The 56,323-nt window shown below is 66.4% G+C and carries 53 protein-coding genes and 3 tRNA genes (2 of these 56 running past the window's edge); 22 read left to right on the top strand and 34 right to left on the bottom strand.

The window, feature by feature from the left end:
- From SBP01_RS02405 to SBP01_RS02390, 4 genes are all read right to left on the bottom strand, one after another.
- Positions 1-666 carry the 5' portion of an ABC transporter permease gene (locus tag SBP01_RS02405; RefSeq protein ID WP_320537364.1) on the bottom strand. It extends 276 nt beyond the left edge of the window, so the window shows 666 of its 942 coding nt (coding positions 1-666); it begins with the start codon at positions 664-666; its stop codon lies beyond the left edge, outside the window.
- Positions 667-768: 102 nt separating this feature from the next.
- Positions 769-2,295, bottom strand: a complete 1,527-nt coding sequence (locus SBP01_RS02400) for an ABC transporter substrate-binding protein (protein WP_320537363.1) — start codon at positions 2,293-2,295, stop codon at positions 769-771.
- A 217-nt stretch (positions 2,296-2,512) separates the two neighbouring features.
- Positions 2,513-3,526, bottom strand: a complete 1,014-nt coding sequence (locus SBP01_RS02395; protein WP_320537362.1) for a Gfo/Idh/MocA family oxidoreductase — start codon at positions 3,524-3,526, stop codon at positions 2,513-2,515.
- Complete coding sequence (locus tag SBP01_RS02390; RefSeq protein ID WP_320537361.1) at positions 3,523-4,383, bottom strand: sugar phosphate isomerase/epimerase family protein; 861 nt, start codon at positions 4,381-4,383, stop codon at positions 3,523-3,525. The genes SBP01_RS02395 and SBP01_RS02390 overlap by 4 nt, the downstream gene beginning before the upstream one ends.
- A 215-nt stretch (positions 4,384-4,598) precedes the next feature.
- Between SBP01_RS02390 and SBP01_RS02385 the strand changes: the two genes are divergently transcribed.
- The 3 genes from SBP01_RS02385 to SBP01_RS02375 all read left to right on the top strand — a co-directional run bounded on the left by SBP01_RS02385 (position 4,599) and on the right by SBP01_RS02375 (position 7,128).
- A complete protein-coding gene (locus SBP01_RS02385; protein WP_320538409.1) occupies positions 4,599-5,615 on the top strand; it encodes a LacI family DNA-binding transcriptional regulator in 1,017 nt (338 codons plus the stop codon).
- Positions 5,616-5,707: 92 nt separating this feature from the next.
- Positions 5,708-6,529, top strand: a complete 822-nt coding sequence (gene nadE / locus SBP01_RS02380; protein WP_275214041.1) for an ammonia-dependent NAD(+) synthetase — start codon at positions 5,708-5,710, stop codon at positions 6,527-6,529.
- Positions 6,530-6,621: 92 nt separating this feature from the next.
- On the top strand, positions 6,622-7,128 hold the full coding sequence (locus SBP01_RS02375; protein ID WP_275214040.1) for a MarR family winged helix-turn-helix transcriptional regulator: 507 nt from the start codon (positions 6,622-6,624) through the stop codon (positions 7,126-7,128).
- A gap of 2 nt (positions 7,129-7,130) precedes the next feature.
- Here SBP01_RS02375 and SBP01_RS02370 read toward each other — a convergent pair whose 3' ends face one another.
- The 5 genes from SBP01_RS02370 to SBP01_RS02350 all read right to left on the bottom strand — a co-directional run bounded on the left by SBP01_RS02370 (position 7,131) and on the right by SBP01_RS02350 (position 12,334).
- Positions 7,131-7,910: an enoyl-CoA hydratase gene (locus SBP01_RS02370; RefSeq protein WP_275214039.1), complete on the bottom strand. Its 780-nt coding sequence runs from the start codon at positions 7,908-7,910 to the stop codon at positions 7,131-7,133.
- A gap of 47 nt (positions 7,911-7,957) precedes the next feature.
- Entirely contained in the window at positions 7,958-8,881 is a 924-nt protein-coding gene (gene mmsB / locus SBP01_RS02365; RefSeq protein ID WP_275214038.1) for a 3-hydroxyisobutyrate dehydrogenase, read from the bottom strand.
- On the bottom strand, positions 8,874-9,953 hold the full coding sequence (locus SBP01_RS02360) for an enoyl-CoA hydratase/isomerase family protein (RefSeq protein ID WP_320537359.1): 1,080 nt from the start codon (positions 9,951-9,953) through the stop codon (positions 8,874-8,876). The genes mmsB and SBP01_RS02360 overlap by 8 nt, the downstream gene beginning before the upstream one ends.
- Positions 9,953-11,452: a CoA-acylating methylmalonate-semialdehyde dehydrogenase gene (locus SBP01_RS02355; RefSeq protein ID WP_320537358.1), complete on the bottom strand. Its 1,500-nt coding sequence runs from the start codon at positions 11,450-11,452 to the stop codon at positions 9,953-9,955. Before SBP01_RS02355 ends, SBP01_RS02360 begins: the two co-directional genes overlap by 1 nt.
- A 93-nt stretch (positions 11,453-11,545) precedes the next feature.
- Positions 11,546-12,334 (bottom strand): IclR family transcriptional regulator, encoded by a 789-nt coding sequence (locus SBP01_RS02350; protein WP_320537357.1) that lies wholly within the window; start codon positions 12,332-12,334, stop codon positions 11,546-11,548.
- A 199-nt stretch (positions 12,335-12,533) separates the two neighbouring features.
- Between SBP01_RS02350 and SBP01_RS02345 the strand changes: the two genes are divergently transcribed.
- The 4 genes from SBP01_RS02345 to SBP01_RS02330 all read left to right on the top strand — a co-directional run bounded on the left by SBP01_RS02345 (position 12,534) and on the right by SBP01_RS02330 (position 15,622).
- On the top strand, positions 12,534-13,250 hold the full coding sequence (locus SBP01_RS02345; RefSeq protein ID WP_320537356.1) for a CoA transferase subunit A: 717 nt from the start codon (positions 12,534-12,536) through the stop codon (positions 13,248-13,250).
- A gap of 28 nt (positions 13,251-13,278) precedes the next feature.
- Positions 13,279-13,974: a CoA transferase subunit B gene (locus SBP01_RS02340; RefSeq protein WP_320537355.1), complete on the top strand. Its 696-nt coding sequence runs from the start codon at positions 13,279-13,281 to the stop codon at positions 13,972-13,974.
- Positions 13,971-15,167 carry an acetyl-CoA acetyltransferase gene (locus SBP01_RS02335; protein ID WP_320537354.1) on the top strand — a complete coding sequence of 399 codons (1,197 nt, stop codon included), beginning with the start codon at positions 13,971-13,973 and terminating at the stop codon, positions 15,165-15,167. Before SBP01_RS02340 ends, SBP01_RS02335 begins: the two co-directional genes overlap by 4 nt.
- A 251-nt stretch (positions 15,168-15,418) precedes the next feature.
- Positions 15,419-15,622, top strand: a complete 204-nt coding sequence (locus SBP01_RS02330) for a cold-shock protein (protein ID WP_013599688.1) — start codon at positions 15,419-15,421, stop codon at positions 15,620-15,622.
- A gap of 100 nt (positions 15,623-15,722) precedes the next feature.
- On the opposite strand, the gene SBP01_RS02325 is transcribed toward SBP01_RS02330, so the two are convergent.
- Positions 15,723-16,856: an acyl-CoA dehydrogenase family protein gene (locus SBP01_RS02325; protein WP_320538408.1), complete on the bottom strand. Its 1,134-nt coding sequence runs from the start codon at positions 16,854-16,856 to the stop codon at positions 15,723-15,725.
- 161 nt (positions 16,857-17,017) lie between these two features.
- On the opposite strand from SBP01_RS02325, the gene SBP01_RS02320 reads away from it, so the two are divergent.
- From SBP01_RS02320 to SBP01_RS02310, 3 genes are all read left to right on the top strand, one after another.
- On the top strand, positions 17,018-18,802 hold the full coding sequence (locus SBP01_RS02320) for an AMP-binding protein (RefSeq protein WP_320538407.1): 1,785 nt from the start codon (positions 17,018-17,020) through the stop codon (positions 18,800-18,802).
- Positions 18,803-18,895: 93 nt separating this feature from the next.
- Positions 18,896-19,702 (top strand): exodeoxyribonuclease III, encoded by an 807-nt coding sequence (locus SBP01_RS02315; RefSeq protein ID WP_275214030.1) that lies wholly within the window; start codon positions 18,896-18,898, stop codon positions 19,700-19,702.
- A 34-nt stretch (positions 19,703-19,736) separates the two neighbouring features.
- Complete coding sequence (locus SBP01_RS02310; RefSeq protein WP_275214029.1) at positions 19,737-20,684, top strand: hypothetical protein; 948 nt, start codon at positions 19,737-19,739, stop codon at positions 20,682-20,684.
- A gap of 36 nt (positions 20,685-20,720) precedes the next feature.
- On the opposite strand, the gene SBP01_RS02305 is transcribed toward SBP01_RS02310, so the two are convergent.
- The 5 genes from SBP01_RS02305 to SBP01_RS02285 form a co-directional block, all read right to left on the bottom strand.
- On the bottom strand, positions 20,721-21,773 hold the full coding sequence (locus SBP01_RS02305) for a LacI family DNA-binding transcriptional regulator (RefSeq protein ID WP_320537344.1): 1,053 nt from the start codon (positions 21,771-21,773) through the stop codon (positions 20,721-20,723).
- Positions 21,774-21,873: 100 nt separating this feature from the next.
- A complete protein-coding gene (locus tag SBP01_RS02300) occupies positions 21,874-22,143 on the bottom strand; it encodes a hypothetical protein (protein WP_275214027.1) in 270 nt (89 codons plus the stop codon).
- The gene (locus SBP01_RS02295; protein WP_275214026.1) at positions 22,140-23,036 is read right to left on the bottom strand and encodes a carbohydrate ABC transporter permease; all 897 of its coding nucleotides are present in this window, start codon (positions 23,034-23,036) and stop codon (positions 22,140-22,142) included. The genes SBP01_RS02300 and SBP01_RS02295 overlap by 4 nt, the downstream gene beginning before the upstream one ends.
- A complete protein-coding gene (locus tag SBP01_RS02290; RefSeq protein WP_275214025.1) occupies positions 23,033-24,070 on the bottom strand; it encodes a carbohydrate ABC transporter permease in 1,038 nt (345 codons plus the stop codon). Before SBP01_RS02290 ends, SBP01_RS02295 begins: the two co-directional genes overlap by 4 nt.
- A 6-nt stretch (positions 24,071-24,076) precedes the next feature.
- Positions 24,077-25,363 (bottom strand): ABC transporter substrate-binding protein, encoded by a 1,287-nt coding sequence (locus SBP01_RS02285; protein WP_275214024.1) that lies wholly within the window; start codon positions 25,361-25,363, stop codon positions 24,077-24,079.
- 103 nt (positions 25,364-25,466) lie between these two features.
- Here SBP01_RS02285 and SBP01_RS02280 point away from each other — a divergent pair, with 103 nt between their 5' ends.
- Positions 25,467-27,314, top strand: a complete 1,848-nt coding sequence (locus tag SBP01_RS02280) for a glycoside hydrolase family 13 protein (protein ID WP_275214023.1) — start codon at positions 25,467-25,469, stop codon at positions 27,312-27,314.
- Positions 27,315-27,343: 29 nt separating this feature from the next.
- On the opposite strand, the gene SBP01_RS02275 is transcribed toward SBP01_RS02280, so the two are convergent.
- From SBP01_RS02275 to SBP01_RS02240, 8 genes are all read right to left on the bottom strand, one after another.
- Positions 27,344-27,955: a hypothetical protein gene (locus SBP01_RS02275; RefSeq protein ID WP_275214022.1), complete on the bottom strand. Its 612-nt coding sequence runs from the start codon at positions 27,953-27,955 to the stop codon at positions 27,344-27,346.
- Complete coding sequence (locus tag SBP01_RS02270; protein ID WP_275214141.1) at positions 27,952-28,521, bottom strand: DUF6286 domain-containing protein; 570 nt, start codon at positions 28,519-28,521, stop codon at positions 27,952-27,954. The genes SBP01_RS02275 and SBP01_RS02270 overlap by 4 nt, the downstream gene beginning before the upstream one ends.
- A gap of 74 nt (positions 28,522-28,595) precedes the next feature.
- On the bottom strand, positions 28,596-28,976 hold the full coding sequence (locus SBP01_RS02265; protein WP_275214021.1) for a hypothetical protein: 381 nt from the start codon (positions 28,974-28,976) through the stop codon (positions 28,596-28,598).
- Entirely contained in the window at positions 28,973-29,164 is a 192-nt protein-coding gene (locus tag SBP01_RS02260; protein WP_275214020.1) for a hypothetical protein, read from the bottom strand. Before SBP01_RS02260 ends, SBP01_RS02265 begins: the two co-directional genes overlap by 4 nt.
- Positions 29,161-29,631 (bottom strand): Asp23/Gls24 family envelope stress response protein, encoded by a 471-nt coding sequence (locus SBP01_RS02255; protein WP_275214019.1) that lies wholly within the window; start codon positions 29,629-29,631, stop codon positions 29,161-29,163. Before SBP01_RS02255 ends, SBP01_RS02260 begins: the two co-directional genes overlap by 4 nt.
- 160 nt (positions 29,632-29,791) lie before the next feature.
- Positions 29,792-29,867: transfer RNA gene (locus SBP01_RS02250), tRNA-Phe, on the bottom strand.
- A 48-nt stretch (positions 29,868-29,915) separates the two neighbouring features.
- A tRNA-Asp gene (locus SBP01_RS02245) sits at positions 29,916-29,989 on the bottom strand.
- Between the two features lie 91 nt (positions 29,990-30,080).
- Positions 30,081-30,153: transfer RNA gene (locus tag SBP01_RS02240), tRNA-Glu, on the bottom strand.
- 168 nt (positions 30,154-30,321) lie between these two features.
- Between SBP01_RS02240 and SBP01_RS02235 the strand changes: the two genes are divergently transcribed.
- Positions 30,322-31,341: a PHP domain-containing protein gene (locus SBP01_RS02235; RefSeq protein WP_320537343.1), complete on the top strand. Its 1,020-nt coding sequence runs from the start codon at positions 30,322-30,324 to the stop codon at positions 31,339-31,341.
- A gap of 9 nt (positions 31,342-31,350) precedes the next feature.
- Here SBP01_RS02235 and SBP01_RS02230 read toward each other — a convergent pair whose 3' ends face one another.
- The gene (locus SBP01_RS02230) at positions 31,351-32,073 is read right to left on the bottom strand and encodes a DsbA family protein (protein ID WP_320537342.1); all 723 of its coding nucleotides are present in this window, start codon (positions 32,071-32,073) and stop codon (positions 31,351-31,353) included.
- Positions 32,074-32,197: 124 nt separating this feature from the next.
- Here SBP01_RS02230 and SBP01_RS02225 point away from each other — a divergent pair, with 124 nt between their 5' ends.
- Positions 32,198-33,139, top strand: coding sequence for a DMT family transporter (locus SBP01_RS02225; RefSeq protein WP_320537341.1), 942 nt, complete (start codon positions 32,198-32,200; stop codon positions 33,137-33,139).
- Here the strand turns inward: SBP01_RS02225 and SBP01_RS02220 are convergent.
- Entirely contained in the window at positions 33,136-33,765 is a 630-nt protein-coding gene (locus SBP01_RS02220; RefSeq protein WP_320537340.1) for a class I SAM-dependent methyltransferase, read from the bottom strand. The two genes, SBP01_RS02225 and SBP01_RS02220, sit on opposite strands and share 4 nt — an antisense overlap.
- Positions 33,766-33,839: 74 nt before the next feature.
- Here SBP01_RS02220 and SBP01_RS02215 point away from each other — a divergent pair, with 74 nt between their 5' ends.
- The 3 genes from SBP01_RS02215 to SBP01_RS02205 all read left to right on the top strand — a co-directional run bounded on the left by SBP01_RS02215 (position 33,840) and on the right by SBP01_RS02205 (position 36,869).
- Positions 33,840-34,268 carry a metallopeptidase family protein gene (locus SBP01_RS02215; RefSeq protein WP_275214014.1) on the top strand — a complete coding sequence of 143 codons (429 nt, stop codon included), beginning with the start codon at positions 33,840-33,842 and terminating at the stop codon, positions 34,266-34,268.
- A 10-nt stretch (positions 34,269-34,278) separates the two neighbouring features.
- Entirely contained in the window at positions 34,279-35,199 is a 921-nt protein-coding gene (locus SBP01_RS02210; protein ID WP_275214013.1) for a cation diffusion facilitator family transporter, read from the top strand.
- A gap of 203 nt (positions 35,200-35,402) precedes the next feature.
- Positions 35,403-36,869 carry a C40 family peptidase gene (locus tag SBP01_RS02205; RefSeq protein WP_320537339.1) on the top strand — a complete coding sequence of 489 codons (1,467 nt, stop codon included), beginning with the start codon at positions 35,403-35,405 and terminating at the stop codon, positions 36,867-36,869.
- Positions 36,870-36,955: 86 nt separating this feature from the next.
- On the opposite strand, the gene SBP01_RS02200 is transcribed toward SBP01_RS02205, so the two are convergent.
- From SBP01_RS02200 to SBP01_RS02180, 5 genes are all read right to left on the bottom strand, one after another.
- Positions 36,956-37,867 carry an ABC transporter permease gene (locus SBP01_RS02200; RefSeq protein WP_414004254.1) on the bottom strand — a complete coding sequence of 304 codons (912 nt, stop codon included), beginning with the start codon at positions 37,865-37,867 and terminating at the stop codon, positions 36,956-36,958.
- Positions 37,857-38,942 carry an ABC transporter ATP-binding protein gene (locus SBP01_RS02195; protein ID WP_320537338.1) on the bottom strand — a complete coding sequence of 362 codons (1,086 nt, stop codon included), beginning with the start codon at positions 38,940-38,942 and terminating at the stop codon, positions 37,857-37,859. The genes SBP01_RS02200 and SBP01_RS02195 overlap by 11 nt, the downstream gene beginning before the upstream one ends.
- Positions 38,939-40,111 carry a hypothetical protein gene (locus SBP01_RS02190; RefSeq protein WP_320537337.1) on the bottom strand — a complete coding sequence of 391 codons (1,173 nt, stop codon included), beginning with the start codon at positions 40,109-40,111 and terminating at the stop codon, positions 38,939-38,941. The genes SBP01_RS02195 and SBP01_RS02190 overlap by 4 nt, the downstream gene beginning before the upstream one ends.
- Positions 40,112-40,209: 98 nt before the next feature.
- On the bottom strand, positions 40,210-42,927 hold the full coding sequence (locus SBP01_RS02185) for a PEP/pyruvate-binding domain-containing protein (RefSeq protein ID WP_320538404.1): 2,718 nt from the start codon (positions 42,925-42,927) through the stop codon (positions 40,210-40,212).
- A 77-nt stretch (positions 42,928-43,004) separates the two neighbouring features.
- On the bottom strand, positions 43,005-44,042 hold the full coding sequence (locus SBP01_RS02180; protein WP_320537336.1) for a universal stress protein: 1,038 nt from the start codon (positions 44,040-44,042) through the stop codon (positions 43,005-43,007).
- Between the two features lie 431 nt (positions 44,043-44,473).
- Here SBP01_RS02180 and SBP01_RS02175 point away from each other — a divergent pair, with 431 nt between their 5' ends.
- Positions 44,474-45,121 carry an FAD-binding protein gene (locus SBP01_RS02175; protein ID WP_320538403.1) on the top strand — a complete coding sequence of 216 codons (648 nt, stop codon included), beginning with the start codon at positions 44,474-44,476 and terminating at the stop codon, positions 45,119-45,121.
- Here SBP01_RS02175 and SBP01_RS02170 read toward each other — a convergent pair.
- Positions 45,118-45,762, bottom strand: coding sequence for a copper resistance protein CopC (locus tag SBP01_RS02170; RefSeq protein ID WP_320537335.1), 645 nt, complete (start codon positions 45,760-45,762; stop codon positions 45,118-45,120). The two genes, SBP01_RS02175 and SBP01_RS02170, sit on opposite strands and share 4 nt — an antisense overlap.
- Positions 45,763-45,800: 38 nt before the next feature.
- Positions 45,801-48,215, bottom strand: a complete 2,415-nt coding sequence (locus SBP01_RS02165; RefSeq protein ID WP_320537334.1) for an excinuclease ABC subunit UvrA — start codon at positions 48,213-48,215, stop codon at positions 45,801-45,803.
- 172 nt (positions 48,216-48,387) lie between these two features.
- Between SBP01_RS02165 and SBP01_RS02160 the strand changes: the two genes are divergently transcribed.
- Entirely contained in the window at positions 48,388-49,830 is a 1,443-nt protein-coding gene (locus SBP01_RS02160; RefSeq protein WP_275214006.1) for an NCS2 family permease, read from the top strand.
- A 156-nt stretch (positions 49,831-49,986) separates the two neighbouring features.
- On the top strand, positions 49,987-50,976 hold the full coding sequence (gene hutG / locus SBP01_RS02155; protein ID WP_320537333.1) for a formimidoylglutamase: 990 nt from the start codon (positions 49,987-49,989) through the stop codon (positions 50,974-50,976).
- Positions 50,977-50,996: 20 nt separating this feature from the next.
- Here hutG and SBP01_RS02150 read toward each other — a convergent pair whose 3' ends face one another.
- Positions 50,997-51,674: a response regulator gene (locus SBP01_RS02150; RefSeq protein ID WP_275214004.1), complete on the bottom strand. Its 678-nt coding sequence runs from the start codon at positions 51,672-51,674 to the stop codon at positions 50,997-50,999.
- On the bottom strand, positions 51,671-53,245 hold the full coding sequence (locus tag SBP01_RS02145) for a sensor histidine kinase (protein WP_320538402.1): 1,575 nt from the start codon (positions 53,243-53,245) through the stop codon (positions 51,671-51,673). Before SBP01_RS02145 ends, SBP01_RS02150 begins: the two co-directional genes overlap by 4 nt.
- 281 nt (positions 53,246-53,526) lie before the next feature.
- Between SBP01_RS02145 and SBP01_RS02140 the strand changes: the two genes are divergently transcribed.
- The 3 genes in view from SBP01_RS02140 to SBP01_RS02130 are tightly spaced (each overlapping or abutting the next) and all read left to right on the top strand, a layout consistent with a single transcriptional unit that may run on beyond the window.
- A complete protein-coding gene (locus tag SBP01_RS02140) occupies positions 53,527-54,537 on the top strand; it encodes a Bug family tripartite tricarboxylate transporter substrate binding protein (RefSeq protein WP_275214003.1) in 1,011 nt (336 codons plus the stop codon).
- Positions 54,534-55,046, top strand: coding sequence for a tripartite tricarboxylate transporter TctB family protein (locus SBP01_RS02135; protein WP_275214002.1), 513 nt, complete (start codon positions 54,534-54,536; stop codon positions 55,044-55,046). The genes SBP01_RS02140 and SBP01_RS02135 overlap by 4 nt, the downstream gene beginning before the upstream one ends.
- Positions 55,046-56,323: the 5' portion of a tripartite tricarboxylate transporter permease gene (locus SBP01_RS02130; protein ID WP_320537332.1), read on the top strand. Its footprint extends 321 nt past the window's final position; 1,278 of the gene's 1,599 nt are visible here — the first part of the coding sequence; the start codon lies at positions 55,046-55,048; its stop codon lies off the right edge, out of view. The genes SBP01_RS02135 and SBP01_RS02130 overlap by 1 nt, the downstream gene beginning before the upstream one ends.

The following is a 56,323-nucleotide window of genomic DNA, read 5'->3' as shown; positions in this document are numbered from 1 at the left end:
CTCGCCGATGCCGCGGCTGCGCAGGGTGCGGACGTAGTCCCGTTCGAGCTGCTTAATGACGGCGCTGCGGATCTGCTGCGCACCGCCGGTAACGCCGTTGATGAGCAGGGCGATCACCGGAAGGGTCAGCGACAACACCCAGGCGGATGCGTCCACGCCGGGTGCAATGGTGCTGGTGGCGGGGAACAGGCCCATCTGGATGGCCAGGATGGTCACCAGGATGATGCCGATGACGAACCCGGGGATCGAGTCGCCGATGATGGCACCGATCTGGACCACACGGTCCACCCATCCCCGCTTGACGGCCGCGGCCACGCCAATGAGGGTAGCGATGATGGAGATGAGGATCATGGCCACCACCACCATGGTCATGGTCACGGGAATGCGGGTGGCCAGGGCATTGGCAACGGGTTCGGAAGTGAACCAGGAGGCACCCAGGTTGCCGCCCAGGGCGTCCGTGAGCCAGCTGATGTAACGCGTGATGATGGGCTGGTCAAGCCCCAACTCGGCTTCCTTGACGGCCAGCTGCTCGGGTGTGGCCTGGTCGCCCAGGATGTTCCGTGCGATGCTGCCGCTCGATACGTAGAGCAGGGAAAAGGTGAGGATCGAGACGGCAAGCAGCACTACGACTCCGCTGCCGAGGCGTTTGAGGATGAAGGGGATCATTGCTGGCTCCATTGAACAGGCATGGTATTGAGTGCCCGGTCCGGCGGCCCGCCGTGAAGCGGACCGCCGGACCTGCGCCGGTTTGAGGCTGCTGGCCCGCTGCTAAAAGGCGGGAGCGTAGTTGTAGATCGAGGGAACGGCCTGCTGAATCTGAGGCGTCACCGTGACCTTGGAGTTGTGGTAATACATCTGGTTCACGCGGAACATGGGTGCGAACCAGGCCTGCTCCACCACGTACTTGTTGACTTCCTGGGCCAGCTTGCCCGCGTCCTTGCCGCCGGTCTGGACGGCATCGATCTTGGCCTGCAGTTCAGGGGTGGTGTTCTTGAACGCGTTGTACAGCGCCTTGGTGGAGACGATCTGGTTGATGGCCACCCACGGCTCGCCCTGGAAGAGCGAGAAGTACATGGTGGTGAACTTCTGTGCTGCGATGTCCGAGGTGAAGGTGTTGGTAAGGGCAGAGCCTACGTTCAGCGTGATCCCAACGTCAGCCAACTGCTGCTTGACGACCGCGAGCTGGGTTTCGAAGCCCGGAACCGAGGGGACTTCGAGCGTCACTCCGGTTTCGTAGCCTGCTTCCTTCAGGAGCTGCTTGGCCTTGGCCGGATCGTAGGAGTAGTAGTTTTCAAGTTCCTCGGTCCAGGCTCCGCTTTCCTTGCCGAAAGGCTGCGAGGTTGGTGTGCCCTGGCCCAGCAGGACCTGCTCAAGGATGGTCTTGCGGTCGAACGCGTAGTTGATGGCCTGGCGGACCTTCACGTTGCCGAGCGGGGCGTTTTTGGCACCGTCGCGGTCCATCAGCAGCAGTCCCTGCCAGTCGACCTGGTTCGCGGCGAGGGTCATCTTGGCGCCCTCGGCCTGCTTGCCCGTCTTGGGGTCCAGCAGTGTGGCATCCACCTGGCCCGAGACGAGGGCGTTGGTGCGGGCAGTCAGGTCGGTCAGGGTCTTGAAGGTGACTTTCTGGAACTTCTGGAGGTCCTTGTTCCAGTAATCCTTGCGTGCGGTGAACACGGACTGGGAGTCCTTGACCGTGGCGGCCTTGTCCATGACGTAGGGGCCGGAGCCCACTGGTTCGGTCTTAATGGCTTCGGTGCCGAGGGCCTTGGGGCTGCCCATCAGGCCGGCAGCCTGGCTCAGGTAGAACTCCAGCGAGGGGTCCGGGGTGGTGAGGTTGAGCTCGATCGTGTCGGCATCAACCACCGTGACGCCGGTGACCGCGGTCAGCTGGGCCATCTGCGGGCCGTTGGCCGTCTTGAAGTGGTCCAGGTTGGCTTTGGCGGCTTCGGCGTCGAACTTGGCTCCATCGCTGAACGTCACGTCCGTGCGGAGGTCCAGGGTGAGCTTGGTGTTGGTGTCGTTGTACTTCCACGCGGTGGCCAGCATGGGGCTCAGCTTGCCGTCCGGCTGCCTCAGGAGCAGGGAGTCATACGCTGCCTGGTAAGGCTGGAGAATGTGGCCCACGTGAGCCTGGGCCGGGTCCCAGGAACGGATTTCCTGGACGGTGCCCAGCGTAAGGGTGGTCGTCTTGGCTGCGGCCGGGTTGGCGCCCGTGGCGCCGCCTCCGCAGGCGGTCAGCGCCAGTGCTGCACTGACGATAAGAGCGGCTGCTGCCGCCTTGGGACCTAACTTCATTGTTGGCTCCTGAATCTGTGGAACGTGAGAGAGACGAATCCGATCGGTGTGGCCTGGACCACACCGACCTTGCGAGATTCAGAGTACGCATGATTGCCACGTTTGGCAACCGATTGTCACTAATGTTGCACAATTGGAAATTTAAGGAGTCAGGATGCGCGTAAAGGCAACCTACAATCGGTTGCCCTGAATACGGTGCAGCTGCCGGGACCGCCCGTTAGGAGACCTCATCCAGGGCGTCCGGATAGCTCTGCCGGTAGATTTCCTTGACGATCCGCAGGGACTTTTCTGCCTCTTCCGGGTCTATCCAGAAGTGCCCCGCTTCACCGAGCCTGCTGTAGAAGTCGGCGATGAGGAGCTCGTGCGAAACGCCCCAATAGGCACGTCCGCCGGACTCCACCACACGCTCGGGCACCACGTCAACGCGGCCGTCCGCGTGGGAGACGGTCAGGTCCCCGCGCAGGCTGAGTGTGGCTTTTTCCGTGACGATATCCAGCGTGACGGGCGCGTTCACGGCGTTGGCCAGCGTGGCATAGAAGGCACTGCGGACGCCGTTGGCATGCTCTGCCACGAATTCCGCCGTGTCCTCCACTTCAATGGTGTCGCCCAGGAACCTCGTGGCCGCATGGCCGGACAGGGAGACGACATCGCCCACCAGCCACTGCAGCAGGTCCACGGTGTGGATGGCCTGGTTCATCATGAGGCCGCCGCCGCCGCCCGCCCAGGTGCCGCGCCAGGGCCGGCTGCGGTAGTAGTCGGCGTCGCGGTGCCACATCACGGTGGCCGAAGCGCCCACTACCGCGCCAAGCTCACCGGAGGAGAGCAGGGCGTGCATGGCCTGGGCGGTGGCGTTGTAGCGGTTCTGGAAGCAGACGGCAATCTTGGCGTCGCTCGCCTTGGCAGCCGCCACCAGCCGGCGCCCCTCTTCAAGGGTGTGTGCCAGCGGCTTCTCCACAATGACGTTGACGCCCCGGCCGAGGCAGTCCGCTGCAATCGCGGCATGCGTGTTGTGCGGGGTGGTGATGTGCACAACGTCCGGCCCCACGGCCTCAATGAGGCTGGCGTGGTCGGAGAATCCCGGCACGCCGTGGGCGGCCACGGCGGCGGCGAGACGGCCGGGGTCGGTGTCGCACACGGCCGCCAGCCGGACGCCGTCGAGCTTTGTTATGGCCTCAAGGTGAACCGCGGAAACGTCCCCGCAGCCGATGACCGCAGCCTTGAGTGCCGTCACGAAAGTTCGATTCCGTTCTTGGCCGCGAGGGTGGCGAAGGCGCGTGCGGCGACGCCGAAGGCAACCGGTCCGGAGAAGCCGCCCAGCTCATGCTGGATGGCCAGGTGCGGCTCCAGCGAGGCGAAGCCCGTGTACCCGTCTTCCTTGAGGGCGGCGATGGTGGCGTCCAGTTCCCCGTCACCTTCGCCGGAGGGCACAACCTCGCCCGTGGCCATGACGGCGTCCTTGACCTGCAGGTACTCAAGGTAGGGGCGGAGCATGGCGTAACCGTCGGTGTACGGGCGGACGCCCACCTGGACGAAGTTGGCGTTGTCCCACGCGACACGCAGGGCCGGGGAACCCACCGATTCCATGATGTCCAGGACGCGCTCCGGCGTGTCGCCGTAGATGTCCTTTTCGTTCTCGTGCAGGAGGACGACGCCGGCGCTTTCGGCTTCGGCGGCGAGGGCCCGCATGCGGGTGATGACGTCGTCGCGGATCTCTTCCGGCGTCTGGGTTTCACCCCGGTAGAAGGAGAAGATGCGGATGTATTTGGTGTCCAGGCCCCTGGCCACGGAGATGATCTGGCGCAGGCGCTCCACCTCGTGCTCCACGGGCAGGCTGATGTCCACCTTGCCGATGGGGCTGGCCACCGCGGACACCTTCAGTCCCTTGGCGTCGAGGATTCCCTTGAGTTCGGTCACCTGCTCCGGCGTGAGTTCGGAGACGTTCACGCCCCAGGCGCTGCGGACCTCAATATGGCTGGCGCCCAGGGCCAGCATGACTGCGGCCTGGACCGCCGGATCGGGATCCACTTCGTCGCCGAAGCCGGAGAGCTGCCAGGCGGTGGGTGATGCTGCGCTGGATGGTGCGGACACGGGGATCTCCTTAGGTTTGCCACGGCCGGACAGCTTGGAGCCGCGCCGGCGCGGGTGACTTGGTTCACAAAGTTTCTGCACTAAGTCTAGACACCGGCACATTCGATGACAACCGATTGCCAAATGTTGACATCCTGTGGCAATCTAGGAGCATCAGGGCTGTGGCTATGGTCACAGTGCCCGTATTGTCCCGTTCAGAGAGGAACGCCATGGCGATGCAAACAGCCGGAACAGAGCGTCCTGCCACCATTCATGACATCGCCGCCATGTGCGGAGTGGCCGCGTCCACTGTTTCACGCGCACTTTCCACCCCGGACCGGGTCAACATCCGTACCCGCGCACGCATCGAAGCGGCGGCCGCGGAGCTGAACTACACTCCCAACAGCCAGGCGAAAGCCCTGAGCTCGGGACGGACGGGCGCCGTGGGCGTCCTGGTACCGGACATCACCAATCCGTTCTACTTCGACCTGATCAGGGGCACCCAGCTTCAACTCAAAGCGGCGGGCTACACCCAGCTGCTGGTGGATACCGAGGAGTCCGACGAGGTTGAAGCCAGCAGCATGGAGCAGCTGCGCAAGAGTGCCGACGGCATCATCGTGACGGCATCAAGGCTCAGTGACGAGGCGCTGCTGGCGGCCGCCGCGAAGATTCCCATCGTTACCATCAACCGGGATGTGGCGGGGGTGCCGGCGGTGGTCATTGACACGCCCTCGGCCACCAGCCAGGCCCTGGACCACCTCATCTCGCTCGGCCATACCCGCATTGCCTACATGGCCGGCCCCCTCACGTCACAGTCGAGTACCTTGCGCTGGAATGCGCTCGCCACTGCGGCCAAGGACCGCGGGGTTGAAGTGCGCCGGCTCGGTCCCTTTGCCCCCAAGACCCAATCGGGTGCTGCAGCTGCCGACGCCGCGGTGCACTCGGGGGTCACGGCGTGCATCGCCTTCAACGACCTCATTGCCATCGGCATGCTCCAGCGGCTGCGTGAACGCGGCATCCGCGTGCCCGAAGACATGAGCGTGGTGGGCTGTGATGACATCTTCGGGGCAGACTTCTGCAATCCGCCGCTGACCACCATGGCCTCCCCGATCGAGCAGGCAGGCCGCGTCTCCGTGTCCATGCTGCTGGCCCAGCTGAACCCTTTGGCCGGCGGCGGCAGCCGCAGCCGTTCCCTGATGCCCACCCACCTCACGGTGCGCGGCTCCACCGGACCGGCGCCGCAGCCTCTGTAACCCCGTGATCCCCGGAAGGCCGGCCCTGCGACACGCCACCGACGCAGGGACACAGTTGAGCGTTGTTGACACCGCTGACTAGGCTGGATCACATGCGCGAACTCCAGGCCACCATCATTGAAGAAATGGGCGTGCAGCCCCGGATCGATCCTGCCGGGGAGGTGCGCAAGCGGGTGGATTTCCTGAAGGAGTACCTCCGGGCAACCCAGACAAAGGGCTTTGTGCTGGGCATCTCGGGCGGGCTGGATTCGTCCCTCGCCGGGCGGCTGGCCCAGCTGGCCGTGGAGGAGCTTGAGGCTGAGGGTGTGGAGGCGAACTTCGTCGCGGTCCGTCTGCCGTACGGCGTCCAGCACGATGAAGACGATGCGCAGGCGGCCCTGGACTTCATCCAGCCCAAAACAGAGTGGACCTTTAACATCTCCGCCGCGGTGGATGGCTTCGAGGACGAATTCGAGAAGACCGTGGGCTCCGAGATATCGGACTTCCACAAAGGAAACACCAAGGCGCGGACCCGCATGATCGCCCAGTACGCCCTCGCCGGCGAACACAATTACTTGGTGATCGGCACGGATCACGGCGCCGAGTCCGTCACGGGGTTCTTCACCAAGTACGGCGACGGCGGCGCGGACATCCTGCCCCTGTTCGGCCTGAACAAACGCCAGAACCGCGAACTCCTGGCTGAGCTGGGCGCCCCCGCCCGGGTCTGGGAGAAGGTGCCGACGGCGGACCTTCTCGACGACAAGCCGGGCCGCACCGACGAGGACGAACTGGGTATCTCCTACGACCAGATTGACGATTACCTTGAGGGCCGGGAGATCCCGGAAGCCGCGGCCGAACTGATTGAACAGAAGTACCTGCGGACCCGGCACAAGCGCACCGTCCCGGTCACCATCTTCGACACCTGGTGGAAGTAGCCCCGCGGCACCTTCCATACCCTTGGAAGTCCTAGTATATTGCTGGTGAGACACATGACGCGGCCGTAGGCCCAGCAATGTCAGGAGGTACCGTGGGCAGCCCGCTCCCCCGCGATCCCATCGCCGAGGCCCGGCAGAACTGGGAACGCCACGGCTGGGGCGATGTGGCCGCACCCATGGCAGCCATCACCGCCATTATGCGGACCCAGCAGATCCTCCTGGGCCGGATCGAGACGGTACTCAAGCCGTTCGGACTGACGTTCGCACGCTATGAACTGCTCGCGCTCCTGAGCTTCGCCCGCAGCGGCGCGCTGCCCATGAACAAAGCCAGCGCCCTGCTGCAGGTACATCCCACCTCGGTGACCAACGCCGTCGACCGTTTGGAGCAGGCCGGCCTGGTGGCGCGGTCCCCGCATCCCACGGACGGACGGACCACGCTGATCGAGCTCACCGCGGCAGGCCGCACCCTGGCCAAACGGGCGACGGCGGCGCTCAACGCCGAGGTCTTCGGCAAGTCCGGGTTCGCGGACGACGACGTGGACCACCTGCTCCGCGTGCTGGGCAACTTCCGTAAAGCCGCCGGCGACTTCACGGACTGATTTCAGCGGTGTTTGAACTCCGGCTGGCGCTTTTCGCTGAACGCCGCCATGCCTTCCTTCTGGTCCTCCGTGGCGAACAGCGAGTGGAACATCCGGCGCTCAAACAGCACACCCTGCGTGAGGCCCAGCTCAAAGGCGGCATTCACGGCTTCCTTGGCCAGCATTGCTGCCGGCTTGGACTTGGACGCAATCACCTCGGCGGCTTTTACCGCTTCCTCCACCACGGACGCTGCCGGCACCACGCGTGAAACCAGTCCGGCACGCTCTGCCTCGGCGGCGTCCATCATCCGTCCGGTGAGGACCATGTCCATGGCTTTGGCCTTGCCCACCGCATGGGTCAGCCGCTGCGAACCGCCCATCCCGGGGATGACGCCGAGGTTGATTTCAGGCTGGCCGAATTTCGCGTTGTCGCCGGCGATGATGATGTCGCACATCATCGCCAGTTCGCAGCCGCCGCCCAGGGCGAAGCCGGACACCGCCGCCACGACCGGAATGCGCAGCCGGGTGAGGCTTTCCCATTCCCGGAACCAGTCTTCGGCGTACATGTCCACGTAGCCCTTCGAGGACATTTCCTTGATGTCCGCCCCTGCGGCGAAGGCCTTCTCCGAGCCCGTAATCACCACCGCCCCCACGGCGGGATCGGCGTCCATGGCGGTGACGGCGGCCACAACCTCCTCCATCGTGGCCTTGTTCAGCGCGTTAAGCGCCTGCGGACGGTTCAGGGTCACCAGACCCACCCGGCCGCGGTGTTCCACCAGAATGTTCTCGAACTGCTGCGCCAACCTGTGCCCCTTTGGTTCCGTCAATGAAAAATGTGTCCCTGCCAACGCTACGTGGCTGACTTGTCCCGGATGTCCGTAATGATGCCGGAGAAGTCACGGCCGGCGCCGTCCCCTGCGGCGAATTCGTCGTAAATCCTTGAGGCCAGCGGCCCCATCTGCGCCGCCACGCCAGTGCTTTCCAAGGCGTTGAGGGCAAGCCGCAGGTCCTTGGCCATCAGCGCGCCCGCGAAACCCGGCTGGTAATCCCGGTTGGCCGGGCTGGTGGGGACGGGCCCCGGGACGGGGCAGTTAGTGGTCAGCGCCCAGCACTGGCCCGAGGCGTTGGCAGCGACGTCGAACAGCGCCTGGTGCGTCAGGCCAAGCTTCTCGCCGAGCACAAACGCCTCGCTGACGGCAATCATGGACACGCCCAGGATCATGTTGTTGCAGACCTTCGCGGCCTGCCCTGCGCCGTGGTCCCCGCAGTGCACGATGCGTTTGCCCATCCGCTCCAGGATCGGCTTGACGGTTTCGAAGTCTTCGGGGAGGGCGCCCACCATAAACGTCAGCGTGCCTGCCTCCGCCCCCACCACTCCGCCGGACACGGGCGCGTCCACGGAGCGGTGCCCGGCCTCCACGGCAATCGCTGCAGCCTCGCGGGCCTCGTCCACGTTGATGGTGGAGCAGTCCAGGAACATGGTGTCCGGCCCGGCCACTGAGAGCAGGCCGGGTGCCCCGTTGCCCCCGCGGTAGGCGTCCAGGACGTGCTGTCCGCTGGGCAGCATGGTGAGCACCACGGCGGCACCGGCCACGGCCTCCGCCGCGGAGGCAGCCATGGGGATGCCGTGTGCCTTGGCCGCTTCAACGGCGGCCGGCACGGGATCATAGCCCAGCACGCTGTGGCCGGCCTTGATCAGGTTGGCCGCCATGGGACCGCCCATGTGGCCGAGGCCCAGGAAGGCGATGGTGCCGGATGCTGCGCTGTCAGACATGGTCGGACTCCTTTAACTGAAGTTTGAGCTCACGCTCACCCAGGGGCGCGAAATAGCGCTCGACGTCGGCCGCGGTCACCTCGGCGAGGGACGCCGGCTTCCAGTGCGGATTGCGGTCTTTGTCCACCACCTGCGCCCGGATGCCTTCACGGAAGTCCGGCCCCTCAAGGCAGCGGAGCCCCACCCGGTATTCCTGCGCCAGAGCTTCCGGGAGCGAGAGCCCGCGCACGCGCCGGAGCGATGCGAGGGTGAGCTTCACGGCAGTGGGCGACTTCGCTTCGATGCTGGCGGCAGCTTCGGCCGCCGCACCGCCGGCGGCGGCGCGCAGCCGGCGCACAATCTCCTCGGCGTCATCGGCGGCATAGGCGGCATCAATCCACTCCCGCTGCTCCGCCAGCGCCGAGGCCGGCGATTCCTGGACAAAGCGCCCGACGGCGGCATCCGGCGTCGCGCTTTCCAGCGCTTCCGCGAGCGCAGGGAGGCTGCCGGAGGGCACAAAGTGGTCAGCCAGCCCGAGGAACAAAGCGTCCGCCCCGCTCTGGTGGGCGCCGGTGAGCGCGGCATGCGTGCCGGACTCCCCCGGCGAGCGGGCCAGCAGGAGCGTGCCGCCGACGTCAGGGACAAAACCGATAGTGGTTTCGGGCATCCCGGTGCGGGTGCGCTCGGTGACAATGCGGACCGAGCCGTGCGCCGAGATCCCCACGCCGCCGCCGAGCACCAGGCCGTCCATGAAGGCAACGTACGGCTTGGGATAGCGGGAAATGAGCGCGTTGAGCCGGTATTCAATGGTCCAGAACTCCGGGGCCTGGCCGGTTCCCTCCACCATGTCGCGGTAGATGGCCACAATGTCCCCGCCCGCACACAGGCCGCGGTCGCCGGCGCCCTGGACCAGGACGGTGGCCACGGCGTCGTCGTCCGCCCAGGCGGTGAGCTGCTCCAGGATTGCCGTGACCATGCCGAGGGTGAGGGCGTTGACGGCTTTGGGCCGGTTGAGGGTGACGATGCCCAGGTGGCCGCGGCGTTCAAACAGGACGTCGGCTGTTTGCGGCTTCGCTTCGGGAAAACCGCCCATCAGCTGCCGGCCGGCATCACGAAGCTGGCGCCCTGGCGGATGCCCGAAGGCCAACGGGTGGTGACCGTCTTGGTCTTGGTGTAGAAACGGAACGCGTCGGCGCCGTGCTGGTTGAGGTCCCCGAAGCCGGAGGCCTTCCAGCCGCCAAAGGTGTAGTACGCGATGGGGACCGGGATGGGGACGTTGATGCCCACCATGCCCACCTCCACGCGGCTGGCGAAGTCGCGGGCGGCGTCCCCGTCCCGGGTGAAAATCGCGACGCCGTTTCCGAACTCATGCTCGGAGCAGAGCCTGAGCGCCTCGTCGTAGTCGGCTGCGCGCAGGACGCTGAGGACCGGGCCGAAGATCTCTTCCTTGTAGATCTTCATGTCCTTGGTGACGTTGTCGAAGAGCGTGGGTCCCACCCAGAACCCGTCCTCGTAGCCGTCCACGGTGAGGCCGCGGCCGTCAGCCACCAGCGTTGCGCCCTCGTCCACGCCGGACTGGATGTAGCCTTCGATCCTGTCCTTGGCGGACTGGGCCACGACGGGGCCGAAGTCCGAGTCCTTGTCCAGGCTGGGGCCCACCTTCAGGGCCTTGACCCGCTCGGTCAGCTTGGCCACCAGTGCATCGGCTGTTTCCTTGCCTACCGGGACCGCGACGGAGATAGCCATGCAGCGTTCACCGGCGGAACCATACCCGGCACCGATCAGCGCATCGGCAGCCATCTCAAGATCGGCGTCGGGCATGATCACCATGTGGTTCTTCGCGCCGCCGAAGCACTGGGCGCGCTTGCCGTGGGCCGCCGCCGTGGCGTAAATGTACTGGGCGATCGGGGTGGAGCCCACAAAGCCGATGGCCTTCACGCGCGGGTCCGCCAGGAGCGCGTCCACCGCTTCCTTGTCCCCGTTGACCACGTTGAACACACCGTCCGGGACGCCGGCTTCGCTGTACAGTTCGGCGAGCCGCAACGGCACCGAGGGGTCGCGCTCCGACGGTTTGAGAATAAAGGCGTTGCCGGCGGCGAGCGCGGGGCCGGACTTCCACAGCGGGATCATGGCCGGGAAGTTGAAGGGGGTGATCCCGGCGACCACACCCAGGGGCTGCCGCAGGGAGTGGACATCGATGCCCGTGCCGGCGTTGTCCGAGAACTCGCCCTTGAGCAGGTGCGGGGCATTGGCGGAAAACTCCACTACCTCGATGCCGCGCTGGATATCGCCCTTGGCATCCGGGAAGGTCTTGCCGTGCTCGGAGGAGAGCAGGGTGGCCAGCTCGTCCATGTTCTCGTTGACCAGGTCAACAAACTTGAGCAGGATCCGGCCGCGGCGCTGCGGATTCATGGCCGCCCACTCAAGCTGGCCCTTCTCAGCATTGGCTACCGCGTTGGCCACTTCCTCCTTGTTTGCCAGCGGGAGCCTTGCCTGGACCTGGCCCGTGCAGGGGTCGTAGACATCGCTGAAACGCCCGGAAGTGCCGTCGACCCGCTGGCCGCCGACGTAGTGTGAAAGCTCGTGCACCATCGAATGCTCCTTTGCATGCGGTCATCTTTGAACCCGAATCTACTCGGACTTCCTACTAATTTCTAGGGGGCCTCCTGGTGGGCGCGCCGGGCCTTAGACGGCCGGTGCAGGCCTGCCGGTCGGAAGCCTGGCGGTCATCCGGTGGGCTTCCTCCATCAGGAGTTTGCCCAGGAACTCCTGCCGCGCCGGCCGGAACCGGGGCTCGATCCCGGTCAGCGACAGCGCGCCGACGGGACGGCCCTGCTGGTCGAACACGGCGGCCCCCATCCCCCAGCTGCCCTCAAGGATCAGGCCGGGATTCACGGCATAGCCGTGCAACCGGGTCTGCTCGAGGTTTCCGGTGACCACATCCCGGCGGTGGCCCGTGGCGAAGGCGCCCGCGTGCTGGTCCCAGTCCGACAGGATGGCCGCCTGTTCCCCGTCCGGCAGGAACGCCATCATGGCGGTCCCGGCTGAGGCCACGCCCAGCGGAAACCGGACCCCTTCATGCAGGACGAAGGAGCGCACCGGGAAGCTGCCCTCCTCACGCAGGACGCACACCGCCTCCTGGCCCCGGCGGATGGAGTAAAAGGCACTTTCGCCCGTCTCCTCGGCCAGCCGGCGCAGGCTGGGGCGGGCGATGTCCTCAAACGGGAACCGGGCCGCTGCGACCGATCCCAGCAGGAACATTTCCGGGCCCAGGATCCAATTGCCGCTGCCGGCGTCGTGGTCCAGGAGCCCTTCGGCGGCCAGGGACGTGAGGAGCCGGTGGACGGTGGGCCGGGTCAGGCCCGATTCCCGGACCAGGCCGGCGAGGGAGCTGCCACCCGGCTTCCGGCCCACCAGGCGCAGCAGTGCCGCCACCCGCCCCACCACCTGCGTTCCCTGGACCGGACTGGTCATTCAAGCCTCCCGCTGAAAAGAATTGCTCCACAATGTGGACACCGCCCAGCCTAACGTCCACGACGTGAAATATCCGCTTTACGCAGGCTTTCACCTCATTGACCTTCCCTGGCGTCATCCCTAGGCTCCTACATCAGGCCCTATGTCCACAAAGTGGATACCGGGCAGGCGCTGACCAACTCAACGACGAGGAGACGGAATGTCCAAACTTAAATCCAACGCCGGCGCTGTCCTGCAGGAACTGCTCCAGGACGGCATGACACTGGCCGTGGGGGGTTTCGGCCTGAGCGGCATCCCGGCGGACCTGATCGAAGCCGTCCGCGATTCCGGGGTCCGGGAACTGACCGTGGTGTCCAACAACATGGGCGTGGACGGCAAGGGCCTGGGCATCCTCATCGAGGCGGGCCAGGTCCGGAAGGTCATCGCCTCCTATGTGGGCGAGAACAAACTCTTCGCCGAGCAGTACCTCGCCGGAAAACTCGACGTGGAGTTCACCCCGCAGGGGACCCTGGCCGAGCGCCTCCGCGCCGGGGGCGCCGGCATCCCCGCGTTTTACACCAAGACCGGGGTGGGAACCCTGGTTGCCGAAGGCAAGCCGCTGGCGGAGTTCGACGGCGAAACTTTCGTCCAGGAGCGCGCCATCAGGGCCGACGTCGCCCTCGTCCACGCGCACACCGCGGACACGGACGGAAACCTGATCTACCGCTACACGGCCCGGAACTTCAACCCCGTGGTTGCCACCGCCGGGGCGGTCACCGTCGCCGAGGCCGAAGTCATCCTGCCTCCGGGGGCCCTGGATCCCAACCACATCGTCACCCCCGGCGTGTACGTCCAGCACCTGGTCCAGGCAAGCGGCCGGGTCAAGGACATCGAACAGCGCACCGTCCGGCCCCGCACCGTGCTCGCGTCCGCCTAACCGCCTGAATCTACCTAAGGAGAACCCCATGGCCTGGACCAGGGATGAAATGGCCGCCATCGCGGCCGAGGAACTGAACGACGGCGACTACGTAAACCTGGGCATCGGCATCCCCACGCTGGTGGCAAACAACCTGCCCGAGGGTGTCCGCGTGGTCCTGCAGAGCGAAAACGGCCTGCTCGGCATGGGCCCCTTCCCGTACGAAGGCGAGGAGGACGCCGACCTCATCAACGCCGGCAAACAGACCGTCACCGTGCTCGACGGCGGCAGCATCTTCGACTCCGCCACCTCCTTCGGCATGATCCGCGGCGGCCACGTCAAGGTGGCCATCCTCGGCGCCATGCAGGTCTCCGGCAACGGCGACCTCGCCAACTGGACCATCCCCGGCAAGATGGTCAAGGGCATGGGCGGCGCCATGGACCTCGTGGCCGGAACCCCGCGGGTGGTGGTCCTGACCGAGCACAACGCCAAGGACGGCACCGCCAAGATCGTCGCAGAATGCACCCTGCCGCTCACCGGGCTGAGCTGTGTGGACCGGATCATCAGCGACCTCGCGGTCTTTGATTTGGATAAGACGGACGACGGCGGCGGGCGGCAGCTCACACTGACCCGCCTCGCGCCGGGCGTCAGCGTGGACGAAATCCGCGAGAAGACCGAGGCCGCGTTCGTCGTCGCGCTGGACTCTGACCTGGACGAATCCGCCCTCGAAGGAGCCACGGCATGAGCCTGAAGGAACAGTTCGGCAAGGATGTCCTCCTCACGGGCTGGGGCCACAGCCGCTTCGGCAAACTGACCGACGAAACCCTGGAGTCCCTGATTGTCCAGGTGGCCACCGACGCCATCACGAACGCCGGCATCGAAGCCGGCCAGATCGATGAGATCTACCTGGGACAGTTCAACTCCGGCATGATGCCGCTGGCTTTCCCGTCCTCCCTGGCCCTGCAGGTCTCACCGGACCTGGCCAACGTGGCAGCCACCAGGGTGGAAAATGCGTGCGCCTCGGGTTCGGCCGCGTTCCAGCAGGGCACCAAGTCGCTGCTCGCCGGCACGGCCAAAACCGTCCTGGTCATCGGTGCGGAGAAGATGACCCACGCCGGTGCGGACGTGGTGGGGGCCGCCCTGCTGGGCGCGGACTACGACATGGCCGGGAAAGCTTCCACCACGGGCTTCACCGGCCTGTTCGCCGAGGTCGCGAAACACTACGGGAAGCGGTATGGCGCCAGCGCAGGGAACCTCTCCGACGTCCTGGGCACCATCGCGGCCAAGAACCACCGCAACGGAGTGGACAACCCCTATGCCCAGCTCCGCAAGGACCTCGGCGAGGAATTCTGCCGCACCGTTTCGGACAAGAACCCCATGGTGGCGGACCCGCTCCGCCGCACCGACTGTTCCCCCGTGTCCGACGGCGCCGCCGCCGTCGTGCTCTCCACCTCGCCCACCGGCGGGGCAACTGCGCCGGTTCGGCTGGCGGGATTCGGTCACGCGAATGACTTTTTTCCGGCGGAACTCCGGGATCCCACGGCTTTCGCGGCCACGCGCATGTCCTGGCAGCGCGCCCTGGCGATGGCCGGCGTCGGACTTGAGGACCTGGACTTTGCCGAGGTGCACGACTGCTTCACCATCGCCGAGCTGCTGATGTACGAGGCAATGGGCCTGACGGAACCCGGCCAGGGCGCCCGCGCCGTGACCGAGGGCTGGGTGTTCAAGGACGGCACGCTGCCCGTCAACGTCTCCGGCGGCCTCAAGGCCAAGGGCCACCCCGTGGGCGCCACCGGCGTGTCCCAGCACGTCATCGCCGCCATGCAGCTCACCGGCACCGCCGGTGACATGCAGCTGGGCCGCGCCCGCCGCGCAGCAGTCCAGAATATGGGCGGCGTGGGCATCGCCAACTACGTCAGCGTCCTCGAAGCCGTGTAACAAAGCAACACGGGGTCAGATAATGCCCTTCCAGGTCGGATTATCGGGCCGGATGTGACTCCGCGTTGCACTGTTACGGTCCTATCCGCCCCGGGAACACGGACACCATTTAATAACATGAGTGACTGGATGATGACCGTAGCTATTGCACGGCCACCGAACAGCCCCTAGGTTTGAGAGTGCGGACCACAGTTTCCGCGTCTGCCTGCCGTCCGAGCAGGACCAGAAAAGGGTTACAAAGGAAGTTAGCAATGGCAACAGGCACAGTTAAATGGTTCAACGCTGAAAAGGGCTTTGGCTTCATCGCTCCGGACGACGGATCCGCCGATGTTTTCGCGCACTACTCCGCAATCGCCAGCAGCGGCTACCGCTCACTGGACGAGAACCAGAAAGTCGAATTCGATGTGACCCAAGGTCCCAAGGGCCCGCAGGCAGAGAACATTCGCCCGCTGTAAGGTTCTGATCAACTGCCCTGGCCGTGCTGCGAAGCATGGCCAGGGCAGTTTTTTGTTAAGCGAATAGTGTTTACTGAAGCAATGCTTTGCGCCTTCCGAACTAAACGAAGGCGGATTTACCCGTGACGGCCCGCCCTACGATCAGCGAATTGATTTCGTAGCTGCCCTCATAGGTATAAAGGATTTCGGCGTCACCAAAAAGCTTGCCCATTTCGTAGTCGGCACTAATACCGTTGCCGCCCAGCAGCGACCGTCCCATGGCAACGGAAGAGCGCGCCAGCCGGGTGCAGGTTGATTTCGCCATCGCGGCCTGGGCCATCTCCAGTTTCCCGTCCCCCTGGATCCGGGCGAGCTGGGCCATCAGCGCCAGCGAGGCGGACGCGTTGCCCAGGATCTCCGCCAACTGCTGCTGGACCAGCTGGAAGCGGGCCAGCTCCTTGCCAAACTGCCGGCGTTCCAGCGCATACGCACGGGCGATGTCGAATGCGGCCAGCTGGATGCCGGCAGCCTGCCACCCGACCCAGGCCCGGGAATCCCGCAGGAGGTCGTTGGCTTTGGCGAAGTCGGTGGCGCCCGGCAGCAGGTTGGACGCGGGAATCCTGACGTTGTCCAGCACAATGTCGGCGTTCTGCATGATCCGCAAGCCGATCTTGTTGGCAATCCTGGTGGCCCGGTAGCCGGGGCGGTCGGTCTCCACAATGAAGCCCTTGATCTGCCCGTCCGCCTGGTCCCTGGCCCAGACCAGGGCGAAGTCCGCGATGGTGCCGGAGCCGATCCAGCGTTTCGCGCCGCTGATCACCCACTCCCCGCCGTCCAGCCGCGCGGACGTTTCAAGCCCGCCGGCGATGTCTGAGCCGTGCTCCGGTTCCGTCAGGGCAAACGCGCCCAGCTGCGTGAACGTTGCCAGCCCCGGCAGCCAGCGCTGCTTCTGCTCCTCGGAGCCCAGGGCGTCGATCATGCCCACGATCAGCTCGTTGTGGATTCCCACCAGAGCGGAGAGGGAAACGTCCGCCCGCGCAACCTCCACGTACATCAGGCCCTTGAACAGCTTCGAGGTGCCGTCCGTCTGCAGTTGTCCCAGCCCGCGCTTGCCCAGTTCAGCCACCAGGCCGAAGGGGAATTCCTCCCGGTTCCAGTAGTCGATGGACGCGGGCCGCACGGCGGATTGGAGAAACTCCCGCATGTCCGCGTACCGCTCCCGCTCGGCGGCCGGCAGCAGGTCTGCGATGTACATCAGATCGGCATCGGCAAACGGCGGAAGGTCTGTCACATCGCGCCCACGTCCTGGTGACTCCACGGTCCTCGTCCCTTCGGTCTTCCAAACTCTTGGATGTCCTAGTATATTGCAGGGGTTGGATATTAGTGATGGCAATCACGTGGGCGAAAGGTCTCTCCTTGTCAGTGACCGATGATTTCCGGGAAGCACGGGACCACCTGCTGGCCCTCCGTTCCGATTACCACCGCGCCAGGCGGGAGTTCCGCTGGCCACAGTTCGCGGAGTTCAATTTCGCCCTCGACTGGTTCGATCAGATCGCTGCTGATCCGGCGAAGGCCAACAATCCCGCCCTGGTGATCGTGGAGCAGGACGGCTCGGCGACGCGCCGGAGTTTTGCCGACCTGGCGGCCCGGTCAAACCAGGTGGCCAACTGGTTGCGGAGCCAGGGCGTGCGCCGGGGCGACCGGATGATTGTGATGCTGGGCAACCAGGTGGAGCTGTGGGAATTGATGCTTGCCGGGATCAAGCTCGGCATTGTCCTGATCCCCACCACCACGCTGATGGGCCCCGCCGACCTGGCCGAACGGGTGGAGCGCGGCGAGGCGCGGTGGGCCGCCGTCGGGCATGCCAACATTGGCAAGTTCGCCGGCGTTCCCGGCAACTACCGCCTGATTGAGATCGGCGGCCCCGGCGCATCCGAACAGACGCCGGCACCGGAATCCGCACCGGCGCTCCACTACGCGGACTCGACGACGGCGCCCGCCACCTTCGAACCCGGCGCCCCCACCAGGGCGGATGAGACGCTCCTGCTCTACTTCACATCCGGGACCACGTCCAAGGCCAAACTGGTGGAGCACACACACACGTCCTATCCCGTGGGGCATCTGTCCACGATGTACTGGATCGGCCTGGAACCGGGGGACGTCCACCTGAATGTCGCCTCCCCGGGATGGGGCAAACACGCATGGTCCAACTTCTTCGCCCCGTGGATCGCGGAGGCATGTGTTTTCGTCTACAACTACGAGCGGTTCGATGCCCGCGCCCTGATGGAGCAGATGGACCGTGAAGGCGTCACCAGCTTCTGTGCCCCGCCCACGGTATGGCGCATGCTGATCCAGGCGGACCTGAAGCTGCTGAAGACTCCCCCTTTGAAGGTGGTGTCGGCCGGTGAGCCGCTGAACGCCGAGGTGATCGACCAGGTGCAGCGCGCCTGGGGCCAGACCATCCGCGACGGCTTCGGGCAGACCGAAAGCACGGTCCAGGTGGCCAACACGCCGGGCCAGCCGGTAACCATCGGCGCCATGGGGCTGCCCCTGCCGGGCTACGACGTGGTGCTGGTGGACCCCAACACCGGGGAGGAAGGGGACGACGGCGAGCTGTGCCTTCGGCTTGATCAGCGGCCCGTCGGCCTGATGAAGTCCTACTACGGCGACGCCGCGAAGACCGCGGATGCGTTCCGCGGCGGCTATTACCACACGGGCGACATGGCCAGCAGGGACAAACGGGGAACCATCACCTACGTGGGCCGGGACGATGACGTCTTCAAGTCCTCGGACTACCGGCTCTCGCCGTTCGAACTGGAGAGCGTTCTCCTCGAACACCCGGCGGTAGCCGAAGCGGCGGTGGTGCCATCGCCTGATGCCCTGAAGCTTTCCCTGCCCAAGGCCTACGTGGTTCTGGTGGCCGGGCTGGAGCCGGGACCGGAACTGGCGGAGGACATCCTGCGGTACTGCCGGGAGCACCTGGCACCGTTCAAGCGCATCCGGCGGCTCGAATTCGCGGAGCTGCCCAAAACCATCTCCGGCAAGATCCGCCGCGTGGAGCTGCGGCATCGCGAGGAAGCCAGGCACGGCACGGGCACCGGCGGCGGGGAGCCGGCGGGCAAGGCCGGGGGCACCGCAACCGCGGCTGCCGGCTATGGAGTCGAGTACTCTGACGCGGATTTCCCGGGGCTGAAGGGCTGACACGCCGGGCTGTGAGGCCCGCGAACCGGTGCGGGGCGGGATGCCGGGGCAGGACTTTACCCGCCCCTGCACGGCCAAGGTAAGTTAGGGACTGTGAAGATTGCTACCTGGAATGTGAACTCCCTCCGTGCCCGCGCCGACCGTGTGGAGGCCTGGCTGCAGCGCAGTGACTGCGATGTCCTGGCCATCCAGGAAACCAAGTGCAAGGACGAGAACTTCCCCTGGGAGCTGTTCGAACGCATGGGTTACGAGGTGGCCCACTTCGGCGTCAACCAGTGGAACGGTGTGGCCATCGCGTCCCGCGTGGGCCTGGAAGACGTGGAGCGCACGTTCCTGGACCAGCCCGCGTTCGGCAAGGAAGGCAAGGATCCCGTGCAGGAGGCCCGCGCCATGGCCGCCACCTGTGCCGGCATCCGGGTCTGGAGCCTCTATGTTCCCAACGGCCGGTCGCTGGACGATGAACACATGCCCTACAAGATCAAGTGGCTTGAGTCCCTGAAGACCCATGCCCAGAGCCTGGTCACCGCCGACCCCGCCGCCCAGGTTGCGCTGATGGGTGACTGGAACATTGCGCCGTTCGATGAAGACGTCTGGGACATTGACCTTTTCGTGAACAACAGGCTGACCCACGTCAGCCCGCCCGAACGTGCTGCGTTCCACGCGTTCGAGGAGGCCGGCTTCAAGGACCTCGCCCGCGAGTACACCCCGGGGCCCGGCGTCTACACCTACTGGGACTACACCCAGCTGCGGTTCCCGAAGAAGGAAGGCATGCGCATCGACTTCGTGCTAGGCTCCCCCGCCCTGGCCGCCCGGGTCACGGGCGCGTCCATCGACCGCGAGGAACGCAAGGGCAAGGGCGCCTCGGACCATGCCCCCGTCATTGTGGAACTGACTGACTGATGGCCGCTGCCGGGAGCCGGGAAGGGGAAACGCCGTGACGGGAAACCTGTACCGGGGCCAGGCCGGCCTGCCGTTTTCCTCCACGCTCCGGGTCTACGAACCCCTGGAAGCCTTCCCCGCAGGCCAGCGCGAAGCCATCCGGGCCGCCGGCGCACGCGCTGCCTCCCGGGCCGCCGTCGAAAACGCCGAGCTCCTGGCTTCGCTGGGCCGGATCACCCGTGCCGGCGGGGACCCGTTCCCGACCGGGCGAACGGACCTGGTCAGGGTGACCAGCGCGCCCGGAGCGGGGCGTCACGCCGCTGCGCGCGCTGAGGCTCCGGAGGCGGGAACTTCCGACGCCGGCGCTGCCGCCGCGGGTGATGAGTCCCGTAAGGGCGGTGCCGAGCGTGTTTTGCTGTACTGCCCGAGTCAACTGGTCCTGCGCGCGGGCCTCGCCGCGAACGCCCTGATGGAGGGAATCCACGGCCCGCTGGCCGAGATGCTGATACCCGAGGAACAGCGGGACAAGCACCAGGAACGGATCGACCAGGTCAAGGCCCGCGACGGCAGTATCCGTGTGCACACCCGCGCTTCCACCTGGGGCATACCGTTCAGCTGGTTCTCATTGTTTGCCGAGGGCGACCATAAAGATGTGGTGGAATCAGGCGGGCGCATCCTCACGGTCAGGGTGTGGGCACCCATCACGGAGGCCATGGAGCGGGCACGGTACGCGGTGGCAAACCTGGCGCTGGCTGCCCCGGACCTGGACATGCTGGATGATCTCGCCCAGCTGACCGAGTGGCTCGAGCTGTTCCACGTGAACTCCATGGTGGAGCTGGACTACGGCGCCGTCGCGGACAAGGTGTATCCGGATGAGTCGCCGATGGACATCCGGCTGGGCATCGAGTGCCTTGCCGAGGGGGACATGACGGGCGCCGCGGCGGCCTACCGCCGGCTCGCGTCGCGGTGGATCCCCATCCGGCAGCTGGCGCGCGCCTCCTGACCGGAACTCCCCCCGCCCCCTGGCGGGTGCGCCGCCCTAGGACGGAGGCGCCGCCGTCGTACGCCTGACGATGAGCTGGTGGGGAGCGACGGCGGAACGAACGGCTCCTGCCACACCGTTCAGTTCGTCGAGGAGCATCTTGGTGGCCAGTTCGGCCTGTTCATCCGGCCGTTGCCGCACCGTGGTGAGGCCCATGGCGTCAGCGAAATCGTGATCGTCAATGCCTACCACGGACAGGTCCTGCGGCACGCAGACCCCGGCCCGGGCGGCTTCAAAGATAACGCCCATGGCCATTTCGTCGGAGGCGCAGAAGATGGCGGTGGGTTTGGCGCCGGGCCGCTCCCACAGGCGCCTGAAAGCCTCCTGGCCGCTGCGGACCGTGAAGTCACCCCATTCGTCCCACTCAGGGCGGATGGGCAGCCCCGCCTCGGCCATCACTTCCTTGAAGGCGAGGATCCGCACGCGGGGAACGTCGAAGTTGAGATCGGTCTCGTCGTCACCGTGCAGCAGGGCAATATCGCGGTGCCCGAGGTCGATCAGGTGCCGCACGGCCGTGGAGGAGGCCGCATAATCGTCGATCCCGATATACGCGCACTCCTCCACGTGCCCGCCGACCACAATCAGCGGGATATCGATCTTCTGCAGGTGGTCCAACTCATCGGGGGTGAGCGCCATACACAGGACCAGCAGGGCGTCGATCTGCTTGTAGACCATGGTCTTGCTGAAGAGGCGCTCCCTGTGACTGCCGTGCCCGCCGAGGTTAAAGAGCGACAGGTTGTACTGCCTGGCATGAAGCTCGCGGTCGGCTCCCTCGATGGCCTTGGAAAAGAACCACCGGCTCACAAAAGGGGCCAGCACACCGATCGTCCTGGTCCGGCCGGTGGCCAGGCCCGAAGCGGACGAAGACGCCACATAGCCCAGGGCCCCCGCCACCTCCAGGATCTTCTCCCGGGTGGCGGGCGAAACCCGGGGCAGCCCGCGCACTGCCCTCGACACGGTGGCAGTGGACACTCCAGCCGCCGCGGCCACGTCCTCAATACTGACGCCGCTGTGGCCGCCACGTTGCGACCTTTCCGTAATGCGTGCCACAGACTACCCCCTTTGCAGCTTTGACAGATCCTTGCTGCCCGCTGCCCCGGCCGCAGCAAGCCAGTCTATTCTGCCCGGCCGTTGGCTCCCGGGTCAGCCCCTAGTTCTTACGCGTGGCGGTTCTTGCCGGCAGCCGGCGGCGAAGCCGGACCATTCCGTAGATAGCCGCCAGCAAAGCCAGCAGACCCAGCGCCCAGCCGAGTGCCGGCTGGGCGGTGACCTCCATCCAGACGGTAACCGCCAGCAGGACGAGGGCCCAGAAGCCGAGGAATCCGATAATGATGTCGAAGTCCTCCCCGGAACGGGCCCGCCGGTGCTCGCTGCGGACCAGCCCCTGGTTCCGCTCGCCGTCCGCAGCAGCACCTTTCACTTGACGGCGCCCGCAGTAAGTCCGGCAACGATCTTGCGCTGGAAGACCAGCACCAGGATCACCAGCGGAATAGTAACGATCGTTCCCGCGGCCATGATGGCCGTGTAAGGGATCTGGTTCGGCTGCGCGCCCGCAAAGCTTGCGATGGCAACAGTTACCGGCTGGGTGGCGTCACTGGACAACTGGCTGGCGATCAGGAATTCATTCCACGAGGAAATGAACGCCAGGATTGCCGTGGTGAAAATGGCCGGAGCGGCCAGGGGCAGGATGACCTTCCGGAATGCCTGGCCCTGCGTGCAGCCGTCCACGCGTGCTGACTCCTCAAGTTCCCACGGCATTTCGCGGAAGAAGGAGGTCATGGTGTAGACGGTCAGGGGAAGCACGAAGGAAATGTTCGGGATGATCAGCGCCTGGTAGGTGCCCATCCAGCCGATATTGGTGAAGAGCTGGAACAACGGGGTGATGAGGGCAACGCCCGGGAACATGGAAGCGCCCAGGATGAAGCCCAGTACCAGGAACTTGAACCTGAAGTTCAGTCGGGCCAATGCGTAGGCGGCGAACACGCCGATCAGCAGGGAGACCACCGTGACCACGCCGCCGATGAACACGCTGTTCAGCAGCGCCTGCCCAAAGTGGTTGCCGAAGGACGTGTCGAACGCGGTATTGAAGTTATCCAGCGTGACGTGGGTGGGCAGGATTGAGGTGTCGTAAGTGAAGCCGACTTCGCGGAACGCCGTCACCACCATCCAGTAAGCCGGCGCCAGGCACCAGATCAGGATGACGACGGCGCTGATATACGTCCGGCCCTGCGCCCACTTTTCCTTGTTCTGGGCAGCCTTCCTTCCTCTGTCCTGCTGCGCCCGGAGGTCTGTGGTGGCTGTCGCGGCGCTCATTTCTTCCCCTTACCGGTAGCTCCGCTTTGTTCCACGACATTTGCACCCAGGAAGCGCACAAAGATGAACGCCACCAGGAAGATGATGATGAACGTGATCGTGGACAAAGCTGCCGCCGCGTTGAACCCTTGCCTGATCTGGTTGATGACCAGGATGGACAGCGTGGTGGTGTTGTTGGCACCGCCGGTGAGGATGTACGGGAGGTCGAACATCCGCAAAGCATCGAGGGTGCGGAAGAGGACAGCCACCATAAGCGCCGGCTTGACCAGCGGAAGGGTGATCATCCGGAACCGCTGCCAGGTGCTGGCACCGTCAACTTTGGCGGCTTCATAGACATCCGCCGGAATCATTTGCAGGCCGGCGAGGATAAGCAGCGCCATGAAAGGCGTGGTTTTCCAAACGTCTGCGATGATGACAGCCCATTTGGCGGGCCATTCGCTGCCCGTCCACAAAATGGTGGTGTTGAACAGCTTGTTGGCGATCCCCTCGAAAGCGAAGATGAACAGCCACAGCTTGGCGGTGACTGCAGTGGGTATCGCCCAGGGAACCAGGACTGCGGCCCGGACCAGGCTGCGGCCACGGAATGTCCGCGCCATGATGAGTGCCATCCAGAAACCCAGGACCGTCTCCAGCGTTACGGTGACAATGGTGAAGAAGAACGTTGTGGCCGTGGCCGACCAGAACTGGCCACCGAGGGTACCAGGCGGGCACGCAACAGTTCCGCCGCCGGGAGCGGCGCACTGCTGGGCAAGCCAGTTGACGTAGTTTTGGAAACCTGCCGGGCCTCCGGCGGTGAAGAGTCCGGTCACCGGATCGAGCCCGGCGTCCTTTTGGAAGGACATCACAATTGCGCTGATGATCGGATAAACAATCACAACCGCCAGGGCGATGATGGTGGGAGCAAGAAGCCAGGTAGCCCATTTGCCCTGGCTCAGGATCTTGTTGTCCTCACCAACCCCTTTAGGTGCGTGATGGACGGGGGTACCGCCCGACGCCGGCGACTTTACCGGCGTCGGGCCCAATTCGGTTGCCATGACTGGCTACTGTCCCGCGCTCGCGGACTCGATGGACTTTTGCATGTCTGACAAAGCAGTTTCCACGGATTTCTCCCCCTTGATGGCAGAGTAGGCATTTTCCTGGATGGCCTTGGTGACCGCCGGGTAGAACGGCGTCACCGGACGCGGCACGGCATTCTCGATCGACGTCTTCAAGACCGGCAGGTACGGAAGCTTGGCGACGAGGTCCTTGTCTTCGTACAGCGAACCCAGGACCGGGGCCAGCGAACCCTGGGTGGCGTAGAACTTCTCAGTTTCTGCGGACGTCATGAACTTCAGGAAGTCCAGGGCGGTGGCCTTGTTCTTCGAGTAGACGCTGACGGCCAGGTTGTGGCCACCCAGTGACGAGGCACCCGGACCGTCCTTGCCCGGAAGGGCAGCCAGACCCAGGACGTCCTTCACCTTGGAGGATCCTTCCGTGACGGCCAGGTTGTAGACGTAAGGCCAGTTGCGCAGGAACAGGAGCTTGCCGTCCTGGAAGGCCTGCCGGCTTTCTTCTTCCTTGTAGGTGATGGCTTCCTTCGGAATGTTGCCGTCGGCATATGCCTTCGCAAGGTTTTCCAGCCCTGCCTTGGCTTCACTCGTGTTCAGGCTGGGTTTACCGTTCTTGTCCAGCACGGAGCCACCCGAGGAGTTGATGGCCTCCGACGCGTTGACTGTCAGGCCTTCGTACTTGCTGTATTGGCCCGCGAAGCAGCCAATGTTGTTGGCTTTGGCGATGGAGCACATGCCCATCATTTCGTCCCACGTCTTGGGCGCGTTGGGAACCAGATCCTTGCGGTAGTAGAGAATGGCGCCGTCGGAGGTCTGCGGGGCGGCGTACAGCGTCCCCTTGTAGGTACCGCTTTCGACGGTCGGCTTGAGCATGGCACTGGTGTCGATCGCCATCTTGTCCTTGAGCGGCTGCAGCCATCCCTTGGCGGCGAACTCGGCTGTCCAGACAACGTCCACGTCCACGACGTCGTAGCCGGCGTCTTTCGCCTGGAAGTGCTGGACAAGGTCGTCATGCTGCTGGTCGGCCTGGTCTGTCTGTTCCTTGAACGTGACCTTCTCATTCGGGTGCGCGGCGTTCCACTTGTCGACCAGGGGACGGACCACGTTGCTGTTGTCCTTGCCCTGTACGTAGGTGATGGGACCGCGGCCGTCGAGGCCCTGTTCGGCGTCACCGCCGCCCCCGCCGCCGGTGGTGCCGCCGCCCCCGCCGCAGGCGGAGAGGGTAATGGCCAGGATGCCGGCCGCGGCGGCGGGCAGTAGGAACTTAGGGGATTTCATGTAGGAGACTCCTCGCTGAGTTTCGAGCAAATCGGCGGTGCAGTTGAAGTGGTGAGGATCACACTAGTAAGGTTACTGCCGGAAATGCAAGCGTTTACACTCAATGTTTACGGAAAGGATATCTTTGCCGAACAGCTCCCTCTCCCCTGCAGGCTCCTCCACCCAGGCATGGTGGACCAGCGCCGTTATCTACCAGATTTACCCCCGCTCCTTTGCAGACTCGAACGGCGATGGCATGGGCGACCTCAACGGGGTGACGGCTCGGCTGCCCTATCTCCACCGGCTTGGCGTGGACGCGATCTGGCTGTCACCGTTCTACAAGTCTCCCCAGGCGGATGCCGGTTACGATGTGGCGGACTACCGCCAGGTTGACCCACTTTTCGGGTCACTGGCCGATTTCGACGCGATGCTGGAGGCGGCGGCCACGCTGGACATCAAAGTCATTGTGGACCTGGTGCCCAACCACACGTCGGACGAACACACCTGGTTCCAGGAAGCTCTCGCCTCAGCTCCAGGATCCGACGAACGGAACCGGTACATGTTCCGGAAAGGTAGCGATGAAGCCGCGGGCAGCGGCGACGGAAACCTCGCCCCCAACAACTGGAAATCCATCTTTGGCGGACCCGCCTGGAGCAGGGTGACCGAAGCCAATGGCCGCGCCGGGGAATGGTATCTGCATCTTTTTGATACCAAACAGCCCGATCTGAACTGGGACAACGCTGAGGTCAAAGAGGAGATGCGTTCTGTGATGCGTTTCTGGTTGGACCGGGGTGTTGCCGGTTTCCGCGTCGATGTTGCCCATGGGCTGGTCAAGGAAGCCGGGTTACCGGACTGGGAAGGCGTGGCCGCCATGGTGGAAGGCACCGGGGAGGCTGCCGACAAGGGACATTTGCCGCCGGGAGATGCTCCGGGTGGCCATACGGAAGCCCAGGAACCTCACCGCGCTGTGTCGCCGCAATACCCGCCGTCGCCGTTCTTCGACCAGGACGGCGTGCATGACATATACCGGGACTGGAACCGATTACTGGCCGCTTATGACGGCGACCGGATGATGGTTGCCGAGGCATGGGTGGAACCGGCAGAGCGCTTGGCCAGGTACGTTCGCAAGGACGAAATGCAGCAGGCTTTCAACTTTGATTTCCTCCTCGCGGGGTGGGACGCGGAACGCATGGCCGAAGCAATCCAGGACTCCCTCCATGCGGCCGCGTCCGTCGGAGCGCCATCCACCTGGGTGCTGAGCAACCACGACACCGTCCGTCATGGCACCCGGTTTGGCCTGCAGGATCCCACCACATTCCCCAAGGGCATCGCCGCCGCGGATGAGCAGCCGGACGCAGCCCTGGGCCTGGCGCGCGCCCGCGCGGCCGCCATGATTTCCCTTGCGCTGCCGGGCTCGGCCTACATCTATCAGGGTGAGGAACTGGGCCTCCCTGAGCACACCACCCTGCCGGACGAGGCCCGGCAGGACCCGACCTTTTTCCGTACCAACGGTGTGGAGGTGGGCCGCGACGGGTGCCGGGTTCCCCTACCCTGGCGGGCGGACGAACCCGGGTATGGCTTCGCGGAGGCTTACACCAGTGAGGGCGGCGCCGGCGTCAGCGGTCCCGCCGCGCCGTGGCTGCCCCAGCCGGAGTCCTTCAGGGACCTCGCTGCGGACCGGCAGGAGGACGTGCCCGGTTCCACCTTGGAGCTGTACCGCTCAGCGGTCGCTTTCCGTTCGGCCAACGGCCTGGGGTCCGGAACGTTCCAGTGGGCCGGCCTTCATCAACCGGCCAACGGTGTCTTGGCGTTCACCAACGGCAGCGTCCTGGTCCTCGGCAATATGGGTTCCGCAGCGGTGCCGGTCCCCGCCGGCTACAGGGTGGCACTGGTAAGCGGATCCGGACCCGGGGCCGGCGAGGCCGCCGCGGAGCTGCCGCCGCACAGTGCGGCCTATCTGGTTCCCGCGTAGCTCCCCACGGCAGCGCGCTCCGTCGAGTTTTAGCGGACGCGTTCGGCGCGGCTGAACCGTGTCCTGGCCCCGGCGCCGATGTGGATCAGGACCGGCGTGGATTTTCCCACCACCGCGTCCAGAGCCGCCACAAGGCCGGTGACTTCCGCGGCCAAGTGGTGCGGCGCCACGCCCTGGCGCGGCTGCAACCGAATCTTCAGTGCCGGCGTGCCGCGGACGTCGTACGTGGCCACTGTGGCTCCGGCGAGATCCGGACGTTCCGCCAAGGCATGTTTGAGTGCCTGCTCTGCCACTCCCCCGCTGATGCGTACGTCGCCGGGGACGTCGCCGGGATCGAATTCGGCCACCAGGAGGTTGCTGCGGCCCTTGCCCTGCTGGGCCACCCAGGCAACCATCAGGGCGATCAGGATCACCAAGGCGACGGCCATCATGATCCACAGCCAGCTTTCGGGGCGGCCGGGAAAACGGGTCCCGTCAAAAGCCTGGTTCACGCCGTTCCAGGCGGCACCGGACCACCCGTGCCACCACGTTCCGACGGCGGGAACGGTGGCCAGCAGCACCAGGAGGATCCCTACCGCAAAAAGTTTAAGCCCAAGGATTCCGAGCAGGATCCGGTTGAGAACCGTGGGTGTGCTGGTCATGCGCCGATCACCCCCGCAGTGGAAATGTTCACGCGGACTTCCGGGACAGGATCCAGTGCCATCTCCGTGAGTTCGCTTTCGACGGCGGCAAGCACCGCCTGTTCCGTCACCGGCACACCGGAGGTGGGCCGGACGTTGACCACGACCTGCCGCTGCGAGACCACCACCATGACCTGTTCGGGGGTGACGTTGGCCGCCAGCCGTGCACTGCGGGCCAATGCCGACGCGATGACTTCGTCGTCCACCACCACTGCGACGGCGGAATCGCCGCCCTTGAGTACGTGCCTCGCCCGTCTGCCGGGGAGCACGGCGTTGAGCAGGAAAAAGAGTCCGGCCATCGCAACCACGGCACCCCCGGCACCGAGCAGCAGCGGCGGCAGCCCGGCCGGCAGGGCCACGATGCGTTCGGCCGCCAGTTGGGGTTCGATCAGCCAGGCGGGTTGCCCGATGGCGTGCACAGCCGATTCGAGCAGGCCATAGCCCGCCACCACCATCACCAGCACGGCCGCCACTGTTGACACCGCGGCCCGTGATGAATGGGTTTCCCGGTGCACCACCCTGTGCATGTCCAACCGGGGACCCTCGGGCGCCGGGGCGGCTTCCCTGGGGGCCGTCAAATTCCCGTTGTCGAGTTTGTGGCTCACTGGACCCTGCCTCCCTCGCTTGGCTTGACACCGCTGATACGGATATCCACTCTGCTCAGGCGCGCCCCGCTCAGCGCGGTGACGGTATTGAGGATCCGGCTCTTGGCCTGCACCGTCCGGTCCCGGATCGGCCCTCCGAACGCGGCAACCCTGCCGGCATCCCGCAGCACCGCTGCCAGGGGCGGCACCCTGATGGGTGCCACGAGCGCTAAAGCCAGCAGGCCGTCGTCGTCCGACCAGTCCGCACGCACGTCATGCGCTTCGACCCCCAGGGCCTCGGCTGCGGCTGCCTTGGCAAGGCTGGTCAGGGCCTGTGTGCTGATCCTGTTATGACCATGCAGCCCCTGTGGAGGGAAGGACGGTACGGCCGCGGTCATGATGAGGAGCGCCGGCCGATGATCGCATCCATGACGCCGCGCAGGTCCAGTTTTCCTTCCGCAGCGCGGCCCAGCAGGGCCCCGATGGCCATGAAGAGGAGCGAAACCAGGAAGCCCCACAACCCGAACTGGAAGGACATAAACGCGACGAATGCGCCCACAGCGATGCCCACGACGGTCAGGTTCACAGCAGTGCCTCCCGCTCTGTAGCTACAGGAGGCGCGGCCTTGGGCGGCGGGGCCACGTAGACATCCGTTATTTCGACGTTTACTTCGATGACCTGCAGGCCAACAAGTTCCTCAACGGCGCGGTACACCGAGGCCCGGACCTGGTTGGCGAGGGAGTGGAGGGGAGTGCCGTAGGAGGCCACCAGGCTGATGTCCACGGCAACCTGGGTTTCGCCGACCTCGGCCCGGACACCTGCGGCGTGGTCCGAGCTGCCAACCGCATCCCGGATGGCCCCCAGGGCCCGCGACGGTACGGAACCGAGGGAATAGACGCCGGGCACGGAACGGGCAGCGATGCCGGCGACCTTGGCCACGGCTGTTTCAGAGATCACCGTGCGGCCATGGCCGGGCGCTGCCGAAGCGGCAGCGAGCTGGCCGGCATCAAGCTGGCGACCGGCCGGATCGGGTTGTGGGTTCTGGTATTCCATCAGGCACTTCCCCTTCTGTTGTTTCCAACCCTATCCCTTGGCCGTGACAACATGCGGTAATTTTCCGGCTGCCGCCCGCGCAGCTTCGTAGGCGGCTCCCAGCCTGCCAACGCCGGTTAAAGAAGAAAAGCACCAGTTCCGAAGAACTGATGCTTCCCAGTGGTGGCTCCGACCGGCGTCGATCCGGTGACCTTTCGATTTTCAGTCGAACGCTCTACCAACTGAGCTACAGAGCCTAGGTGACATGTCACCATGACCGCCGAAATCTCTTCCGGCAACCAGAGCGACCCTGACGGGACTTGAACCCGCGACCTCCGCCGTGACAGGGCGGCGCGCTAACCAACTGCGCTACAGGGCCTTGCGTTTCTTGCTTCGCAGTATGCCTACCGCGTTTTTTCAAGGCTCCTAGCTTACCAGACATTTTCTGCCTGCCAGACCAGTTCCTTGCGTACCCCCAACGGGATTCGAACCCGTGCCGCCGCCGTGAAAGGGCGGTGTCCTAGGCCGCTAGACGATGGGGGCCAGAACCCGTTCGGAACAAAAGAAAAGGCTTCGGGCCGAGGCCGTCAGTCTTTGCCGTTTGGTGTTTCTCCGAACTGGACTCTAAAACTATAGGGCCTTGGATGGAATATTCCAAAATCGGGCCGGGAAGGACTCAACGACGCGGCCGGGACAAGCGAAGATGGACGGATGGATGCCGTCGCCGCGCTCAACGAGATCGCCTTTTGGCTGGAGCGCGGACGCGCTGCCACCTTCAAGGTCCAGGCCTTTCGGAAGGCAGCCGGGGTCATCGCCGGCCTGGCCCCTGCCGAGGTGGAGGCACGTGCCCGGGACGGCAGGCTCAAAAGCATGAAGGGAATCGGCGACCGCACCTACCAGGTGGTGCGCCAGGCGGTGGACGGCGAGGTGCCGGACTACCTCGCAGACCTTCGGCTGAAGGGGCAGGAGCCTCTGGACGACGGCGGGACTGAGCTGCGGAAGTCGCTGCGCGGCGATCTGCACAGCCACAGTGACTGGTCCGACGGCGGTTCCCCCATCCAGCTGATGGCTGCGGCGGCGCAGGTGCTGGGCCGCGAATACCTGGCCCTCACGGACCACTCACCCAACCTGACCATCGCCAACGGCCTCAGCGTGGAGCGCCTCACAGAGCAGCTCGATGTTGTGGCAGGGCTCAACGCGGGCAACACCAACGGTTTTCGGCTCCTTGCGGGCATCGAGGTGGACATCCTGGAGTCCGGCGAGCTGGACCAGACTCCGGCGATGCTGGACCGGCTGGACATCGTGGTGGCCAGCGTGCACTCCAAACTCCGCTCGGACCGGAGCACCATGACCGAACGCATGCTGGGTGGCATCCGGGATCCGCACACCAACGTCCTGGGCCATTGCACCGGCCGCTTGGTGGAAGGATCGCGCGGCACCCGGCCCCCGTCCGAGTTTGATGCCAGGGAAGTCTTTGCCGCATGCGCCGAACACAACGTGGCCGTGGAGATCAACTCGCGGCCCGAACGGCAGGACCCGCCGGACAACCTGATTCAGCTTGCCCTGGACGCCGGGTGCCTCTTTTCAATCGACAGCGACGCCCACGCACCCGGACAGCTCGACTTCCTCCAGTATGGAGCCGCCCGCGCCGCCCTGAACGGGGTCCCCGCCGAGCGGATTGTCACCACATGGCCCCTGGACCGGCTGATGGCGTGGGCCGGGAAGGGCTGACGAAGCCGGCTACTTTACCGCGGCGGCCAGTTTCTGCCGGAAGTCCTGCTTGGTGGTCAAAGTCAGTTTCTCGCCGTTCAGGAAGAAAGTCGGAGTGCTTCTCACGCCCAGGGCCGTGCCGTCCGCAACATCGGCACGGATGCGGTCCTTCGTTTTCTCATCGAGCACAACAGCGTCGAACGCGGCGAGGTCGAGTCCCAGGTCCGCAGCAAAGGTGCGGAAGAGCGGCGCCTGGGACTCGGGCTTTCCGTGCCACCGATCCTGGGTTTCAAACATCTTCGCGGCCATGGCTTCAAACTTGCCTTGCTGCGCGGCAGCTTCCACAGCGAGCGCGGCGGTGCCGGAGTTCGGGTGTGAGGGGAGCGGGAAATAGCGGTTGACGAAGGTGATGCTGTCGCCAAATTCCTGCTTCAGTTCCTCCGCGAAAGGATGGATGGAGCGGCAGGCTTCGCATTCAAAGTCCAGGAACTCCACCAACTGCGCCTTTTCCACAGCCGGGGCGGTGAGCCGGTGGCTGTCCGCCCGGACCAGTTGTTCGGCGGCTTGAGAGGCTGGAACGCCCGGACCGGCCGCGGCAGGCGGCACGGCCGGGGCCGCGGGCTTGTTCAGCGTCAGCATCGCGTACCAGGCACCGCCGGCCACCACCATGACACCGAGCAGGATCCAGATGACCCGGCGGACCCTCTTGGCAGGGTCGGGGGCGGACCCGCGGGACGTAGAAGCTGTGACCATGGAACGCATCCTAACCGGCCCGCAGCAGTACCCGGCTATTCGCAGCCCGGCCCATGACAGGAACTCGACCAGAGGTGACCGATTTCCGCCAGCCGCCAGCCCGGTGCAGGGCTAGATTGGCAGCATGGCTTCCACCTCCCCCGTCGATTCTGCACACTCAGCACCCCCTCCCGCCGGGCACGGCCGCGTCAGCAAACCCGGCATCGCGGCTGTCCTGGTCACGGTGGTGCTGTGGGCATCGGCGTTTGTGGGCATCCGGGCGATCGGACCAAACTTTTCCCCCGGGTCCCTGACGCTGGGCAGGTTGGCGGTTGCCGCCGTCGTACTCGGTGCCCTGGTGCTGCCTCAACTGCGCAAGGGCAAGGCACTGCCGCATGGCCGCGAATGGTGGCCCATCCTCGGCTACGGGGTGATGTGGTTCGGCGGCTACAACGTGGCGCTGAATGCGGCGGAGCACCTTCTGGATGCCGGCACCGCGGCCCTGCTGATCAACGTCAATCCCATCCTGGTGGCCATCATGGCGGGCCTCGTCCTGAGGGAAGGCTTCCCGCGCTGGCTGATCATCGGCAGCCTGGTGGCCTTCGGCGGGGTGGCGCTGATCGCGCTTGGTTCGGGCCCGTCTTCGGGTGAACGTTCGACGGCGGATGTTGCCGGCGTGCTGCTCTGCCTCCTCGCCGCCGTGCTCGCCGCGGTCAGTGTCATCATCCAGAAACCGGTGCTGCGGAAGGTTCCGGCTGCGCAGGCCACGTGGTTTGGCATCATGGTGGGCGCCATCTGCTGCCTGCCGTTTGCCGGGCAGCTGGTTTCTGAAGTGCAGGCCGCGCCGGCGTCCGCTACGTGGGGGCTGGTGTACCTCGGCGTCTTTCCGACGGCGATCGCCTTCACCACGTGGGCTTACGCGTTGTCCCTCATCGAGGCCGGGAAGTTGGCCGCCACCACCTACCTGGTGCCCGGGACCACCATCCTGATCTCCTGGCTCCTCCTCAGCGAAGTCCCCTCCGTCTGGGGCCTGGCGGGCGGCGCTGTCTGCCTGGTCGGGGTGGGCCTCACCCGCCGCCGGGCCTAGCGATCCCCGGGCCGCAAAACCGCCGTACCCGCGATGACCGGAGTGGCCAGTGCAACAGCCGGTGGTTCAAACCTGCTGACTTCGCTGAAGTCGAACCCGGCCTCGGCAATGGCTGCAACCGTGTCCCGGTTGAGGTGGCAGCCGGGCGCAACGAACCGGCCCCACAGGCCGTCCAGCCTGTCCTGCCAGCGGCCGGCACGGCCCGGACGGCGGACGTGTTCCAGCACAGCCAGGGTTCCACCAGGCTTGAGTACCCTGCGCGCTTCCAGCAGCGCAAGCCGCTGATCCGGCACCGAGCACAGCACCAGGGTGAACACGACCGCGTCCGCCTCGCCGTCGGCCGGCGGCAGGTGCTCCGCATCGGCGTCGGAAACGGTAACCGGGACGGGTGATTCCCCCAGCCGGGTGCTCAACCTGGCCCTCATGTAAGGATCCGGTTCCACGAGAACGACGCGTTTTGCATGGCGGAAGTGGGAAAGATTGGCTCCGGTGCCTGAGCCGACGTCCACCACAGTTCCCTGCAGCCCGGCGAGCAGCCGCGCTCTTCTGGGCGCGAGCTCCCTGCGTTCCACTGGCTTCAACAAGGTGTCATAGGTGGCTGCAAACAGGCGGTGGTGGATGGACATGCGGTTCCTCACTTGGGGGTCGAGGTCCGGCTTTCAGTATGCATGCCGGCCCCGCCGCGGACTAGAGTCTGCTTATGCCCGCCCATCTCCCGCCCGGACTGCCCATCATCCCGGAGGGCCCGCACGAGCCGCTTCCCTTCGAGATGTCCGCTGACGACTTCGAAGCCGCTGTCACTGATGCCCTGGGCCTGATCCCGCCCAAACTTGCAGCCGCCATGGACAACGTGGCCGTCTTTGTCGAGGACGACTATGTGCCCGGTCCCGGTGAAGACCCGGACACCGTCCTGCTGGGCCTCTATGAAGGTGTCCCCCTGACGGAGCGTGATTCCTGGTGGGACGCCGGTTCGCTGCCGGACCGGATCACGATCTTCCGCCAGCCCATCCTGGACATCTGCGTCTCCCGCGAGGAGGTCATCCGGGAGGTTGCCGTGACCGTGGTGCATGAGATCGCCCATCACTTCGGCATCGATGACCACCGGCTGCACGAGCTGGGCTGGGACTAGCCTTGTAGCCATGGGACACGACCACAGCCACACGCACGGGATCACAGCAACGGGCCGGCACCGCAAACGGCTCATCGCCGTCCTGGCCATCACGCTGACCGTTGTCCTGGTCCAGGTGGTGGGGTCCGTCCTGTCCGGATCCCTGGCGCTGCTGGCAGACGCCGGCCACATGCTGTCCGACGCCGCTGGCGTCACCATCGCCCTCCTGGCAGCCTGGATCGCGGGGCGGCCGGCCAGCGACCAGCGGACCTACGGCTACCAGCGCGCGGAGGTCCTCGCCGCCCTGGCCAACGCCCTGATCCTGATTGTCATCTCCGTGGTCATCTTCACCGAGGCCATCCGGCGCATCGGGTCGGCGCCCGAAGTCCATACCGACATCATGCTCTTCGCCGCCATCCTGGGCGCCGTGGCCAACCTGGTGTCGCTGCTGATCCTGCACGGCGCGCACCGGGACAGCCTGAATGTGCGGGGGGCGTATCTTGAAGTGCTCGGTGACCTGCTGGGTTCCTTCGCCGTCATTGTCGCGGCCCTGATCATCATGTTCACCGGCTACCAGGCGGCCGATACCATCGCCTCAGTCCTCATTGCCCTGATGATCCTGCCGCGGGCCTGGAGCCTGCTCCGCGATGTGGTGGACGTTCTCCTTGAAGCCACTCCGAAGGGTGTGGAGGTTCAGATGATCCGCGAACACATCCTCAGTGTCGACGGCGTGGTGGACGTCCACGACATCCACATCTGGACCATCACCTCCGGCGTGCCGGTGTTTTCCGCCCACGTGGTGGTGGAGGACGGCGTCCTGAACGCCCGCGGCGCAGACCAGGTCCTGGACAAGCTGACCGCGTGCCTCGGCTCGCACTTCGACACCGAGCACTGCACATTCCAGCTCGAGCCTGCCAGCCATTCCGAGCACGAGTCCGCCCAGCACGCGTAGTTCCTCCTGGCGGTGGGCCTGCGACACGCTGGCTGCAAATGGGACGGAATCACACTGTTGTTGTTTATGTTATTGATGTGACTGCTGTTGCCAAAGTGGAGCATGTCACGTAGCCTCTGACTGCTGGGCGATCAGCAGAGGGGCCATTTGTGCCGCCACCAGACCTCGCTCCCCCAGCCTGAGTATCCTGCGAGGTTCTGCGAATGGTTTTGTCCGGATCCGGCCTGAGGGCCGTCGTACTGTGTACCGCCGTTGTGCTTTCCGGGACACTCGCCCTTCCCGCCCAGGCATCTTCGCTGCCTGCCATCCAGCGGCCGGCCTCACCGGAGGTGCCCTCGGCCGAGGACATCGCGGCGGCGAAGTCCAATGAAAACGCGACGGCGGACCAGGTCACCGCGATCGAACGGCTCCTGGCGGAGGCCGCCGGCACCCAGCAAGTCACCTTCGCGCTGACGCTGCAGGCAAATAACTCCTACAGCGAGGCGTTAGTGGAGCTTCAGGCGCGGCGAAGCGCGGCGGAAGTCGCCGCCGCACGGGCCGAGGTGGCCGTGCAGGCGCAGGACAAAACCCGCAAACAGGTGGGCCAACTGGCTGGCGACCTCTACCGCAACGGTGGTCTGAATCCGACGCTCACCACATTCGTCAGCGGCAACGGCGAAGGGCTCCAGCAGGCCGCAACGCTGCAGGCCATTACGGCCAGCCGTAGCCGGGCCTTTGAATCCGCGGAAACTGCCGCCGCTGCGGCGCAGTCGCTTACCGCCTCCGCGTCGGACGCCAAGCAGGCCGCCGACGACGCCGCCAAAACAGCCGAAGCCCGCAAGGCCGAGGCCGAAGGAGCTAACGCCGCCCAAGTACGGGCCGTAGCCGAGGCAAGATCCCAGCGGACCGTTCTGGTGGACCAGCTCGCCGAGCTGAGAAACACCACTGTCGCCCTGGAGTCCGCCCGGGTGGACGAACTCGACCGGCAACGCGAGGAGGCCAGGCTGGCGGCCATCACTGCGGCTGCGGCACAGGGGACACCGGGCCAAACGGCGGTCGCGCCGGCTGCGCCTGGTGCACCGGGTGCACCGCGGGCGATAGCCCCCCAGGCGCCGGCGGCACCGGGTATCCAGCCGGCGCCAGAACCTGCTCCCGTCCCGGCTCCCGCTCCGGCGCCAGCCCCAGCACCGGCGCCAGAACCCGTCCCAGCCCCGGCGCCCGCGCCAGCTCCTGCCCCCGCGCCGGCACCCGCCCCTGCTCCTGCTCCTGCGCCAGCCCCTGCACCTGAACCTGCACCGGCCCCCGCGCCGGCACCAGGCGGATCGGTGGAGACCGCTATCTCGGTGGCGATGTCAAAGACGGGATCGCCCTACTTCTACCAGTACGGCGGGACCGGACCGACGGGTTTTGACTGCTCCGGCCTGGTCCAAACCGCGTTCGCCGCGGCCGGCATGTACCTGCCCCGCACCGCTGCCCAACAATTCGCCGCAGCTCCCGTGCATGTGCCGCTTTCCGAGGCCCGTCGCGGCGACCTGTTGGTATGGGGCTCGGCCCCGGGTTTTTATCACGTCGCCATCTACCTCGGCAATGGCCAGGTGGTGCAGGCACTCAACCCGGATGAAGGCATCGGAGTCACCCAGTTGAGCCGGATGGCCGGAATGCAGCTCTACCCCTACGCCGCCCGCTACTGACCAGGGCGTCTGCTGAACAGACGTCGCCTACTGACCAGGCTTCGTGTATTCACCGGGCCGTGTACTGACGGGCGCCGTGGCCGGCCTCAGGACAGAATGTCCTTGGTGACGAACCGGGCATAGGCGAGGGCTCCGAACACAGCCACGTATCCGGCCTGGAGTACGGCATTGCTGGCGAAAGAGTCCCACACCACCGGCTGGCGCAGGACATCCGCGAACCCAAACCAGTAGTGCGTGAACAGCCATGGATGCAGCCATTCCAGCTGTGGCAGCTGGTCCGCGATCTGGGATGCCACGGATACCACCACGGTGGCCGCCATCGCCCCGACGGGAACCACCGTCATGGTGGACAGGAACAATCCGATGGCTGACAACCCGGCCAAAGACACCGCCAGATACGCGGCGATCAGGACAATCCGTAGCCCTGCCTCCGGCGGCTGGACCACGTCGCCGGACAGAAGGGTCACCGGCCCGACGGGGAACAGGGCCGCTCCGATCGCCGCCCCGGCCACCGCCACCGTGAGCGGGGCAGCCAGGCAGAAAGCCAGCGCACCCGTGTATTTCACCAGGAGTAGCCGGACCCGCCCGGCCGGCGCTACCAACAGGTAACGCAGGGTGCCCAGGCTTGCCTCCCCGGCGATGGTATCGCCCGCCACTACCCCAATGGTGAGGGGAAGGAACAGCGGGACCGCGACGAGCATCGCGGTGACGGCCACGAACAATCCGTTCTGCGTGATCCGGTCCAGGAAGGCGGGCCCCCGCCCCGGCGGAACAGCTGACGAAAGCCGCACCGCGACGGCGATCAGCACCGGTATTGCGGCCAGCGCCGCCAACATGGCCCAGGTCCGGCGACGGCGGAAGAGGGTGGCAAGTTCGGACGTCAACAGGGACAGGCTGGAGCCAGCCGCCGGGACGGTCCCTGCCACCGGCGTGCCCGCGGCAGGTGCAACGCTGCCCACGCCCGCAGCGGTGTCAGCACTGGAAACTTCACTGGGCAACGTCGAATCCCTCCCCCGTCAAGGCAACGAAACGTTCCTCAAGGCTTTCCCGCTCCACGGCAAAGCCGCGGACCCGCACCCCTGCCGCCACAAGCGCCGCCACAATGTCCTCGGGATGGGGCAACACCGGCTCCTGCACCTGTTGTGCGTTACCTTCTGCGTTACCGGCAATTTCCGCCGCACCCGCCGGCCGGGCCACAGCCGCCGCCCCGGCGGTGACCACCTCGCCGTCCATCCCGGGGCTCCCCGCGGCATGGAGTCCCGCAGCGTTGATTCCCGCTACGCCCGCGCGTTCGGGAGCCATGCCCAGCCGCAGCAGGACCTCACAGGCGGTGCCGGCGTCGGGCGTTAAAAGACGGATCCGCGTTTCGCCGCCCCGGCGGAGCTCCTCAAGCGGGCCCTGGGCCACTAACCGGCCGGCGCTCATGATCGCCGCGTGCGTGCAGATCTGTTCCACCTCGGCCAGCAGATGGCTGGAGACGAAGACGGTGGCGCCGTCGGCGGCGAGGGAGCGGATCAGGCTGCGCACTTCGCGGGTGCCCTGCGGGTCCAGGCCGTTGGTGGGCTCGTCCAGGACCAGCAACTCGCGCGGGGACAGCAGGGCGTTGGCGATCCCCAGGCGCTGTTTCATGCCCAGCGAATAGGCGTGCACCCGTTTGCCGGCGGCGTGCGAGAGCCCCACCCGGTCAAGTGCCGCCGCCACGCGCGCGTTCCTGGTGCCGGGCGTTCCGTGCCGGCTCGCGGCGTCGAACCGGTGCAGGTTGGCGGTGCCGGACAGAAAGGGATAAAACGCCGGCCCCTCCACCAGAGCCCCGACGCGCGGCAGCACCTCCTGCAGCTGCCGGGGCATCGGCATCCCCAGGACGCTGACGGTTCCGGCCGACGCCGCGGCGAGGCCCAGCAGCATGCGGATGGTGGTGGTTTTGCCGGATCCGTTGGGGCCGAGGAAGCCGAAGACGGCACCCTGCGGCACGGCCAGGTCCACATTGTCCACGGCCAGCTGGTGGCCGAACCGTTTGGTGAGGCCCTGCGTTTCGATGGTCAGCCCGGCGGCACTGCCACCGGCCGGGCTCATGCCGCGCCGGCGGCGGCCTGCAGCCGGTCCGCCGGAACCATCCCTACAAAGATCCTGCCGTCGTTGGTCAGCAGCACGTTGACCAGGGACGAGGACAGCAGCCGTCCGCCGGGTACGACGACGGCGGCCTGGGACAGGAGCGGATCCTTCAGGAGCGATTCGCTGGCCTGTGCTTTTTGACCGTCGGCTGGCGCCGGGAACCCCACCACGGTTTCCCAACCTGTGCCGGTCACTGCGAGCCGGGGTCCGTCGTGATGCCGTGCGTCGAGACTAGCCCCGGGCGTGCGCTCGGGGGTGGTCATGCCTGGTTTTGCCGGGAGGGCTGACTTGGACGGCATGGGAGGCGTCTGCAGTTCTTTGACCGTGGCTCCCGGCGGGGCGGCGAAGTTGAACGTGGCGTCTTCAGGGGCGGCGAGGGAAAGGCTGGTGTAGCCGGCTTCGAAGGCGGGTTCCGACTGGCCGCGCGCGGACACCGTGACCTTGAGCGGCATACCGGTCTGGCCGTCGACGGCGATGACTACCTTCGCCAGCAGGGTGCCCTCGGTGCGCGGCGCCAGCTCCAGGCTGTAAGCGGACCGGCCGGCCACCTGGGCCTCCGGGCCAACGGTGACCCCGGTGGAGCTGTCAACCTTGGCCAGGAACTTCGTGGCCAGGTCTTCCGGGGTGGGGATGGCCTTCGTTGACGGGTCCGCACTGGAGCCGTCCTTGCCTGGCAGAGGCAAATCGCTGGCGACATCCGGAAGCGTTACGTGGGCGGCGGAGTTGTCCTTGGAGTTATAGAACCAGACGTCGTGGTCGCGCCGGATGACGTCGCGTTCCGCCAACCGGTCCATCACCTGGACGCGCATTTTGGCCGGTCCGTCCATAAAGATGCGGGCGGTGTGTTCGCCGGTCAGGAGCTCGATGATCGATGCCGGACCGCCGGCTGAAACCGGCCCTGAACTGGGCGTGCCGGGCGGCAGTTCGGGCAGGCCAAGGTGCGAAACCTGCTCCAGAGTGCCGGAGAAAGTCCTGCTGCTGTGCTGGCCCAACAGGGTGAGGACCTCGGCGGGAGACTTCTGCGGCAACGGGTCACCGGCCCGTGCAGGAATGGATCCCGCCAGCACACCGGCGGCGATCAATGCGGGTACAGCTGCGGCCGGCACCCAGCGCTTCCATGCGCGGTTCATGCCGGGCCCGCTTCTTCGTTGGAGCCCATATGTTCAGGTTACGCCTGGGGACGCCTGCGCACACCCCCGGAGTGACACACAGCGAACGGCGCCGGAGGTTACAGAGTCACCACGGTTCCGGCGCTGCCGTCCACCGTGATCTGCTGGCCGGTGGTTAGCCGCAGGGTGGCGTCCGGGACGCCCACCACGGCAGGGATGCCGTACTCGCGTGCCACCACGGCGCCGTGTGAGTTGGGCCCGCCCATCTCCATCACCAGGCCGCCGGCCGTGAGGAACAGCGGGGTCCAGCCGGGGTCCGTGGATGGCGCCACCAGGATCTCACCGGGTTCAAGATGGGCACCCACCGGGTCCAGGATGACGCGGGCTGCGGCCGTGACGGTACCGGCGGACGCCGGGCTGCCGCTCAGGATGCCTGCCTGATCGGGCCGGCCTGTGCTGCCGGCCGGCTGCACCGACTCCGGTTCCGTGCCATCGGAAAGCAGCACACGGGGCACGTGCCGCCGGGCCACCTCCAGGGCATACGCCGCCCGCCGTTCGGCCACCAGGCCGCGCAGGTCAGTCCGGCCTGTTCCCGGCTGCCCGCCGGGCCCGCCTTCCGCCACCCTGCGGAGCCCGGCCCTGGCCTCGGGGAGGTTCAGGAAGAAGACGTCGTCCGGCGCGTCCAGGGCGCCGGCAGCCGTGAGGGCCGTTCCCACCAGGGTCAGCTGCTTGCGGACTTCGGCGAGTGCCACCACCAGTTGGAACTTGGGTAGTTCCCGAAGGCCGGTAAACAACCGGGCACGCCGCAGCGCTGCCTTCACCACGGCACCCCGCAGCTTACCGCGGCCGCGCGCTTCCGCAACAAGCCGTTCAATCTGGGCCTCGGCCGCCTCGGCGGCGTTGCTGAACTGGACGTCCGGCGGGACCGCGCCGTCATCGAGGCGCAGATAGTTGGCCAGCACGCCGATGATGTGGGTGGGATCGTCGGACCAGCGCGGCACTCCGACGTCGATCTCGGCCACCGCCCGGTGCCCGTACTGATCCATGAACCGGGCTAGTCCGGCCTGCAGGACACTGGGCAGTTGGCCTGCCCTGAAGTCCGCGGTGAGCGCGGCGGGTGTGCGGCCGGTCATCGCGGTGCGGGATTCGCGGTCGTTTCTGATGACCTGCGCAAGACGCCACAGTTCCAGGTCCATCTCGGTGGTCACATTATTGGGGAGGCCGCGAAGGACCACCTGCAGGTCATCCCACCTGCCGCCGCCCAGCAGCCTCCCCACCAGTCCCAGCGAGGCGAAGCCAAGGGCCGGGAGGGGAAGGATGGATGGCACCACCGAGAAGAGCCGGACGCCGAGGATGTGTTCGGCGTGATCGAGCCGCTGCAGCGCAGTGGCGCCGGCCGGGGGCTGAAGGGAGTTGCGGAATTCGCTCGCCAGCCGGTTGGTCCGGCGGAGCGCCGTCTCCGGACGCAGGGCCGCCCGCAGCAGTGCCTCCGGCACCCGGGCGCGCACGGCAATGGGACCCAGGTGGCGCAGCAGGCTGAGGGGAGTCCGGCGGGTCACAGAAAAACGCGGGTCCTCGAAGATGGTTCGCAGCACTGTGGCTGAGCGCGCTTCCATCACGTCAAAAACCCTGGGGACTATCCGTCGGCCAATGGTGCTGCGGGCCACCGCAGTGAGGTCGAAGTACATGCGCTGGCCCGCCTCGGCGTAGGGTGAGGGGCCGTTATAGGGCTGGGGCACGTCGAAGTGCGCAGCGCGCGCCGCGGAGGAGGCGATCAGCCGGAATGCTGCCAGGCCCATTGGCGTAAGCGGACGGGTCAGGCCCTGCGCCAGGCTCAGGCAAAGGTAGACCCGCGTCCCGGCCGTCGCGGCGGGAGTGCCCGCAGCCTGGACTGCCGGCCGCTGGGGCACCGGGAACAGCGTGGTGATGGGCCGTGCCTGCGTCAGCCACAGCCGCCCGCCGCCGTCGATGGCCCATTCGATGTCCTGGGGCGCGCCGAAGTGTTGCTCAACGCGAAGTCCAAGGGCGGCCAGCTCGGCCGCCTGCCGGTCCGTGAGGCAGGCCGTGGCGCCGCCGTTGCTGACTGCCACCGTGTGGGTGCCGCCGCCGGTCAGGGGCCGGACGGCGATGCGTTTGTCCCCAAGGCGACGTTCGAGGACCCGGCCGCTGACCGGATCCACCACAAAATGGTCCGGGTTCACCGCTCCGGAGACCACCGCTTCCCCGAGGCCGGGGCTGGCGTCAATGACCGCCTGCTGCCGGCGGTTCGTGAGCGGGTTCGCCGTAAACAGCACGCCGGCGGCGGTCGCATCCACCATGCGCTGGACCGCGACAGCGAGGGCCACGGCCGCAGGGTCGATATCCCGGGTGGCCCGGTAGCTGACCGCCCGGTCAGTCCACAGCGAAGCCCAGCAGTCGCGTACCGCCTCCACCACGGCCGCTGCGCCCACCACGTTGAGGTAGGTGTCCTGCTGCCCGGCGAAGCTCGCGGACGGCAGGTCCTCGGCTGTGGCCGAGGACCGCACCGCCACCGGCACGTCTTCCCCGAGCGCCTGGTAGGCGGACTCGATGGCGGCGGCTATGTCCGGCGGGACCGGAGCGGCCCGGATGGCGTCGCGTGCCCGGCCCGCCAGTGCTGCCAGGGCGGGAAGGTCGGTGTCCGTGGTGGTTTTGAGGGCCTCATGGACCGCGCCCAGCAGGCCGGCACCTCCGTCTGCATGGCCGTCCGTGGCTTGGCGGTAGGCCGCCGTCGTCAGGCAGAATCCGTCCGGCACCGGCAGACCGGCGGCCAGCAGCTCGCCAAGGTTGGCGGCTTTCCCTCCGACGACGGCCAGCATGTCAGCCGTGACAGCCCCCAGCCCGAGGATGGGAGACCCGCCCGTCACTGTCCTGCGTCCTTTTTCGGGGCCGGGGGTCAGGCTGCGCCGAGGACAGGGCCGAACTTCGCCCTGTCCGCCAGCCGCGGATCGTCCCTGTCAGGTACCACCATGACCGGCCCCTTGGTGTGGGCCAGGACGCCGCCCGAGGTGGAACCCAGCAGCATGCCGGTGAAACCGCCCCGGCCGCGCGTGCCCACCACCACAAGTTCCGCATGCCGGCTGGCGTCCACCAGGACCTCAACGGCCGAGCCGTCCTTCACTTCCGATTCCACCTGCAGGTTGGGGTAGTGGCTCTTCAGCCAGGCTTTCCCGGCTTCGAGCTGTTCACGGATGTCGGCAAAGAGTGCCTGCCGGTCCACCGGTGCCGGGACCCACGCCAGCGACCCGCTGAACTGCGGCACGGCACAGATAACGCGCAGGGTGGCACCGAGCCGTTCCGCCTGGTCCGCGGCCTCCAGCACAGCCACGCGGGCTTGCTCTGACCCGTCCACGCCCACAACAACGACGTTCTCAACCCGCTTGTGCCCCTCCTTGGCCTGCTCGGCCCGGATGCGCTTGTCGTCGGTGGTTTCGCCCAGCCGGTCCGAACACACGAGCGGCACGGTGACCGTGGGGCACTTGGCGTGGGCAGGAAGTGCGCTGCTCACGGAGCCCAGCAGACGGCCCACAAATCCGCCGCGACCCCGGGTGCCGAACACCAGGAGTTCCGCCGTTTCCGACATTTCCAGCAGCACCCCGGAGGCGTCGCCGTTCTCCACGGAGGCATCGACGTCGATGTTGTAGCCGGCAACTTTGTCCATGGCCTGCTGGATGATCGCTTCCGCGCCCTCGCGGATCACCGAATCATCCACGGTGGCATAGCCGCCGTCCAGTCCGGACGCGGCGAAGATCGGCACCGAATACGCGGTGACAATGTGCAGTGGCCGACGGCGGCGTTCGGCTTCCCGTGCCGCCCACACCAGTGCGCACTGGCCATGGTCGGACCCGTCTACACCAACAACGATTCCCTCGGGAGCGGCGGAGCTGGCCGCATTGTTCCGCTCCGGGTCCGGTTGCATCTCATGTGCGCCCATCGGGCCGCCTCCTCGCGGTACTGCCTCATATTCCGGCTGGTGTTCCGGCCATTCTGCCAGAAGCCGAGCGCTCCGCCGGCACCGGTGCCAGGACATTGCGGCTGGTCAGGAACGCACTGCTTCCATTTATCACTATTCTCGGTCCTTGACTGCTTAGCAAGGGCGCCGCGGCCGCACGGCCGCTTCTCCCCGGCCCTTGGCAATCAGTTCGGCAACCGTATCCATCGTTAAGACGAATGTTTCCAAATGGGCTATCCCCGGACACCAATATTCTGTATCCTTCGAGGCACTGACGGTCCGTTGATGTCCTCTGCAGGAGTGCATCGCGGGCCGCTGTTGCGGGCCGGACTTTGGGGGTACGGAAACGCATACGGGCAACGATGCCTGTATCAAAGCGAACGCCTTCAAGGAGGAGAACTGTAGTGTCAACCATGCCTGTGACCGGCGGGACCGAGCGCACCACCACGGTGATCATCGGCACTGGGCTTTCGGGGCTCGCCGTCGGGGCTGAACTGCGGCGGCGCGGTGTGGACGCCATCGTGGTGGACGGGCTGGACATCCTCGGCGCCGGGCAACCGGCCAACACCACCTCGCTCCAGCGCTGCGACGCCGCCGACTCCGATTCCCTCCGGGAACGCAACGAAATCCTCCGGCATCTGCGCAACTATGCCGCCAGCCATCAGATGGACGTCCGCAACACCACACGGGCCGTCCAACTCACCATGGTGGGCGGGGCCGCCCGCAGCCCGGACGCAGCAGACGCGTCATCGGTGCAGCCGCGCGCCGGCCAGTGGGAGGTCCACACCCCCGATGGCATCCTGTTGGCAGACCACATTGTGCTGACCCGCTGCGCGCACAGCCAACTGCGGCGCATGCTGAGCGACTTCGGAATCACGGTGGGCCGCAACCTGGTGGCCGCCATGCGGACCATCGGCATCTACCTGGTAGGCGTGGGCGACCTCATTACGCCCTCGCCGAAGGAAGTGCTGCGGCAGGCAAAAACCGTTGGCCAGGCCATCTCCTCCAAGGTTCACCCGGAGGGCGGCCCGGACCTTGTCGCGGGAAGTTTAGCCGTCTAGGACTTTGACGCCCCGGTGTCCTCGTCCTCGCCACCGACGGCCAGCCGCCGCTTGGCCAGGACGCCGATCGTCACCAGCAGCCCCAGGGCCACGGCAGCGAAGATGACCAGGCTCCAGGGAAACGGTTCCGATGCGTCAACGGCCGGTTCGGGCGCCACGGTTATTCCCGGCTGGGCGGTGCCCATGCCCGGGACCCCCGCCGCCGCCGTCGCACTCGCACCGGGCGTTGAAACGCCCGACGCCGGCGCCCCCGCAGCGGCGCCCGTCGCCGTAAAGCCAAACGTGCCCTCGATGGGGTGCGAATCCGAGCTGACCACACGCCAGGCCACGGTGTAAGCCCCCGCCGGCGCGCCCGCCTTCAGCTTCTGCGACGCCACGTTGTCCACAATCTCGACCGCCCCGTCAGCCCACTCGGCACCGGAGGAGTCCTTCACCGAAAACTGCGCGCCAATGCCGAGCGGGTTCTTGCTGAACGTGACCGAGACCTTCTCAGGCGGCGCCGCCAGGGTGGCACCCTGCGCGGGACTGCTGGACTCGGCGGCGTCGTGCGCCAGCGCCGGGCCGGAAAACCCCAGCAGCGCGGCGGCGAAAACGAAAGTCCCGAGCAGGATGCTCAGCAACTGGCGGCGAATGGAACGCATGGATGGACTGCTCCCTTGGAAGATGGCTTCCTTCCAGCCTAGCCCGCGCGGGCTTCCCGCCGGCCACTGACGTAGAGGGCGAGGTGCTTGCCCGTGAGCGTGGACTTCGCTGCCACCAACTCGGCGGGAGTGCCCTCGAAAACCACCTTGCCGCCGTCGTGCCCTGCGCCGGGACCCAGGTCGATGATCCAGTCAGCGTGCGCCATGACGGCCTGGTGGTGCTCAATGACAATCACCGACTTGCCGGAATCCACCAGGCGGTCCAGGAGGCCCAGCAGGTTGGCGACGTCCGCCAGGTGGAGGCCCGTGGTGGGCTCATCGAGGACGTAGACGTCGCCCTTCTCCGCCATCTGCGTGGCCAGCTTGACGCGTTGCCGCTCGCCGCCGGAGAGCGTGGTGAGCGGCTGGCCAAGCGTCAGGTACCCGAGTCCCACATCCACAAGCCGGTCCAGGATCTTGTGGGCCGCCGGGGTCCGGGCCTCCCCTTCACTGAAGAAGACCTCCGCCTGGGCCATGGACATGGACAGGACCTCGGCGATGTTGCGGCCGCCGAGCCTGTACTCGAGGACCGAGGCCTGGAAGCGGCGGCCCTCGCAGTCCTCGCACGTGGATTCGACCGTGGCCATGACGCCCAGCTCGGTGAAGATGACCCCTGCGCCGTTACAGGTGGGGCAGGCGCCTTCGGAGTTGGAGCTGAACAGCGCCGGCTTGACGCCGTTGGCCTTGGCGAACGCCTTCCGGATGGGCTCGAGCAGGCCGGTGTAGGTTGCCGGGTTGCTGCGGCGCGAACCCTTGATGGCGCCCTGGTCGATCACCACCACACCGTCGCGGCCGGCCACGGAGCCGTGAATCAGGGAGCTCTTGCCCGACCCGGCCACACCGGTGACCACGCACAACACGCCGAGCGGAACGTCCACGTCCACATCCTTGAGGTTGTGCATGGAGGCGCCACGGACCTCCATAGCGCCGGCGGGTTTACGCGTTGCCGGCTTGACCGCGGCCCGGTCATCGAGGTGGCGGCCGGTGATGGTGTCACTGGCCCGCAGGTCCTCCACACTTCCCTCGAAGCAGACACTGCCGCCCTCGGTGCCGGCGCCCGGACCGAGGTCAACGACGTGGTCGGCGATGGCGATGGTTTCGGGCTTGTGCTCAACGACCAGCACGGTGTTGCCCTTGTCACGCAGCTGCAGCAGGAGCTGGTTCATCCGCTCGATGTCATGCGGGTGAAGGCCGATGGTGGGCTCGTCGAAGACATAGGTGACGTCCGTGAGCGAGGACCCAAGGTGCCGGATCATCTTGGTGCGCTGCGCTTCGCCGCCGGACAGCGTGCCGGCCGGCCGGTCCAGGGAAAGGTAGCCCAGGCCGATCTCGGCGAACGAGTCCAGCAGGTGCTGCAGGCCTTTGAGGAGCGGCGCGACGGACGGCTCGTTCAGCTTCCGGACCCAGCCGGCAAGATCCGTGATCTGCATCCGGCACAGGTCCGCGATGTTTTTGCCCCGGATCTTCGAGGACCTGGCCTCCGCGCTGAGCCGCGTGCCCTCGCACTCGGGGCAGGCCTGGAAAGTGATGGCGCGTTCCACAAAAGCCCGGATGTGCGGCTGCATGGCGTCCACATCCTTGGAGAGGATGGACTTTTGAATCTTCGGGATCAGGCCTTCGTAGGTGAGGTTGATGCCCTCCACCTTGATCTTGGTGGGCTCCTTGTACAGGAGATCGTGCATTTCCTTTTTGGTGTACTTGGCGATGGGTTTGTCCATGGTGAAGCCGGCACCGCTGAAGATGCGGCCGTACCAGCCGTCCATGCTGTAGCCGGGCACTGTCAGGGCGCCCTCGGCGAGGGATTTGGTCTCGTCAAACAGTGCGGTGAGGTCGAAGTCGGAGACCGAGCCCATGCCTTCGCACCGCGGGCACATGCCGCCCAGGTACACCGCGTTCTGGATCACGCTCTTGTCCACCCTGCCACCGGCTTTTTCGGTGCTCATCACACCGCTGGCCTTGCGCGTGGGAACGTTGAAGGAAAAGGCCGTGGGCGGGCCCACCTGCGGGTCACCGAGCCGGCTGAAAAGGATCCGCAGCATGGCGTTGGCGTCCGTGGCGGTACCCACCGTGGAGCGGGGGTTCGCGCCCATGCGTTCCTGGTCAACGATGATCGCCGTGGTCAGGCCCTCAAGACGGTCCACGTCGGGCCGGGCGAGGTTCGGCATGAACCCCTGCACAAAGGCGCTGTACGTTTCATTGATCATCCGCTGCGACTCCGCGGCAATGGTGGCGAACACCAGCGAACTCTTGCCCGAACCCGAAACCCCGGTGAACACCGTGAGCCGCCGCTTGGGGATATCGACGCTGATGTCCTTGAGGTTGTTCTCGCGGGCCCCCTGCACGCTGATCAGGTCGTGGCTGTCAGCCGCATGCACCGCTGGGAGTTGCTCGTCTGTGGTGGTGGCAGTGCTCATCGTGTCTCCATCGTCCGCACGCGTTGTGAAGTTCCTGACAGTCATTCTAGGCTCGGCCTGCCGGCACATGAGTGCGCGTAGAGTCAGGCTGTGACGGGGCCAACGTTGTCCTGGGTGCAGGCCCGCCGCCCCTTAGGATTCAAGTACCCAAAACACTTTCCCCGGAGGACTAATGCTTAAGCAAGGCTCTGCCCTGGACCGGTACTTTATGATTTCCGCGCGAGGGTCCAACCTCTCGCGCGAGATTCGCGGCGGCTTTGCCACGTTCTTCGCCATGAGCTACATCGTGGTGCTGAACCCGCTGATCCTCTCCGGTCCCGATTCCAGCGGCACCACCCTGGGTTTCACCGCGGTGGCCGCTGTCACGGCGCTCGTAGCCGGCATCCTGACCATCCTGATGGGCGCCTGGGGCAGGCACCCCTTCGCCCTGGCCACCGGCCTGGGCGTCAACGCGTTCGTGGCCGTGACCGTGGCCACCAACCCGGGCCTGACCTGGCCGGACATGATGGGCCTGGTGGTCCTCTCCGGCATCACCATGCTGATCCTGGTCCTCACAGGCTTCCGGACAGCCGTATTCAAGGCCGTTCCCGACGGACTGAAGACCGCCATTGTGGTGGGCATCGGCCTGTTCATTGCCCTGATCGGGCTGGTCAACGCCGGCTTTGTGCGCCGCATCCCGGACGTCGCCGGCACCACGGTCCCGGTGGGCCTGGGCTTCGACGGCAAACTGCTGGGCTGGCCCACGGCCGTCTTCGTCTTTGGCCTGATCCTCACCATCGCCCTGGTGGTCCGCAAGGTCAAGGGCGCCATCCTGATCGGCATCATCACCTCCACGGTGCTTTCGGTCATCCTGGAACTGACCCTCCACATCGGCCCCAGCTTCGACGGCAAGACCCACAACCCGCAGGGCTGGTCCCTGGTGGCGCCGTCCTTCTCCGGCTGGGCGGCTCCCGATCTGTCCCTGATCGGCAAAGCAAACCCGTTCGGCGCGTTCGAGCACCTCGGCGTTGTGGCCGCAACACTGCTGGCCTTCGTGATCCTGCTCAGCATCTTCTTCGACGCCATGGGCACCATGGTGGGCCTGGCCACCGAGGCGGGAACCATCGACAAAAACGGCAACATCCCGGACGTTGACCGGGTGCTTCAGGTGGACGCACTGGGCGCCATCATCGGCGGCGGCGCGTCCGTCTCCTCCAACCAGATCTACGTTGAAGCCGGTGCCGGCATCGGCGAGGGCGCCCGCACGGGTGTGGCCTCCATTGTCACCGGCCTGCTGTTCCTTGTGGCCATGTTCGTCACCCCGCTGATCAACCTGGTCCCCTTCGAGGCCGTGGCGCCGGCCCTGGTAGTGGTGGGGTTCATGATGGTCTCCCAGGTGGGCAAGATCGACTGGCAGGACTGGGGCATCGCCATCCCGGCCTTCCTGACCTTCACCCTCATGCCGTTCACCTACTCGATCGCCAATGGCCTGGGTGCCGGCTTCATTGCGTTTGTCATCATCCGTACCGTCCAGGGCCGGGTCAGGGAAATCCACCCCCTCATGTGGGCCGTGGCTGCCGCCTTCCTGCTGTTCTTCGCCGTGGGACCCATCGAGGCCGCGCTGGGCCTGAAGTAGGGCCCACTCTGCCCGCCGAGAGGGCACTTTGCGGTAGTGTTTTGCGCAAACACTGCCGCGAAGTGCCCTCTCGAGCTAAAGGGGATGTCCGGGATTCCGGACAGGATCACGACGGCGGTGCTGGCTTTCGAGGCCGGGCTGCGGTGAGCTTGGGGCATGGTTTCTCCCGCGCTCACCGTTGACGTCCCGCCGCAGCCCTGGACGGGACGGTTCGACGGTGAGGGCGCCGAGCACCGCCGCTGGTGGCAGGCGGTGTCCCCCTATGCGGTAGCCCCCTCTGAGTCCTCCTCCGACCTGCCGGGCGGTGCGGCGCCCCTCAATGCCGGTGCCGTCCCCGCCGTGCTCCTCGGGTTCGCAAGCGATGAAGGCGTCCGCCGCAACAAGGGCCGGACCGGCGCCGCCGCAGCCCCCGCAGCCATCCGGGCCGCCCTTGGTCCGCTGGCGTTCCACCTCGACCGCGCAGTGGCCGACGCCGGCGACGTGGTGGTGGCGGACGGCGCGCTGGAAGCCGGCCAGGCCCGCGCCGGGCAGGCTGTTGCGGCCATGCTCGACGCCGGCTGCCTCACCGTGATGCTCGGCGGCGGCCACGAAACGGCCTTTGCCAGCTATTTGGGGGTGGCCGGTTCCGCGGAAGTCCGGGGCGGCCGGCGGCTGGGCATCCTGAACCTCGACGCGCACTTTGATCTTCGCGAGGAACCGCTGCCCAGCTCGGGAACACCGTTCCTGCAGATGGCCCGGGCCGAAGCCGCCGCAGGGCGTGAATTCCGGTACGCCGTCCTCGGGATCTCCGAGGCCAACAACACCAAGGCGCTCTTTGACACGGCCGGGCGGCTGGGCGTGCGGTACCTGGCCGACGAGGACTGCGCACCCGGAGAAGTGCAGGACTTCGTTGCGCAGTTCCTGGACGGCGTCGACGTGCTGTACCTGACAATCGACCTGGACGTCCTTCCGGCATCCGTGGCCCCCGGGGTGAGCGCGCCCGCCGCCTTTGGCGTGCCGCTGCCCGTGATCGGCGCCGTGTGCCGCCAGGTGGCCGAAAGCGGCAAACTCCTGCACCTGGACGTGGCGGAACTGAACCCCGCGTTCGACATCGACGGCCGGACCGCCAAAGTCGCTGCCAGGCTGGTGAACACGCTGCTTCGTTAGTAGCTGCGCGGCCGGCTCGTTTAGGCCTTCAGCAGGTAGCGCCGCTCGGGCCGGCCCACGCCGTACTTGAGCCGGACCTCCAGGGCCCCTTCATCGTTCAGGTATTCAAGGTAGCGGCGGGCGCTGACCCGGGACGTGCCCAACTGCACTGCCACCTCGTTGGCGGACAGGTCGCCGTCGGCCTCTTTCAGGGCTGCCTCCACGAGCTTCAGCGTTTCGATGCTGCAACCCTTCGGCAGCGGCCGCCCGTCCTTGCCCGCGGCACCGTCCAAGCCGAACACCCGGTTGACGTCCGCCTGCTCCGCCACGTCCTTGGAGGCGTCCAGGCCCTGGTAGGCGCTGCGGTAATGTTCCAGCCGTTCCTGCAGATCCGACTGCGAGAAGGGCTTGATCAGGTAGTGCACTATCCCGCCGCGGAGGGCTTTGCGCACCGTGTCCACCTCACGGGCCGCGCTGATCACCAGGACATCCAGTTCCGGGGCCACTTCGCGGAGCCGGTGCATCAGGTCAAGGCCGTTGGCGTCCGGGAGGTGGATGTCGAGCAGGACCAGGTCCGGCTGCAGCCGCGCGGTTTCGGTCACCGCCCGGGCGCCGGTGTGGGCCGCTCCCACCACGGTGAATCCGGGCGTGCGCTGGATGAAGCCCGCGTGGACTTTCGCCACCATAAAGTCGTCATCAACAATCAGGACTTTGATCACAGCTCGGATTTCCTTCTCTTCAGGACGGCCGTAAAGACCGCTCCTTTGTTGTTGGCAACCGCGAGGTCGCCGCCGCTGCGCCGGCACAGCACACGGGACAGCGCCAGGCCAAAGCCCCGGCTGCCTGCAGGGCCGGGTTCCTTGGTGGTAAACCCCTGCCGGAAGATCTCCGCCGTGTCCCCCGCGACACCCGGGCCGGTATCGCGCACCGTGACCGTCACGCCGTCGGGAGCGTCCTCCACCAGCACCCGGACCGCCGGTTCGGGAAGCCCGGCAACGGCGTCGAACGCGTTGTCCACAAGGTTTCCGACGACGGTGGTCAGGTCGCGGGACAACTCATCGTCAACGCTCCCCAGCCCCGATTCGGGGTCCAGCTGCAGGGCGACGCCGCGTTCGGTGGCGAGGCTGGACTTGGCAATCAGCAGGGCGGCGAGCGCAGGGTCCTGGATGCGGCTGGTGACCTCGTCATTCAGCCGGGTCCTGTCCACGGTGACTCCGTTGACGAACTGGACCACGGACTCGTATTCGCCGATCTGGATGAGGCCGGAGATCACATGCAGCTGGTTGGCGAACTCGTGCGCCTGGGCGCGGAGGGTGTCCGTGGCGGTGCGGGTGGTGCCCAGTTCACGTTCGAGGGCGGAGAGTTCCGTGCGGTCACGCAGCGTGGTGACGGAGCCGATGTCCCGGCCCCGGGACCGGATGGGGACTCGGTTCAGCACCACCAGCCGGTCGCCCACCAGCACCAGCCGGTCCGGCCCGGGCTGTTCGCGGGTCAGGACGTCCTTCAGGGCAGGCTCCACGGAAAGGCTGTGCAGCCTTTGACCCACGCAGTCGGCGGGGAGCCCCAGGAGCGCGCGGGCACTGTCGTTGACCACGGTGATCCGCTCATGCGGGTCCAGGGCCACCACGCCTTCCTTGAGTCCGTGCAGCATGGCCTCCCGGTTCTCCACCAGGCCGGTGATTTCGCTGGGTTCCATGCCGAGCGTCTGCCGCTTCACCCGGCGGGCCAGCAGCAGGGAGCCGGCAATTCCCAGCACGCTCGCCACGCCCAGATAGGTGAGGAGGTTCGGCACGGTATCCCCCAGCCGTTCCAGCGTTGAAGGGTAGTTCCGGCTGATGGAGGCGATGCCGATCATCTTCCCGTTATCGTCCAGGACCGGCACGTGGGCGGACAGGGACTGCGAGCCCGCCCCGCCCACGGGGCCGGTCCAGGCCCGGCCCTCCATGACCCTGCTGGCACCGAGCTCCAGCGGCTGGGACAACAGGTTCGGATCGGAGGAGGCCACCACGGTGCGGTCGATCTGGGCGATGGCAACCTGCGAGGACCCTGACACGGTGCGGACCGACTCCGCCACCGCCGCCAGGCTGGCGCTGCCGCGCGGCTCCGCCGAGGGGAGCAGTGCGCGGACGGCAGGGTTGTTGCCCAGTGCCTCGGCGGCGGACTGCGCCCGCCGTCCCTCGATGCGCTCGAACGTGGCCGCGGACTGGGCCAGCGAGATCGCAACCACGGCCACCAGGACGGCCAGGACGATCAGTAACTGGAGCAGCAGGTACTGCCCTGCGAGGGACATTCCTCTTCGTCGAGTCACGGTAGGTCTTTCGTGTGGCGGGTAGGCGCTCCGGCTGGTCGATGCGCGGGCGCGGCTACCGGAACTATATCCCCACCCCGCCCGGAGGCCCGCTTCGGCCAACTTCCCCGGGGCACCAGTACAGTCCAGGTGGGAACGCTGAAACGTGAACGCAATGAACTTAACGTTCTCTGCGAACACAAGAGTGATGCCGGTCACCACCCCGCCTAGCATCGGAACACCAGTCAGTCCTGCTGAACAGTTTTATCGAGAAGAGGAATACCATGCGCCAGATCCGCGCATTGCGAATCGCCGCCGTCGCCGCCGGCATCGCCCTGATGGCCACCGGCTGCGGTGCCACCGGAAAGACCGCCACCGGCCCCGCGAGTTCCGGCACCGCTGCCGGCCCGGTGACCGGGCTCCAGATCATGGTTCCCAACACCCCGGGCGGCGGCTACGACACCACCGCCCGCGTTGCCGCGAAGGTCCTCGACGACGAGAAGATCGCCACGAACACCGAGGTCTTCAACCTTGCCGGTGCCGGCGGCACCGTGGGCCTGGCCCGCGTGGTCAACGAAAAGGGCAACGGCGATCTCGCCATGCTCATGGGCCTGGGTGTGGTGGGCGCCAGCTACACCAACAAGTCCGAGTCCAAGCTGACGGCCACCACTCCCCTGGCCAAGCTCATCGAAGAGCCGGGCGCCATCATGGTCAACAAGAACTCGCCGTTCAAGACCATCGATGACCTGGTGACCGCCTGGAAGGCCGATCCCGCTTCCATCAGCGTGGGCGGCGGCTCCTCCCCCGGCGGCCCGGACCACCTGCTGCCCATGCAGCTCGCCGGAGCGGTCGGGATCGATCCCACCAAGGTGAACTTCGTGTCCTACGACGGCGGCGGTGACCTGCTGCCGGCCATCCTGGGCAACAAGGTGGGCTTCGCCGCATCCGGTGCGGGCGAGTACCTCAAGCAGATTGAGTCCGGCGAAGTCCGTGTCCTGGCAACCAGCGGTGAGAAGCGCCTCGCCGGTGTTGACGCCCCCACGCTGAAGGAATCCAACATTGACCTGGTGTTCAGCAACTGGCGCGGACTGGTTGCCCCTCCGGGCATCAGCGACGCCGACAAGGCCAAGCTGATCGCCGCCGTCGAGAAAATGCACAGCAGCGCCGCGTGGCAGGAAGCCCTGAAGACGCACAGCTGGACCGATGCCTTCATCACCGGCGACAAGTTCGAAACCTTCCTGAAAGAGCAGGACAAGCGGGTGGCCGACGTTCTCACGAAGCTGGGCTTGGCGTGAGTTCCGCCAGCACCCTGGCTGCAAAGCTCAAAGGCCGCTCCGAGCTGGGGGTTGCCCTCCTGCTCGGAGCGGCCGGGGCCGTGGTCATCGCGGACGCGGCCCGTATTGTCACCCCCTATTCCCGGTCTGATCCCGTAGGACCGAAGACCCTGCCGTTCATCGTGGGCGGCCTGCTGCTGGTCTGCGCCGTCCTGCTGGCCATCAACGTCCTCCGCGGCGGCAAAGGCGAAGTTGAAGGCGGCGAGGACGTGGACCTGTCCCACCCGGCCGACTGGAAGACGGTGCTGCCCCTCGCCGGCGCGTTTATCGCCAACATCCTGCTGATCGACTGGGCCGGCTGGGTCATCTCCGGAACCGTCCTGTTCTGGGGCAGCGTCTGGGCCCTGGGCGGCCGGAACTACATCCGTGACGGCCTCATCTCCGTGGCCATGTCCCTCCTGACCTTTTACGGCTTCTACCTCGGCCTGGGCATTGCCCTGCCCGCCGGTCTCCTGGAAGGGATTCTCTGATGGATGTCTTCTCCTCCCTGATGGACGGCTTTGCCACCGCCCTGACCCCCATGAATTTCCTCTACGCCGTCATCGGCGTGGTCCTGGGTACCGCCGTCGGCGTCCTGCCCGGCCTCGGCCCGGCCATGACCGTGGCGCTGCTGCTTCCGGTCACCTACGCCCTGGAACCCACCAGCGCCTTCATCATGTTCGCCGGCATCTATTACGGCGGCATGTACGGCGGCTCCACCACCTCCATCCTGCTTAATACGCCGGGCGAATCATCCTCGGTGGTCACCGCCATCGAAGGCAACAAGATGGCCAAAGCCGGCCGGGCCGCGCAGGCATTGGCGACGGCGGCCATCGGCTCGTTCGTTGCCGGCACCATCGGCACCACGCTCCTGGCGGTCTGCGCTCCCATCGTGGTCAAGTTCGCCATCAGCCTGGGCGCGCCGAGCTACTTCGCCATCATGATCCTCGCCCTGCTGGCGGTCACCGCTGTCCTGGGCTCCTCCCGGCTTCGCGGCTTCGCGTCCCTGGGGCTGGGGCTGGCCATCGGGCTGGTGGGCCTCGACTCAGTCACCGGCCAGGCCCGGCTGACATTCGGGGTGCCGCTCCTGGTGGACGGGCTGGACATCGTGGTGGTGGCAGTGGCCATCTTTGCCGTGGGCGAAGCCCTGTGGGTTGCCGCCCACCTGCGCCGGACACCGATGCACATCATTCCGGTGGGTCAGCCCTGGATGGGCAAGGAGGACTGGAAACGGTCCTGGAAGCCGTGGCTCCGCGGCACTGCTTTCGGCTTCCCGTTCGGTGCCCTCCCGGCCGGCGGTGCCGAGATCCCCACGTTCCTCTCCTACGTCACGGAAAAGCGCCTCAGCAAGCACCCCGAGGAATTCGGGAAGGGCGCCATCGAAGGTGTGGCCGGACCCGAGGCAGCCAACAACGCCGCCGCCGCCGGCACCCTGACGCCCATGCTGGCGCTGGGCCTGCCCACCAACGCCACGGCCGCGGTGATGCTGGCAGCCTTCACGCAGTACGGTATCCAGCCGGGCCCGCAGCTGTTCGAAAGCCAGGGCCCGCTGGTGTGGGCGCTGATCGCGAGCCTCTTCATCGGAAACCTGCTGCTGCTGATCATCAACCTGCCGCTGGCGCCCCTGTGGGCGAAGCTGCTGCAGATCCCCCGGCCCTACCTGTACGCCGGCATTTTGTTCTTCGCCACCCTGGGCGCCTACTCGGTGAACCTGCAGGCGTTTGACCTGGTGCTCCTGCTGGCACTCGGCGCCCTGGGGTTCATGATG

Origin of the sequence: Pseudarthrobacter sp. IC2-21, assembly GCF_034048115.1 — a bacterium.
GTDB lineage: Bacteria > Actinomycetota > Actinomycetes > Actinomycetales > Micrococcaceae > Arthrobacter > Arthrobacter naphthalenicus.
Note: the sequence above shows the minus strand (reverse complement) of the source record. Positions and strands in the feature narration are given on the sequence as shown.

Bases quoted from the DNA above. Each gene is read 5' to 3' on its own strand.
- nadE (WP_275214041.1), top strand. From the start codon at position 5,708: ATGCGCGAACTCCAGGCCACCATCATTGAAGAAATGGGCGTGCAGCCC.
- mmsB (WP_275214038.1), bottom strand. From the start codon at position 8,881: ATGTCTGACAGCGCAGCATCCGGCACCATCGCCTTCCTGGGCCTCGGC.
- SBP01_RS02280 (WP_275214023.1), top strand. From the start codon at position 25,467: ATGTTTACGGAAAGGATATCTTTGCCGAACAGCTCCCTCTCCCCTGCA.
- SBP01_RS02190 (WP_320537337.1), bottom strand. From the start codon at position 40,111: ATGAACCGCGCATGGAAGCGCTGGGTGCCGGCCGCAGCTGTACCCGCA.
- SBP01_RS02295 (WP_275214026.1), bottom strand. From the start codon at position 23,036: ATGAGCGCCGCGACAGCCACCACAGACCTCCGGGCGCAGCAGGACAGA.
- SBP01_RS02255 (WP_275214019.1), bottom strand. From the start codon at position 29,631: ATGGAATACCAGAACCCACAACCCGATCCGGCCGGTCGCCAGCTTGAT.
- SBP01_RS02350 (WP_320537357.1), bottom strand. From the start codon at position 12,334: ATGACCAGTCCGGTCCAGGGAACGCAGGTGGTGGGGCGGGTGGCGGCA.
- SBP01_RS02185 (WP_320538404.1), bottom strand. From the start codon at position 42,927: ATGCTGGCCGTCGTCGGAGGGAAAGCCGCCAACCTTGGCGAGCTGCTG.
- SBP01_RS02175 (WP_320538403.1), top strand. From the start codon at position 44,474: ATGCCTGTGACCGGCGGGACCGAGCGCACCACCACGGTGATCATCGGC.
- SBP01_RS02205 (WP_320537339.1), top strand. From the start codon at position 35,403: ATGGTTTTGTCCGGATCCGGCCTGAGGGCCGTCGTACTGTGTACCGCC.
- SBP01_RS02210 (WP_275214013.1), top strand. From the start codon at position 34,279: ATGGGACACGACCACAGCCACACGCACGGGATCACAGCAACGGGCCGG.
- SBP01_RS02285 (WP_275214024.1), bottom strand. From the start codon at position 25,363: ATGAAATCCCCTAAGTTCCTACTGCCCGCCGCCGCGGCCGGCATCCTG.
- SBP01_RS02220 (WP_320537340.1), bottom strand. From the start codon at position 33,765: ATGTCCATCCACCACCGCCTGTTTGCAGCCACCTATGACACCTTGTTG.
- SBP01_RS02385 (WP_320538409.1), top strand. From the start codon at position 4,599: ATGCAAACAGCCGGAACAGAGCGTCCTGCCACCATTCATGACATCGCC.
- SBP01_RS02235 (WP_320537343.1), top strand. From the start codon at position 30,322: ATGGATGCCGTCGCCGCGCTCAACGAGATCGCCTTTTGGCTGGAGCGC.
- SBP01_RS02180 (WP_320537336.1), bottom strand. From the start codon at position 44,042: ATGGGCGCACATGAGATGCAACCGGACCCGGAGCGGAACAATGCGGCC.
- SBP01_RS02160 (WP_275214006.1), top strand. From the start codon at position 48,388: ATGCTTAAGCAAGGCTCTGCCCTGGACCGGTACTTTATGATTTCCGCG.
- SBP01_RS02165 (WP_320537334.1), bottom strand. From the start codon at position 48,215: ATGAGCACTGCCACCACCACAGACGAGCAACTCCCAGCGGTGCATGCG.
- SBP01_RS02170 (WP_320537335.1), bottom strand. From the start codon at position 45,762: ATGCGTTCCATTCGCCGCCAGTTGCTGAGCATCCTGCTCGGGACTTTC.
- SBP01_RS02290 (WP_275214025.1), bottom strand. From the start codon at position 24,070: ATGGCAACCGAATTGGGCCCGACGCCGGTAAAGTCGCCGGCGTCGGGC.
- SBP01_RS02215 (WP_275214014.1), top strand. From the start codon at position 33,840: ATGCCCGCCCATCTCCCGCCCGGACTGCCCATCATCCCGGAGGGCCCG.
- SBP01_RS02140 (WP_275214003.1), top strand. From the start codon at position 53,527: ATGCGCCAGATCCGCGCATTGCGAATCGCCGCCGTCGCCGCCGGCATC.
- SBP01_RS02345 (WP_320537356.1), top strand. From the start codon at position 12,534: ATGTCCAAACTTAAATCCAACGCCGGCGCTGTCCTGCAGGAACTGCTC.
- SBP01_RS02340 (WP_320537355.1), top strand. From the start codon at position 13,279: ATGGCCTGGACCAGGGATGAAATGGCCGCCATCGCGGCCGAGGAACTG.
- SBP01_RS02275 (WP_275214022.1), bottom strand. From the start codon at position 27,955: ATGACCAGCACACCCACGGTTCTCAACCGGATCCTGCTCGGAATCCTT.
- SBP01_RS02325 (WP_320538408.1), bottom strand. From the start codon at position 16,856: ATGTACATCGCAGACCTGCTGCCGGCCGCCGAGCGGGAGCGGTACGCG.
- SBP01_RS02265 (WP_275214021.1), bottom strand. From the start codon at position 28,976: ATGACCGCGGCCGTACCGTCCTTCCCTCCACAGGGGCTGCATGGTCAT.
- hutG (WP_320537333.1), top strand. From the start codon at position 49,987: ATGGTTTCTCCCGCGCTCACCGTTGACGTCCCGCCGCAGCCCTGGACG.
- SBP01_RS02400 (WP_320537363.1), bottom strand. From the start codon at position 2,295: ATGAAGTTAGGTCCCAAGGCGGCAGCAGCCGCTCTTATCGTCAGTGCA.
- SBP01_RS02355 (WP_320537358.1), bottom strand. From the start codon at position 11,452: ATGGTGCACGAGCTTTCACACTACGTCGGCGGCCAGCGGGTCGACGGC.
- SBP01_RS02145 (WP_320538402.1), bottom strand. From the start codon at position 53,245: ATGTCCCTCGCAGGGCAGTACCTGCTGCTCCAGTTACTGATCGTCCTG.
- SBP01_RS02225 (WP_320537341.1), top strand. From the start codon at position 32,198: ATGGCTTCCACCTCCCCCGTCGATTCTGCACACTCAGCACCCCCTCCC.
- SBP01_RS02195 (WP_320537338.1), bottom strand. From the start codon at position 38,942: ATGAGCCCGGCCGGTGGCAGTGCCGCCGGGCTGACCATCGAAACGCAG.
- SBP01_RS02335 (WP_320537354.1), top strand. From the start codon at position 13,971: ATGAGCCTGAAGGAACAGTTCGGCAAGGATGTCCTCCTCACGGGCTGG.
- SBP01_RS02270 (WP_275214141.1), bottom strand. From the start codon at position 28,521: ATGCACAGGGTGGTGCACCGGGAAACCCATTCATCACGGGCCGCGGTG.
- SBP01_RS02330 (WP_013599688.1), top strand. From the start codon at position 15,419: ATGGCAACAGGCACAGTTAAATGGTTCAACGCTGAAAAGGGCTTTGGC.
- SBP01_RS02230 (WP_320537342.1), bottom strand. From the start codon at position 32,073: ATGGTCACAGCTTCTACGTCCCGCGGGTCCGCCCCCGACCCTGCCAAG.
- SBP01_RS02360 (WP_320537359.1), bottom strand. From the start codon at position 9,953: ATGGGCGGTTTTCCCGAAGCGAAGCCGCAAACAGCCGACGTCCTGTTT.